At 55.2% G+C, this 54,700-nt stretch carries 67 protein-coding genes (2 of these 67 only partly in view); 40 read left to right on the top strand and 27 right to left on the bottom strand.

What is annotated here, in order from left to right; genetic code table 11:
* Positions 1-110: the 5' portion of a DEAD/DEAH box helicase gene (locus tag QOM08_RS28865; RefSeq protein WP_011077949.1), read on the bottom strand. 1,381 nt of this gene lie to the left of the window's left edge; the window shows 110 of its 1,491 coding nt (coding positions 1-110); its start codon is at positions 108-110; its stop codon lies off the left edge, out of view.
* Positions 111-371: 261 nt separating this feature from the next.
* Between QOM08_RS28865 and QOM08_RS28860 the strand changes: the two genes are divergently transcribed.
* Both QOM08_RS28860 and yejK read left to right on the top strand, forming a co-directional pair.
* Positions 372-917, top strand: coding sequence for a hypothetical protein (locus tag QOM08_RS28860; protein WP_083182127.1), 546 nt, complete (start codon positions 372-374; stop codon positions 915-917).
* A 25-nt stretch (positions 918-942) separates the two neighbouring features.
* Positions 943-1,944: a nucleoid-associated protein YejK gene (gene yejK / locus QOM08_RS28855; protein WP_083182126.1), complete on the top strand. Its 1,002-nt coding sequence runs from the start codon at positions 943-945 to the stop codon at positions 1,942-1,944.
* Positions 1,945-2,009: 65 nt separating this feature from the next.
* Here the strand turns inward: yejK and sppA are convergent, their stop codons facing one another.
* The gene (gene sppA, locus QOM08_RS28850; protein ID WP_169859603.1) at positions 2,010-2,945 is read right to left on the bottom strand and encodes a signal peptide peptidase SppA; all 936 of its coding nucleotides are present in this window, start codon (positions 2,943-2,945) and stop codon (positions 2,010-2,012) included.
* 455 nt (positions 2,946-3,400) lie between these two features.
* On the opposite strand from sppA, the gene QOM08_RS28845 reads away from it, so the two are divergent.
* From QOM08_RS28845 to QOM08_RS28765, 17 genes are all read left to right on the top strand, one after another.
* Positions 3,401-3,637: a hypothetical protein gene (locus tag QOM08_RS28845; RefSeq protein WP_020190244.1), complete on the top strand. Its 237-nt coding sequence runs from the start codon at positions 3,401-3,403 to the stop codon at positions 3,635-3,637.
* Between the two features lie 283 nt (positions 3,638-3,920).
* Positions 3,921-4,802: a prohibitin family protein gene (locus QOM08_RS28840; RefSeq protein ID WP_011077945.1), complete on the top strand. Its 882-nt coding sequence runs from the start codon at positions 3,921-3,923 to the stop codon at positions 4,800-4,802.
* Positions 4,803-4,910: 108 nt separating this feature from the next.
* Positions 4,911-5,441, top strand: coding sequence for a dual specificity protein phosphatase family protein (locus QOM08_RS28835; RefSeq protein ID WP_169859601.1), 531 nt, complete (start codon positions 4,911-4,913; stop codon positions 5,439-5,441).
* Between the two features lie 86 nt (positions 5,442-5,527).
* Positions 5,528-6,160, top strand: coding sequence for a hypothetical protein (locus tag QOM08_RS28830; RefSeq protein WP_316913300.1), 633 nt, complete (start codon positions 5,528-5,530; stop codon positions 6,158-6,160).
* Between the two features lie 378 nt (positions 6,161-6,538).
* Positions 6,539-6,775 (top strand): hypothetical protein, encoded by a 237-nt coding sequence (locus tag QOM08_RS28825; RefSeq protein ID WP_169859597.1) that lies wholly within the window; start codon positions 6,539-6,541, stop codon positions 6,773-6,775.
* 10 nt (positions 6,776-6,785) lie between these two features.
* Positions 6,786-7,019: a hypothetical protein gene (locus tag QOM08_RS28820; RefSeq protein WP_083182118.1), complete on the top strand. Its 234-nt coding sequence runs from the start codon at positions 6,786-6,788 to the stop codon at positions 7,017-7,019.
* Positions 7,020-7,450: 431 nt separating this feature from the next.
* Entirely contained in the window at positions 7,451-7,804 is a 354-nt protein-coding gene (locus tag QOM08_RS28815; RefSeq protein ID WP_316913299.1) for a hypothetical protein, read from the top strand.
* 115 nt (positions 7,805-7,919) lie between these two features.
* Positions 7,920-8,171, top strand: coding sequence for a hypothetical protein (locus QOM08_RS28810; RefSeq protein WP_316913298.1), 252 nt, complete (start codon positions 7,920-7,922; stop codon positions 8,169-8,171).
* Between the two features lie 105 nt (positions 8,172-8,276).
* Positions 8,277-8,726 (top strand): type II toxin-antitoxin system PemK/MazF family toxin, encoded by a 450-nt coding sequence (locus QOM08_RS28805; protein ID WP_083182116.1) that lies wholly within the window; start codon positions 8,277-8,279, stop codon positions 8,724-8,726.
* A gap of 359 nt (positions 8,727-9,085) precedes the next feature.
* Entirely contained in the window at positions 9,086-9,361 is a 276-nt protein-coding gene (locus tag QOM08_RS28800; protein ID WP_083182115.1) for an RNA-binding protein, read from the top strand.
* A gap of 12 nt (positions 9,362-9,373) precedes the next feature.
* Complete coding sequence (locus QOM08_RS28795; protein WP_316913297.1) at positions 9,374-9,724, top strand: hypothetical protein; 351 nt, start codon at positions 9,374-9,376, stop codon at positions 9,722-9,724.
* Positions 9,725-9,782: 58 nt separating this feature from the next.
* Positions 9,783-10,631: an N-6 DNA methylase gene (locus QOM08_RS28790; protein ID WP_316913296.1), complete on the top strand. Its 849-nt coding sequence runs from the start codon at positions 9,783-9,785 to the stop codon at positions 10,629-10,631.
* A 147-nt stretch (positions 10,632-10,778) separates the two neighbouring features.
* Positions 10,779-11,168, top strand: a complete 390-nt coding sequence (locus QOM08_RS28785) for a hypothetical protein (protein ID WP_316913295.1) — start codon at positions 10,779-10,781, stop codon at positions 11,166-11,168.
* 25 nt (positions 11,169-11,193) lie between these two features.
* Complete coding sequence (locus tag QOM08_RS28780) at positions 11,194-11,871, top strand: GNAT family N-acetyltransferase (RefSeq protein ID WP_316913294.1); 678 nt, start codon at positions 11,194-11,196, stop codon at positions 11,869-11,871.
* 60 nt (positions 11,872-11,931) lie between these two features.
* Positions 11,932-12,687, top strand: a complete 756-nt coding sequence (locus QOM08_RS28775; RefSeq protein ID WP_316913293.1) for a metallophosphoesterase — start codon at positions 11,932-11,934, stop codon at positions 12,685-12,687.
* A gap of 334 nt (positions 12,688-13,021) precedes the next feature.
* Positions 13,022-13,429: a hypothetical protein gene (locus tag QOM08_RS28770; RefSeq protein WP_316913292.1), complete on the top strand. Its 408-nt coding sequence runs from the start codon at positions 13,022-13,024 to the stop codon at positions 13,427-13,429.
* Complete coding sequence (locus QOM08_RS28765) at positions 13,426-14,685, top strand: tyrosine-type recombinase/integrase (RefSeq protein ID WP_316913291.1); 1,260 nt, start codon at positions 13,426-13,428, stop codon at positions 14,683-14,685. Before QOM08_RS28770 ends, QOM08_RS28765 begins: the two co-directional genes overlap by 4 nt.
* Before the next feature lie 100 nt (positions 14,686-14,785).
* Here the strand turns inward: QOM08_RS28765 and QOM08_RS28760 are convergent, their stop codons facing one another.
* The 9 genes from QOM08_RS28760 to QOM08_RS28720 all read right to left on the bottom strand — a co-directional run bounded on the left by QOM08_RS28760 (position 14,786) and on the right by QOM08_RS28720 (position 23,721).
* Positions 14,786-16,084 (bottom strand): hypothetical protein, encoded by a 1,299-nt coding sequence (locus QOM08_RS28760; protein WP_316913290.1) that lies wholly within the window; start codon positions 16,082-16,084, stop codon positions 14,786-14,788.
* 65 nt (positions 16,085-16,149) lie between these two features.
* Positions 16,150-16,635 carry a hypothetical protein gene (locus QOM08_RS28755; protein WP_316913289.1) on the bottom strand — a complete coding sequence of 162 codons (486 nt, stop codon included), beginning with the start codon at positions 16,633-16,635 and terminating at the stop codon, positions 16,150-16,152.
* A gap of 144 nt (positions 16,636-16,779) precedes the next feature.
* Positions 16,780-17,139 carry a histone-like nucleoid-structuring protein, MvaT/MvaU family gene (locus tag QOM08_RS28750; RefSeq protein ID WP_316913288.1) on the bottom strand — a complete coding sequence of 120 codons (360 nt, stop codon included), beginning with the start codon at positions 17,137-17,139 and terminating at the stop codon, positions 16,780-16,782.
* A gap of 187 nt (positions 17,140-17,326) precedes the next feature.
* Positions 17,327-17,941, bottom strand: a complete 615-nt coding sequence (locus QOM08_RS28745; RefSeq protein ID WP_316913287.1) for a hypothetical protein — start codon at positions 17,939-17,941, stop codon at positions 17,327-17,329.
* 64 nt (positions 17,942-18,005) lie between these two features.
* On the bottom strand, positions 18,006-18,995 hold the full coding sequence (locus QOM08_RS28740; RefSeq protein ID WP_316913286.1) for a hypothetical protein: 990 nt from the start codon (positions 18,993-18,995) through the stop codon (positions 18,006-18,008).
* A 1,219-nt stretch (positions 18,996-20,214) separates the two neighbouring features.
* Positions 20,215-20,535, bottom strand: a complete 321-nt coding sequence (locus QOM08_RS28735; protein ID WP_083182104.1) for a hypothetical protein — start codon at positions 20,533-20,535, stop codon at positions 20,215-20,217.
* A gap of 111 nt (positions 20,536-20,646) precedes the next feature.
* A complete protein-coding gene (locus tag QOM08_RS28730) occupies positions 20,647-21,675 on the bottom strand; it encodes a ParB/RepB/Spo0J family partition protein (RefSeq protein ID WP_316913285.1) in 1,029 nt (342 codons plus the stop codon).
* A 230-nt stretch (positions 21,676-21,905) separates the two neighbouring features.
* Entirely contained in the window at positions 21,906-23,039 is a 1,134-nt protein-coding gene (locus tag QOM08_RS28725; RefSeq protein WP_316913284.1) for an AAA family ATPase, read from the bottom strand.
* 202 nt (positions 23,040-23,241) lie between these two features.
* Positions 23,242-23,721 carry a hypothetical protein gene (locus tag QOM08_RS28720; protein WP_316913283.1) on the bottom strand — a complete coding sequence of 160 codons (480 nt, stop codon included), beginning with the start codon at positions 23,719-23,721 and terminating at the stop codon, positions 23,242-23,244.
* Between the two features lie 1,049 nt (positions 23,722-24,770).
* Here QOM08_RS28720 and QOM08_RS28715 point away from each other — a divergent pair.
* Entirely contained in the window at positions 24,771-25,637 is an 867-nt protein-coding gene (locus tag QOM08_RS28715; protein ID WP_316913282.1) for a replication initiation protein, read from the top strand.
* 165 nt (positions 25,638-25,802) lie between these two features.
* Here QOM08_RS28715 and QOM08_RS28710 read toward each other — a convergent pair whose 3' ends face one another.
* Positions 25,803-26,144 (bottom strand): hypothetical protein, encoded by a 342-nt coding sequence (locus tag QOM08_RS28710; protein WP_316913281.1) that lies wholly within the window; start codon positions 26,142-26,144, stop codon positions 25,803-25,805.
* Positions 26,145-26,250: 106 nt separating this feature from the next.
* Entirely contained in the window at positions 26,251-26,565 is a 315-nt protein-coding gene (locus QOM08_RS28705) for a hypothetical protein (RefSeq protein ID WP_316913280.1), read from the bottom strand.
* Between the two features lie 146 nt (positions 26,566-26,711).
* Here QOM08_RS28705 and QOM08_RS28700 point away from each other — a divergent pair, with 146 nt between their 5' ends.
* The 3 genes from QOM08_RS28700 to QOM08_RS28690 all read left to right on the top strand — a co-directional run bounded on the left by QOM08_RS28700 (position 26,712) and on the right by QOM08_RS28690 (position 30,493).
* Positions 26,712-28,214 carry a UvrD-helicase domain-containing protein gene (locus tag QOM08_RS28700; protein WP_316913279.1) on the top strand — a complete coding sequence of 501 codons (1,503 nt, stop codon included), beginning with the start codon at positions 26,712-26,714 and terminating at the stop codon, positions 28,212-28,214.
* Positions 28,215-29,058: 844 nt separating this feature from the next.
* A complete protein-coding gene (locus QOM08_RS28695; protein WP_316913278.1) occupies positions 29,059-30,030 on the top strand; it encodes a DNA replication terminus site-binding protein in 972 nt (323 codons plus the stop codon).
* Between the two features lie 187 nt (positions 30,031-30,217).
* On the top strand, positions 30,218-30,493 hold the full coding sequence (locus tag QOM08_RS28690) for a hypothetical protein (RefSeq protein ID WP_316913277.1): 276 nt from the start codon (positions 30,218-30,220) through the stop codon (positions 30,491-30,493).
* 163 nt (positions 30,494-30,656) lie between these two features.
* Here the strand turns inward: QOM08_RS28690 and QOM08_RS28685 are convergent, their stop codons facing one another.
* From QOM08_RS28685 to QOM08_RS28635, 11 genes are all read right to left on the bottom strand, one after another.
* A complete protein-coding gene (locus tag QOM08_RS28685) occupies positions 30,657-31,625 on the bottom strand; it encodes an endonuclease (protein ID WP_316913276.1) in 969 nt (322 codons plus the stop codon).
* Positions 31,626-31,709: 84 nt separating this feature from the next.
* Positions 31,710-32,897 (bottom strand): hypothetical protein, encoded by a 1,188-nt coding sequence (locus QOM08_RS28680; RefSeq protein WP_316913275.1) that lies wholly within the window; start codon positions 32,895-32,897, stop codon positions 31,710-31,712.
* Complete coding sequence (locus QOM08_RS28675) at positions 32,897-34,015, bottom strand: toxic anion resistance protein (protein WP_316913274.1); 1,119 nt, start codon at positions 34,013-34,015, stop codon at positions 32,897-32,899. The genes QOM08_RS28680 and QOM08_RS28675 overlap by 1 nt, the downstream gene beginning before the upstream one ends.
* Before the next feature lie 10 nt (positions 34,016-34,025).
* The gene (locus QOM08_RS28670; RefSeq protein ID WP_316913273.1) at positions 34,026-34,799 is read right to left on the bottom strand and encodes a protein KlaA; all 774 of its coding nucleotides are present in this window, start codon (positions 34,797-34,799) and stop codon (positions 34,026-34,028) included.
* Positions 34,800-35,007: 208 nt separating this feature from the next.
* Positions 35,008-35,367, bottom strand: a complete 360-nt coding sequence (locus tag QOM08_RS28665; RefSeq protein WP_083182235.1) for a hypothetical protein — start codon at positions 35,365-35,367, stop codon at positions 35,008-35,010.
* Positions 35,368-36,006: 639 nt separating this feature from the next.
* The gene (locus tag QOM08_RS28660) at positions 36,007-36,324 is read right to left on the bottom strand and encodes a hypothetical protein (RefSeq protein WP_316913272.1); all 318 of its coding nucleotides are present in this window, start codon (positions 36,322-36,324) and stop codon (positions 36,007-36,009) included.
* A 222-nt stretch (positions 36,325-36,546) separates the two neighbouring features.
* Positions 36,547-37,011: a hypothetical protein gene (locus tag QOM08_RS28655; RefSeq protein WP_316913271.1), complete on the bottom strand. Its 465-nt coding sequence runs from the start codon at positions 37,009-37,011 to the stop codon at positions 36,547-36,549.
* Positions 37,008-37,457, bottom strand: a complete 450-nt coding sequence (locus QOM08_RS28650; RefSeq protein ID WP_316913270.1) for a hypothetical protein — start codon at positions 37,455-37,457, stop codon at positions 37,008-37,010. Before QOM08_RS28650 ends, QOM08_RS28655 begins: the two co-directional genes overlap by 4 nt.
* Positions 37,458-37,550: 93 nt before the next feature.
* Complete coding sequence (locus tag QOM08_RS28645) at positions 37,551-38,795, bottom strand: DUF1173 family protein (RefSeq protein ID WP_316913269.1); 1,245 nt, start codon at positions 38,793-38,795, stop codon at positions 37,551-37,553.
* A gap of 23 nt (positions 38,796-38,818) precedes the next feature.
* A complete protein-coding gene (locus QOM08_RS28640; RefSeq protein WP_316913268.1) occupies positions 38,819-39,589 on the bottom strand; it encodes a hypothetical protein in 771 nt (256 codons plus the stop codon).
* 435 nt (positions 39,590-40,024) lie between these two features.
* Entirely contained in the window at positions 40,025-40,462 is a 438-nt protein-coding gene (locus QOM08_RS28635) for a hypothetical protein (RefSeq protein WP_316913267.1), read from the bottom strand.
* Positions 40,463-40,760: 298 nt separating this feature from the next.
* On the opposite strand from QOM08_RS28635, the gene QOM08_RS28630 reads away from it, so the two are divergent.
* The 3 genes from QOM08_RS28630 to QOM08_RS28620 all read left to right on the top strand — a co-directional run bounded on the left by QOM08_RS28630 (position 40,761) and on the right by QOM08_RS28620 (position 41,963).
* The gene (locus tag QOM08_RS28630; RefSeq protein WP_083182224.1) at positions 40,761-40,994 is read left to right on the top strand and encodes a hypothetical protein; all 234 of its coding nucleotides are present in this window, start codon (positions 40,761-40,763) and stop codon (positions 40,992-40,994) included.
* 285 nt (positions 40,995-41,279) lie between these two features.
* On the top strand, positions 41,280-41,549 hold the full coding sequence (locus QOM08_RS28625) for a nicotinamide mononucleotide transporter (RefSeq protein ID WP_316913266.1): 270 nt from the start codon (positions 41,280-41,282) through the stop codon (positions 41,547-41,549).
* Positions 41,550-41,624: 75 nt separating this feature from the next.
* On the top strand, positions 41,625-41,963 hold the full coding sequence (locus QOM08_RS28620) for a hypothetical protein (protein ID WP_316913264.1): 339 nt from the start codon (positions 41,625-41,627) through the stop codon (positions 41,961-41,963).
* Positions 41,964-42,054: 91 nt separating this feature from the next.
* On the opposite strand, the gene QOM08_RS28615 is transcribed toward QOM08_RS28620, so the two are convergent.
* Both QOM08_RS28615 and QOM08_RS28610 read right to left on the bottom strand, forming a co-directional pair.
* Positions 42,055-42,657 carry a hypothetical protein gene (locus tag QOM08_RS28615; protein ID WP_316913263.1) on the bottom strand — a complete coding sequence of 201 codons (603 nt, stop codon included), beginning with the start codon at positions 42,655-42,657 and terminating at the stop codon, positions 42,055-42,057.
* A gap of 38 nt (positions 42,658-42,695) precedes the next feature.
* A complete protein-coding gene (locus tag QOM08_RS28610; protein ID WP_316913262.1) occupies positions 42,696-42,977 on the bottom strand; it encodes a hypothetical protein in 282 nt (93 codons plus the stop codon).
* Between the two features lie 180 nt (positions 42,978-43,157).
* Here QOM08_RS28610 and QOM08_RS28605 point away from each other — a divergent pair, with 180 nt between their 5' ends.
* From QOM08_RS28605 to QOM08_RS28580, 6 genes are all read left to right on the top strand, one after another.
* The gene (locus QOM08_RS28605; RefSeq protein WP_316913261.1) at positions 43,158-44,918 is read left to right on the top strand and encodes a PRTRC system ParB family protein; all 1,761 of its coding nucleotides are present in this window, start codon (positions 43,158-43,160) and stop codon (positions 44,916-44,918) included.
* A 14-nt stretch (positions 44,919-44,932) separates the two neighbouring features.
* Positions 44,933-45,406 (top strand): hypothetical protein, encoded by a 474-nt coding sequence (locus tag QOM08_RS28600; RefSeq protein WP_316913260.1) that lies wholly within the window; start codon positions 44,933-44,935, stop codon positions 45,404-45,406.
* 11 nt (positions 45,407-45,417) lie between these two features.
* Positions 45,418-45,630 (top strand): PRTRC system protein C, encoded by a 213-nt coding sequence (locus QOM08_RS28595; protein WP_083182219.1) that lies wholly within the window; start codon positions 45,418-45,420, stop codon positions 45,628-45,630.
* A 195-nt stretch (positions 45,631-45,825) separates the two neighbouring features.
* A complete protein-coding gene (locus QOM08_RS28590; RefSeq protein WP_316913355.1) occupies positions 45,826-47,100 on the top strand; it encodes a hypothetical protein in 1,275 nt (424 codons plus the stop codon).
* Positions 47,090-47,791, top strand: coding sequence for a PRTRC system protein B (locus tag QOM08_RS28585; RefSeq protein WP_316913354.1), 702 nt, complete (start codon positions 47,090-47,092; stop codon positions 47,789-47,791). The genes QOM08_RS28590 and QOM08_RS28585 overlap by 11 nt, the downstream gene beginning before the upstream one ends.
* On the top strand, positions 47,791-48,564 hold the full coding sequence (locus tag QOM08_RS28580; RefSeq protein ID WP_316913353.1) for a PRTRC system ThiF family protein: 774 nt from the start codon (positions 47,791-47,793) through the stop codon (positions 48,562-48,564). Before QOM08_RS28585 ends, QOM08_RS28580 begins: the two co-directional genes overlap by 1 nt.
* A 1-nt stretch (position 48,565) precedes the next feature.
* Here the strand turns inward: QOM08_RS28580 and QOM08_RS28575 are convergent, their stop codons facing one another.
* Positions 48,566-48,865 carry a helix-turn-helix transcriptional regulator gene (locus QOM08_RS28575; RefSeq protein WP_316913356.1) on the bottom strand — a complete coding sequence of 100 codons (300 nt, stop codon included), beginning with the start codon at positions 48,863-48,865 and terminating at the stop codon, positions 48,566-48,568.
* A 128-nt stretch (positions 48,866-48,993) separates the two neighbouring features.
* Here QOM08_RS28575 and QOM08_RS28570 point away from each other — a divergent pair, with 128 nt between their 5' ends.
* From QOM08_RS28570 to QOM08_RS28535, 8 genes are all read left to right on the top strand, one after another.
* Positions 48,994-49,551, top strand: a complete 558-nt coding sequence (locus tag QOM08_RS28570) for a hypothetical protein (RefSeq protein ID WP_316913352.1) — start codon at positions 48,994-48,996, stop codon at positions 49,549-49,551.
* A gap of 203 nt (positions 49,552-49,754) precedes the next feature.
* Positions 49,755-50,084 carry a hypothetical protein gene (locus QOM08_RS28565; RefSeq protein ID WP_316913351.1) on the top strand — a complete coding sequence of 110 codons (330 nt, stop codon included), beginning with the start codon at positions 49,755-49,757 and terminating at the stop codon, positions 50,082-50,084.
* An 81-nt stretch (positions 50,085-50,165) separates the two neighbouring features.
* Positions 50,166-50,855, top strand: coding sequence for a hypothetical protein (locus QOM08_RS28560; protein WP_316913350.1), 690 nt, complete (start codon positions 50,166-50,168; stop codon positions 50,853-50,855).
* Between the two features lie 468 nt (positions 50,856-51,323).
* Positions 51,324-51,857 (top strand): hypothetical protein, encoded by a 534-nt coding sequence (locus QOM08_RS28555; RefSeq protein ID WP_316913357.1) that lies wholly within the window; start codon positions 51,324-51,326, stop codon positions 51,855-51,857.
* Between the two features lie 122 nt (positions 51,858-51,979).
* Positions 51,980-52,390, top strand: a complete 411-nt coding sequence (locus tag QOM08_RS28550) for a hypothetical protein (protein ID WP_316913349.1) — start codon at positions 51,980-51,982, stop codon at positions 52,388-52,390.
* Between the two features lie 18 nt (positions 52,391-52,408).
* A complete protein-coding gene (locus tag QOM08_RS28545) occupies positions 52,409-52,597 on the top strand; it encodes a hypothetical protein (protein ID WP_316913348.1) in 189 nt (62 codons plus the stop codon).
* Between the two features lie 201 nt (positions 52,598-52,798).
* Complete coding sequence (locus tag QOM08_RS28540; RefSeq protein ID WP_316913347.1) at positions 52,799-53,917, top strand: phosphoadenosine phosphosulfate reductase family protein; 1,119 nt, start codon at positions 52,799-52,801, stop codon at positions 53,915-53,917.
* A gap of 124 nt (positions 53,918-54,041) precedes the next feature.
* Positions 54,042-54,700, top strand: the 5' portion of a protein-coding gene (locus tag QOM08_RS28535; protein ID WP_316913346.1) for a phosphoadenosine phosphosulfate reductase family protein. 1,117 nt of this gene lie beyond the right edge of the window; the window shows 659 of its 1,776 coding nt (coding positions 1-659); it begins with the start codon at positions 54,042-54,044; the stop codon falls past the right edge of the window.

Raw genomic sequence — 54,700 nt, 5'->3', positions numbered from 1 at the left:
TCTGTCTTACCGGAGCCCGTGGGACTCATCAGCATCTGAATGATCGCGCCAAGGCTTATGCCTTTGCGGAGTTCAAAATCCTGCTGTTGTTGGTAGGGTCGAAGCTGCATCGAGGTTTCTCGCTGTACGAACTACAGGTAGGAAACCATCGCTTCGAAATAACCCAAGCCAGGTGCTCGATCCGTGTGAGGGAGACGGCAACAGAGCGCAGCCTGATTGAGGGGGATATTTTTCTTGCCAATGCACGTCGATACAGGCTCTTCCTGACGCTCACATCTCGACTTGGGTTTTCCGGCCGGCGTGTGAACGTTCACATCACTGCCTGAGCTTTTGCACAGGTACCGATGAAGACGAAGAGATAGGAGCCGTTGATGGATGAAATCGGAAATGCACGCCATCGAAGATTTGCTGAGTCGCTGCGCGAAGCCAGTTGGAAAATCGACGACAGCGAAGCAGGAGGAAGTGAAGCGGTCGGGTTCTGGTTGTACTCATACAACATGGTTACTGGCCCCCGACTCGTAGGGCAGCTGACCTTGGAAGGTTACAGAGCGATTCAGAGCGGAGATGATCTGAAAGAGCTCGGCGTGCATACGCCGGCTGACGCTCTCGGAGCGACGCTTGCTGCTTATGACGACCTACCAAAAAACGCTCGTAACGCAGAGCAATCAGAAAGGGTGTTATCCGCTCTCTCAACTTATGCAAGTTCAACGTTGACTTGGCAGAGCCTACCGCCGCTCAAAACCGGAGCAATGCAGCACTTCATGGTGTTCGACTGGCTTACGAGCTCCGGCACTAGAGTTTTCCGTCCAGCAGCGGCGATGAATGCCCCGGTACTAGACCCTGACACCTTGGCTGTAATCAGTCAGCAAGTGCTAGCCGCCCATTTGTCGAAACACCCCAACGAAACGCCATACTAACCCCAGAACTACAGGGACTTTGCTCATGCCAATCCGTCACATCATCGTTCATCAGATCGACAAAAAACCCGATGGCACCCCCGCGGTGCTGCATGCCCGCGATACAGAGCTGAGAGCTTCGCAGGCCATCGAGAACATGCTCGCAGACCTCAACGACAGCTACAACGCCAAGCAGGGCAAGGCCTGGGGGCTCTTCCACGCGGAGTCAGGCGCTTATCCCTTCAGCCGCTGGTTGAAGGATTACCTCGACGACAGCCAGGATTTCACTAGCTTCAGCCGCGCGGCCGTGGAGTATTTGCAGACACTGATGGAAGAATCGAACCTCTCAACCGGCGGCCACGTCCTGTTCGCCCACTATCAGCAAGGCATGACCGACTACCTCATCGTCGCTCTTTTGCACCACAGCGAAGGCGTGGCGGTGAACGACACCCTGGACGTGACCCCAGCCAAGCATCTGGATCTCGGCCAGCTTCACCTGGCAGCACGCATCAACATCAGCGAATGGCAGAACAACAAGCAGTCCAAGCAGTACATTTCGTTCATCAAGGGCAAGAACGGTCGAAAGGTCTCGGACTACTTCCGTGATTTCATCGGTTGCCAGGAGGGTGTAGACGCCCCCGGCGAAACCCGCACCCTGCTCAAGGCATTCAGCGATTTCGTCGAGAGCGAGGATCTGCCCGAGGAGCAGGCGCGGGAGAAGACCAATACTCTGGTTGGCTATGCCACCAGCCAGGCGAAGCTGGGCGAGCCGATGACGCTGGAGGAGCTGTCCGGGCTGATCGATGAAGATCGACCAAAGGCGTTCTACGACCACATCCGCAATCGCGACTACGGACTGTCGCCTGAGATCCCAGCGGATAAACGCACCCTCAACCAATTCCGCCGCTTCACAGGCCGTGCGGAAGGTCTGTCGATCAGCTTCGAGGCCCACCTGCTGGGCTCCAAGATCGACTACGACGAGAATGCCGGCACGCTTACTATTCGCAATCTGCCCACTCAGTTGCGTGATCAACTCAAACGCGGCTAAAAAAAGCCCCGTCCATTTCTGGACGGGGCATATCCTGCTTAGCCTGGCTGGGTTCCTACCGGGCTTTAGCGCAAGCTCAAGCCGTCGAATCCAAGCCGCAATGAGAGCTGTTCGGCAACCGAAGCACCGATCTTGCTGGCAAAGCGATCCAGGGGATTCTGTTTGCGGGTGAAATCAACGATCTTGCTCACACCTACGACTTCACGAGCCACGTAGTCAGAATCACCAAGGCGATCAACCAGCCCCAGTCCCACCGCTTGCTCGCCCGTCCATATCAGCCCCGAGTACAGGTCGGGATTCTCCTTGGCTTTCAGACGATCTCCCCGACCGGCCTCTACCGAGCGAATGAATTGGTTGTGGGTTGTTTTGAGGACCCCTTCCCAGAACTTCCTCTCCTCTGGATTCTGAGGCTGGAATTGATCCAGGAAAGCCTTGTGTTCGCCGGACGTATAGGCGCGGCGTTCAACCCCAAGCTTCTGCATGAGCTCGACGTAACCGAAGCTCGCCGCGGTGACACCGATCGATCCGACCAAACTTGCCTTGTCCGCAAATATCTCATCGGCTGCGCTGGCGATGTAATAGCCACCGGAGGCACCCAGATCTGTGATGACAGCATAAACCTTCGTGTCTGGATGCAGTGCACGCAAGCGACGAACTTCATCGTAAACATGGCCCGCCTGCACGGGACTTCCGCCTGGGCTGTTGATTTCCAAAATCACAGCTTTCGTATTCTCATTTTCAAAGGCCTTGCCGAGGCTGCGCTTCAGGTTCTCAGCGCTCGCTTCCTCCCCATCCGCAATCACTCCCCTCACCTTGATTTTTGCTGTTACCGGCACATCGGCCCCAACGCCATCAAGGTCTGCCCTTCCGCCGACCACAAAAGCAGTCACGACGATCCCAAGAGTCGCGAGACGGAAAAAATTCTTCCAGCGACGTGCTGCACGCTGCTCTTTGATGCTTGCTTGCAGCGTTCGCTCCAAGACTTCGAGGCTTTGATCCATGGGACTTCCGTCAGAAAATTTATACACGGCTATTAAACACTGCGGAGTAGCAATCCTGAACAGGCAACGGGAACTTGGGTTTCTAGGCGGTCGTGAGAGAAGGAGGCGAATCACTTATACGGAGAACCATTTATGCAGGTCGTCACGCCCCAAGCCCGGAATCGGGCTGGACTTACCCTCAACCTGGCCATTGGAGTTATCGGCTCACCGCAAGCGCTTTCTCGGCTGAAAGCCAAGCTCGAGTTAGCCGTTGAGGACGCTTTGCAAGGGCTCTCACAAGAGGCCAGCCATGAGCTTGGAATTGAGATTGGTCGCTGGAACATCGAAACGTCCACCTCCCAACCAGAGGGCGAGGTATCGGCATCGAGCGGGCCACTCCCTGGTCATTCGGTAGAACAGCTGGAGGCCACCCCGAAACCAGCGTCCCAGGCCTCCCTGAAGGCAGGATTATGCCTATGAGCGCCACATCCGCCGTGACACAAAACCTCGAGCACGAGCGCTTTGTGGTGCGGGATATCTCTGACCAGTACGAGGCTCCGACTTTTGACCTGATTTTTCGAGATCAGGAGCACGGAGTTGAGCGTTGCTCCGACAGCGTGTGGAGTTCGCACGAGCAAGCCTCGGTAGCAGCGGAGGCACTGGAAAAGGCGGATCGCCGTCCAGTTCACTGGGGTGTGTTGAAGAGCCTCTAAACGGAGACCCATAGAACTCAGGCGACCATTTGTGTCGCCTTTTATTCGCGTTCTCAGCACCCGTGACTCAATCAGCCAGGTAGCCGGCAGTATCGAGGCGACTTGGGTCTTTCAGGCATGCCTGTAGCGTGGCCAATGCAACGCGGCCGAAACCGAGGAGAAAAACACCGCAAACCACAAACAGCTTAGCCCGCTTTCAGGCGATAAAACCGCCTGAAATCGGGACATTCCTCAGTCAATACCCAACAAACTATCCGGCGACCAACCACCAAGGATCATCAGTATGCAATTCAACAATTTCTCATCCTCCTCCAAATCTCCCCTGGCTCTCGGCTTGATTGCCGTTTCGGCCGTTATTGGCGTGGGTCTGCTGCTGGGTTCGTTTTACACCGTCGACGAGAAAGAGCGCGCAGTAGTCCTGCGCAACGGTGCCTTTATGGAGGTCGCAGATCCAGGCCTGCATTGGAAAATCCCTTTCATCGACAGCGCCAAAGCGATCTCGATACAGAACAACGCCACCAAGTGGGATGGCTTGCAGGCGTACAGCCGTGACCAGCAGGCTGCAACGCTGTCGGTCTCGGTCAGCTGGCACGTGCCGGCAGGTGAAGTCGCGGATGTCTACAAGAGCTACGCCGATCTGGACGGCCTGCTGACAAGGGCGATCAGCCGCCATGTCCCGACACAGGTGGAAAACGTCTTCGGTCAGTACACCGCCGTCAACGCCGTACAGCAACGCGGCAAGCTGGTTGCCGATATCGCCACCGCAATCAAGGGCGCAATCAGTGGACCGGTGGTGATCGACAGTGTGCAAGTCGAGAACATCGACTTCAGTGACGCCTACGAGAAGTCGATCGAAGAACGCATGCGCGCTGAAGTTGCCGTGAAGACTCGTGAGCAGCAACTGGCCACTGAGCAGATCCAGGCGCGGATTGTCGTCACCCAGGCCCAGGCTACTGCGGATTCGGCACTGGCCGCCGCACGTGCCGAAGCGGAAAGCATCCAGCTGCGCGGCGAAGCGGAAGCAAAAGCCATCGACGCCCGCGCCCGCGCCCTGGGCAGCAACCCCGGCCTGGTCGAGCTTACCAAAGCCGAGCGCTGGAACGGCGTGCTGCCTACCACCGTACTTCCCGGCGGAACCCTGCCGTTCATCGACGCCAAGAAGTAATCCATCTTTCCACACTAGAAGCCCGCAGCCCTGACCAGCTCGCGGGCTTTTTCATTGAAAAAGGGATCTATCAATCCAGTAGTCATGCCGATGGCAACGGAGAGACAAATGCAACGAACCATACCCAGCTGCATCTTTTTATCGCGCAGCGACGCTGAAGCACACGCGCCAGGCCCCGACTGGCACCTGATATCGATATCTGATGGCCTTGAAGATCAGGCCTGCATCGACGAAGCACGGTGGAAGAGCGTGAGCTACCACCACTTCATTGATGCTGGCTTTGACGAAGAAGTCATCGAGATATATGGGTCAGATTTTGAGCGGAATTACGTCGATTACCTGCTAAGCAGCAAGGCTGACGTGCTGCGGGAGCGCATCCGGGAAATTGCAGATCGAGGGGAAAATATCGCTGTCAATTGCCAGGCCGGCCGATCCCGCAGTGCCGCGGTTGCTCTGTATATCAGCAAACACCATGGGTACCAGCTGCATAAGCCGACCCCAGACGCAAACCAGTGCGTCTACCGGATGTTGGCCAACGATGTTCACCTGATGGCAGCCTACCGTGCGGCAAGAACCCCAGTGGAACCAGAAGCGCCAAAGCGAAGCCTTCTTTCGGCGATCAAATCGCTGTTCTCCTGAGAGAGCAGAAGACCGCAGCGAGGACAGAAACTGAGCGCAAGGCTCGTGCTGCCGAAAAACTCAAGGATCACCAGTACACTTGCCTGGTGAAGCAATCCGATGTTGAAGTCTGGCGTTGCAAGGCTGAGGGCACCACTGCCTATGCCTTCGATATCATGATGACCCGGTTCGGAATCGCCGTTGTCGGCGATATCGGCGACCTGACGTTCAGTGTCGGCCTGGGCTATGGCATATCGTTCCTTGCGGGTGATGACGTCACCTACTACCTGCACACCAAGCTCAACGAGTCCCACAAAAAGCAGGTATTCAGCACAACCCTGTTCCGCCAGGTACTGGTGTCGAGCATCTGCCGGGAACTGCACGACAACTGCTCCGAGGAAATTTGGGACGCCCTGCCAGCCTGGGCGCAGGATGCGGACCTGGTTCGTGGTGAGCATTGGGGGGAGTTCCGCGCCCTGACCGTGACCAACCGCCGCGATCTGGAGAATGGCGATGATCGCTGGATGCACTGGGACGACCTCTTTGACCTCGCTGAGAACATCGGTTTCACCGAAGAGGCGCACCAGTTCATGCGCGACAATGCCGAGGTCCTGTGCCTCGGCGAAGAGTGGTACGAGCACCGGATAACGAAGACCTGCGACAGCCTCTATGCTCAGCTCTACGTGATCAACCACGCGGCCAAGGCGATCATGGCTCAGGCCGATCAAGCCGCTGCTTGAGGGAAAACAAGATGATAAGGCACTCACCTTCAGATGTACCTCGCTTGATTGACGGGGAGTCACCGAAACTCATCGCGTTGACTGCCACCTACGGCCTGCACGTCCTCAAGGTCACTGACTATAACTGTATTGATGAGGGTGACGAGCCAAACTGGAGCACGGCATGTAGTGACGGCTGGAGCGTTGAACGGACTGACATCATCTGGTGGGCGTATGCGGATGAAGTCCGCGAGCTTCTGGAATCAACCCCCAACTACTGATCACGGAAATCGCGGCGGATCTGCCGACCAGGTACACCCCAAGCCCAGCCCTAAAAAGCTGGGCCGAGGACGTAGACGAGGACGCCACATTGCGTACTCCCCAAACAGGACGGTCAGTATGTTCTCAGGTAACAAGGCAATCGCATTTTGGTTCGCGGCTATGGTGATGCAACTGGTTGTTTCAATCGGAGTGAACGACTGGGTTGGCCGGGCAGCTGTATTAATCGGGGCCACATTCTCTGCCTGGCTTTTCATGGATGGTTTTATGGCTGCTATGCGACCTGTAAAGCAATACGAATTCAAGGAGGCCAACCAGCCTTTGAAAACGGGCACCGACAAACCCACGGTGGGTTGAGGGAAAACGCATGAGCCTGCCGACGCTAGCTGAATTGACCATGTGCCCACACTGCGGCGCAGACGAGTATTACGTGCGTTACACCTATAGCGGTCGAGGGATTTATTCCCGTAGTTATTCCGGCGATAACTCCTGCGTGGACAATTCGGGCATGTACGACAAGTTGGTGATGAAGCCGGGTAAGCGCGCCTTTTGCGTTGATTGTCACAAGCCGGTGGCTCAATACCACGGCGAATTTGAATGAGGCAAACGCGACGGCGCCGATGGGTACCTCGCCGGCGAGTGGATCGGCAGCAGCGAAATCTGACACAGGAAAAAGCCCAGCCCTGAACGTGCTAAACCGAGGCAGCACGACTCGGCCATCCGGTCTTTTGTGGCCAGGCCGTGTCTCCCTGCCAGGGGATCGAGGTTGGACTTCACCTGATCGGCGAACGCGCCCGGATGTGGCTCGGCCCCGAGCCTGAAATTCCCCGAGGAGTTTTTCCTCTGGATGGGAGGCTTTCAGTCCAATACACCGGCATCAGAGTGCAAATTTTATCCACTGCCCCTTCTGTCTATGAAATTCTGATCATGCCGCCATTTGGCATCGGCTCTCCCAAGGCTCGTTGAGTCCGGTTGGGATTCACACCTCATGCCGTAACCTTATTGCATCTCCTGGAAAGCTCGGATCGCCTTATGTCTTACACCACCTCCACCATCAACGAACTGTTTCGTCTACGCGACAAGGTAGGCCTCTCAACAGCTTCGGGCTTTAAGGCCCGTGTGCGCTTCGTGCAGCTAGCCTATCGCCACAACCTCGTGCGTGAGATCACCAGCTATCACTTGTGGGATCGAGGGTTTGAAGGACTGGGCGAGCGTACTTTCGATACCTGTTTCGAGATGGGAGACAGTCCCGAAGTTATCGCAGAACTGATCAGTGACGCCCGCGCCCATGGCTACGCCGGGAACATAGAGATGGAAGTGGGTAATCCCGACTGCTTTGCCCGCTGGTGCGGATACGCAGACCGACAGCAAGAGCTTGCATTTTGAGGACTAGCACCAACAGAAATCCCAGCCCGGCTCGCCGGGCTTTTTGTTGGCTTGGGATATCGCGTAGTGGAAATAGCCTGAAAGCTTCTCCCCTCTGACAACAAGGAGTTGCCTCATGCAGTCCCCTACACTCAAGTCGAGCTATTTGCCGGAATACCTTGCATGGCTCATGTTCCTAGCCGGGGTGGCCAATGCCACGCTGATCTGGTCTGGGGTGTTCGAAGCCGCGCCTCAGGCCTTCCTGCTGATTTTTGGCGGGCTTTTTGGCGACGCTGGCATCGCCCTCCTAGGCTTCCTCATGTTGACCACCTGGTGCACTCTGGGATGGCTGCTGGCGGCACTCACCCGCTGCCTGCCCCGGCCTTGATACTCAAATACAAATTGCATCGGTTGTCCCAGCACTCGTTCGCACGGGATGCGTGGCGCTGTGGCATCATGCAGTCTGGCAGCGATCCAGCTTTAAGGACGATTGATGGCTATTAATTTTGAACCCAAGATAGGGCAGATCTTGGAATGCAATTACGGCGATTATCAGTACGATGAAAACGGCGTCATAGTTTTCAAGAACTATGACTATCGCTTGAAGCCCGAAATGATAAAAAACCGGTTGGTTGTTGTGCTCAACGCGCGCATCGACCCAAATGCCTGCATTGTCGTGCCGCTATCGACAACAAAGGACATGGGCAAACTCAGCCGCGGGCTACACGTCGAGCTGGGGAGCGACCTGATTGACGAGCTACCGTACTTCAAGCAACAGACCAGGTGGGCCAAAGCGGACCTCGTTGAGCAGGTCAGCAAACAGCGCCTATTCAAGCCCAGGGCGATGCGTGGTCATCTTGAGCAGTTGCTATCGCGAGAGGTCGTTACCCTGATTCAGACAGCAGTGATTAAGGCCGTCAACGCTGGTGGATTGCTGAAATAGCCTAGGTCAAATGCTTACTGAATAGTTGACATAAGTGTCAGCTGTGCCTATTATTTGCCACGTAGCCCTTGAGGCACTTGAGTTTTATCCCCCTAGAGGGACCTGCAAAGCCCGGTTAATCACCGGGCTTTTGCCTTTCTGAGATACCCTCTCCCCTTCTCTACTCCCCTTCCTTCAGAGGTTGCCGCTGGGCGTCACATCCCAACCAGGCAGCATCGGCTTTCTCCAACCGCACATCCTACGCTTATCAGGTAGCCACCAGCATTCCATCCCACCTGCTATGCGCTTGGGTTGTGCCTGGCAAATGGGATAATCGGAGCCTAGATTGCACTCGACCGCTCTGAAAAGGAACCCTATCCATGCGTACCCTGGTACTGCCGCTCAAAGGCGAGTATTTCGACGCGATCAAGGCCGGGCTCAAGCCGGAAGAATTCCGGGCTGCCACGCCCTATTGGCGACGGCGTTTGGAAGGACAGAGCTTCGACCAGATAGAGCTGACACGGGGCTATCCGAAGCGCGGAGACGATGCACGAAGACATGTGCTGCCCTGGAAGGGCTATCGCTTGGCGACAATCATTCATCCACACTTCGGTGCAGATCCAGTCGAGGTTTTCGCCATTGATGTGTCGCGCTAAGGAAGCGGTTCAGTGAATCCGATCAAGCAGCATTTCCGACTGAAAAAACCCTGTGCGAATTGCCCTTTCCTGAAGGAGGGAGCCATTCCGTTAAGCCGCGGGCGCTTGGAGGGGATTATTTCTACCCTGATCGAGGATGATCACTCGAGTTTCCAGTGCCACAAGACCGTGCATTCAAAACGGGGTGGCAACTGGGACGATGAGGGGAACTATGAACCTTCGGGGCACGAGTCGATGTGCGCTGGAGCTGCGGCATATCTCATGAAGAAAGGCAGGCCGACCGTGGGCATGCGATTTGCCTTCGCCACTGGCGATGCGGCCCCCAGCGACTGGGATTCAGTGAGAGAAGACGTGATCGACTGACTTCTTGGGTTCTCATCGCTACGGGTTAGGTTCGTTGCAACCTTCCCGATAGCATCTGATGAGCACCATGGCCAGATCAAGAATCGCACACGCAAAGACCGAATCCGCGAGCCCGGCAGAACACCGCAAAAAACTTATTCGCCTGCTCAACGCAAACAGCCATCGCCATCACTTGTGGGATGTGTTTGCGGACTTCTGCGAAATGGGCGCGCTAGCGATGAGCAACAGCGTGGACCTGGCCCAGCGTAATGAGCGTGAAAAACGCTACATGAGCGTCATTAAGAAGTATGAGCCGAGCGAGGTGCATCGGTTTCCCCAGATGCTCGCCGAACTCACCATGGCAATGGAGTATGGGCCTGACGATGTGCTTGGCCAGGTATTCGGCGAGCTGGAGCTGGGGAATAGCTCAAGAGGGCAGTTTTTCACCCCTTACCCAGTCTGCAAGCTCATGGCCTCACAACTCTTTGGGGATGGTGCAGATCTGAGCAAGCGAATAGATGAGCGAGGCTTTATAACAATCAACGAACCAGCATGCGGTGCGGGAGCTATGGTGATCGCGATCGCCGAAGCGTTGGGAGACAAAGGCTTCAACTACCAGCGCTGCCTCCATGTGACTGCGCAGGATGTCGACACCCGCGCAGTTCATATGACCTACCTCCAGCTCAGCCTTCTGCACATTCCCGCAATTCTGATCCTCGGTAACACGCTGGCGCTGGAAGAGCGGGAACTGTGGTACACGCCGGCACACGTTATGGGTCTATGGAGCGCCAGGCTAACCCGCCACCAAGCCATGGCCAGTGAGATCACCAATCCTCCAGATGAAAATACTACGCCCGTACTGCTCCGGGACTTGGCCGCTCTCACTGCGCCCCCCTCAACCAGTGGCCAACAAATCGCACTGTTCTGATGAGGATTGCTGGCGGAAATGTCTCCGACACACCGGCGGAAGATACAGCGCCCTGCTCCCGCCCAAGGCAGTAAATGCACCGACTTGAGTTGGCATTTTCTACCGCGCTGGCATGCTTATTCGACAAACATCACAGGAACTTCATTTATGCACAGATTGTTCATCTACGCCCTTGTTGGCCTCTCGCTGGCCGGCTGCGATTCGTCGCGAGATTCGGGGGCCGCAGCCGGTACCGGTGCTGTCGAGTACGAGCGCACTCTGCGCTACAGCAAAGCAGATGACGGATCGAAGGTGATTCAAGCTATTCGCATCACGAACGGCCAGCGAGCTACCGACACGGCAGCGGGGAAGGACGCGGTGCAAAGCAGGGGAGGATTCATGAATCAGGTCGCCTTCAAAGACTGTGGCCGGGTGAACTTTGCCAGCACAGGGCCTGGCGTGGGCGTTCTGCAAGGCATCCATACCGGGCGCGGAATGACTGATAAATGCAAAATCCGTAACTGGGATGGTCAGTGGCATATTGTTGAAAACAAGTAATCGAAGCGAACACAAAGGAGCAGTAATGGACGTTGTTACAATCAAAAATCTTAAAACACTTGGTGATTCGCAGAAAAAAGAAATTCTGCGCATAGCTGAGAGCTATAGCCAAGATTTGGTCAACCGACCAATAAACGCTGCCCACCCAATGTTCGGCGTAATCCGTGCGTGGATGTTGACTGACATTCAACTTCAACTAGATCCGGCAATTAGCCTGATGATCAATTCAGAAGTTGTAATCGCCATGAACACCGCATCCAATGTTTTAGGATTCATGATCCTGACCCGCGCAATCGACTCCCCAACTGCTTGCGGGATCAATTACATCTGCGTCGATTCTGATTACCGCAATCAAGGAGTTATGACAATGATGATTGCAAGCCTTAAACCGCGCTTCTCCGATATAGCGCTTAGTTGCTTCCCAAAACTCGTTGAGGTGTACGAGAAGATCGGATTCGTAATGTGCGAGGCCCAAGGGGCTCAAGTCGCTATGCGAATTGGCGGTTCCTACAATATGAACGTCATAGATCCACACTACCTGAACAAGCAAAGTGCCGTTTCGCTGGAAGCTCAACGCTTGATTAGCGAACTTGGCCCGGAACAAGCTGTTGCTATCAACGATGAGTATGACGCTGAAACAAAGCGCATATCTCAAGAGGTTGCATCCTTCGTTGAGCAGCGCAAAAAACAAGCATCCATCTAGGCGCTATCCGTTCCGAAAATGGTCTGTACTCCAGGTATTCCAGCGTTTCGCGAGCCTATTATGATGCCCAAAGCTTCTCATCATTCTGCAATTCATGACCCGACCAGCGTGAGTGCCAATGGTTACTACGCCAAGTATGGAGCTAATATTTTTGGGCGTGATTTCGTCGTTGGTGATATTCATGGTGAATTCAGCAAGCTATCGAAACTTTTATCTTCGGTAGAATTTAACGAAAATTCGGACAGACTATTTTCGGTAGGTGACTTGGTTGATAGAGGGGCAGAGTCACGCCAGGTTGATCACTGGTTAAAAAAGCCTTGGTTCAAGCCCGTTATGGGGAATCATGACTACTGGTGTGTCGAAGGCGGACTGGACACCGAACCAGCTGGACACCGGAAGTACGGTGGAGAATGGTTCTATTCCCTTACCTCCGAAGAGCAGAAGTACATAGGCCTTGCTTTACATGGTCTACCCGTCGCTATTCAGGTTGAAGGTCGCAACGGCGAAAAGTTTGGAATTGTTCATGCTGAATGCACATGCCTAAGTTGGTCGCGCTTCGAGGAGGCTCTGACTGGTGAGCTAGGCGACTCTTATAGGAACTACCACGCAACGGAGGCTATGTGGCGTAGATCCCGCCATGTAAATCAAACAACAATACCTGTTGCAGGTATTGACAGGATCTATGTAGGTCACACGAAAGTTCCTGCCGTCATTGATTTAGGGAATGTTCGATACATTGATACTGGTGGCGTTTTTGAAGATGGGCTATTGACCATGGTTGAAATTGGCGGCTCGGAAGCCATCCACTCAATCTGATCGGGCAACGACCAGCCCGAGAATTCAGTCCTCCTGCCGGGTGGTCGATCCCCCTTCTCCCCCTCCCCAAACCTCTCCTGGTCCAGTTGCTCACGCACTCGACGCCGGCGACTGTCGGCGGTCGGTCTCCTCTCCTTCCTGGAAGGGGCTTTCTGCTCGGCAGTAACTGTGGGCTATGATGTGGTACGTATTATTTGGGTTTCCTAGAATCCCTTATAGCCTCAGGCCTGTAGCCGTTTTGTATGGGGATACCTTATCCTCCTACATTCCGGCGAGATCTGGCGCGATTGCAGCATCAGCGCCTGCGAACAAACGAGCCGCGAGGAACACCGTAGTGCAAAACCATGCTTCGAATGAGCACGCTCAAAACGAGCCTATTTCAGGTGAGATTTACCACGTCACGCCAACCCATAATCTTGACTCCATCTTCCGTGACGGTTTACGGCCGCAGACTGGACCTCGCTCCGCGCTACTCGGTGAGGCCAAGGAAATGGTCTATTTCTTTGGGTCGATGCTGGCAGTTGAAGACGCACTCAGTAACTGGCTGGGTGAAGCGCTCGATGACGAGCCTGGAGCGATTTCCGTTCTCGCCGTCGATCGCTCCGGTTTACACCTCGTTTCAGATGGTGGGTACGAGCTTGCGTGCCCTCACCTCATTCGGCCGGAGAACATTTCTCTCGCTTTTCAGGATGACGTGCCGGCAGATGAAAAGAGCGGCCCGGAGACCGGGGGTACCTCATGAGCAAACTAACCCCTAAGTTCGTCAAGGATGTCGACCAGCCCGGCTCCTACCAGGACGGCCGAGGGTTGATTCTCCGTGTATCAGCTACCCTGCGGAAAAGCTGGGTCTTTCGCTATATGCTGGCAAAACAACGGCACGATCTTGCCCTGGGGACATTCCCTGCCTTGAGCCTCAGAGACGCAAGACTGGAGGCTGACAAGTACCGACTCGATATCGCCCGTGGCGTCGATCCGGTCGCTGAGCGCGTGAAGGCCAAAGCTGCCAAAGCCTCGCGAGCAACAACGAGCCACACATTTCGGGCGTCGGCAGAAAGGTACATACGCACGCATTCGTCGAGCTGGTCCAAGAAACACCACCAGCAATGGCAGAATTCCCTCACGAAGCATGTCTACCCTGTCATAGGCGGATTTCGGATAGCCGAGGTCGACACGGACGATATCCTGGATGTGCTAACGCCGATCTGGAGCAAGATCCCCGTCACGGCGAACCGCGTCCGGAATCGCATAGAGCTCGTGCTCGATGCAGCCAAGGCACTGAAGCTTCGGCAAGGTGAAAACCCCGCACGGTGGCGTGGTCATCTCGACAAGCTCTTGCCCAAGCAATCGCATACGGTAGTCCCCTTCCCGTCTCCGACACCTTCACGCACTGCCGAGCTGTTGGCCAGGCTCGATTCCCTGGATGGAGCAGCAGCTCGTGCTGTTGAATTCGCAATTCTGACTGCGACCCGTAACCAAGAGGTGAGCGGGGCCCAGTGGCCGGAAATAGATTGGGAGGAGAAAGTCTGGTACATCCCAGCAGAACGCATGAAAGCGGGCAAGGCTCACCGGGTACCCCTTACGGAGCAAATGCTCGAGGTGCTACGGCAGCAGATCGGAAAGCATGACAAATGGATATTTCTCAACTCCTGGCGAACAGGCCCTATTCCCGGCAATGCCATGGCAAGAGTGCTCGATCAGCTCCAGGTCGATGGCGTCGTACCGCATGGGTTCAGATCTACTTTTCGGACGTGGGCCGCGGAAGAAACCGATCACCAGCGAGAGGTTTGCGAAATGGCTCTCGCGCATACCCTCAACAGTAAGGTTGAAGCAGCTTATAACCGCGGCGACTTGCTGGATAAGCGTCGCGCCCTGATGAAGGATTGGGGGGACTTTCTTGTCGTTAACGCTCCCCAGGTGAACGGTGAGGTATCGGATCTGGTTTCGGAGCTTGCCCCTGATGCTGGGTCAGATCTGGCCAAGGTTCAGCCGGCCGCTTGACCACCGAGGTGAGGGCGCTCTGCCAGAAGCGCCCTAACAACAACCAATTTTGCCTGAACTTTTCCCCCTCCCTCGCAGTTCCTATATTTCGCAGGTGCGATCAGAATGGAAGTTTCTGCTCCACCACCATAGCTGTGGCGTTGTACTTCCTGCCGATCCGGAATGTGTCCCCCATGGTCGTAATGGGACGACCACGGAGATCCGTTGCCTTCTTGTCATCAGCCAGGAAGCGCATGGCATCGGCAATCCGGTGCGCGAGCTTGCCGATCGCCTGGTTGTACCCGTCGGCACTTCGGCCGGTCTCCAGGGCAGCATCCAAGGTTGCGCCATGCAACAGGGCGTCGGCCACCCACTCACCGACCTCTTTGGCCGTTTCGTGGTCGTTCTTGCTGTCTGCTAACTTGCCGAGCAGGTAGAACAGGAAGTCCTCGTCTCGGTTTGCCGACCAACCGTTGATGAAGCGGCACTCCATCTGGAACACGTCGAACAGCGAGTAGAGGGTGCCATCCGACAGCATGGACAGTTCTGGGTAGAAAGCTCGCAGCTGCGGGAATTCTTCTTCCCCGTACTCCGGCACCTCATCTGTCGGGTCGTTCAGCGTTTCCAGGCGCAGGCCGGCAGCCTGGGCCCAGACTTCTGCAGCTCGTTCTTGAGCATGCTTGGCGGCATGAGCGATATCGCCACGCCACTTCGCTTCAGTTTCCTTCACGGCGTTGAACATCACCTCCGAGACTGGCTCAAAGCCCGCCTCGAACTCGACGTTACCCAGCGCCGTGTAGACCCAGCCGGCAGGCTCCGTCGCTTCCCGGATTGCTGGCCGGGCCGGCAGCAGCGCCAGATCCAGGGGATCGCGTAGCGTCATCGGCTGCCCGCGATAGGCGAAGTCACCACTACCAGGGAGAACACCACCCACCAGGAGGTTGGCGAACGCGGCTTTCACGTCGCCCTCGTCCTGGTAATCCCCCGGCAGTCGAGCATTGAAGGGGCGGTGCAGGATTAAGCGGCCAATCGCTCGAGATTCAAGGGTGGCTGTGTCCATGGACGCAAGAGTTTCCGTTTGGTAGGGAACCGGCACTACTCCCCAGGCCTCGACGGCTTCCTTGGCAGAAACAGTTGCTTCGGCAATCAAGCTGAGAGCCAGTTCTTCGACCGTTAAGCTGCGGGCCATCTCTTGCAGCGGTGCATGCGGCTGTTCCTTCTGGCGCTCTTTCACCAGCTGCACCAGCTTGTCGAAGACGAAGACCGACCCATCCTTGACCAGGTAGGTTGCGTTCGGGACGCCAGACACCTTTCGCAATTCTTCCTTCAGCGTTTCATTCAGTCCTCCGAAAAAGTTGCTGTACTCGTCCACAACCAGCATCCGCGGCCGCTCAGGTTTAACGTTGTTGTCGTCAGACATGACTCAATTCCTTTCCAATGCCTCAATGAGCATAAACGGTGACCAGTCACTCGCCGAGCAACAATTCACTCGCTGGCTTGGCCGAAAGAGGTGCCTCGAATATTGTTGGCCTCGTCGCAGATCCGGGCAACCTCCAGCATGGCTTTCAGAGCTCGCTCCTCCGTCTCCCTTGTGGCGAATGCAATCATGAACCCATGCAGCAGGCCTGCGATCATTGCCCCACTGTCCGGAACGTTACGGTTCCCGGCCACGGTGGTAAATTGCTCCAGGAGGGGAGCTGGTGCCTTCAGTAGAAATTCCCGGCCGAGGGCTTTCCCGATGCTTGCAGCATGGACACATTGATGAGCCAACGCCTCTTCAGGCGACATAGGTGTACCGTCATGATGCTCGAATGACGGCTTTACATGGTTTCGACCATGCACGCCGGCGGCAATGCTTTCAGCTCCCTGACGGATCTTCTCAACTGCAAGACTTGCTGTGCTGAAGTCTGTTTGCACTTCATCCATAACCGTGGCCAACAGGCGTTCATCGGCGTTTTCAGTGTTATCCATTTAGTCCTCCGTTGATAGTTATTTACCTCCATTTCAAGTTCCCACTCAATTGAAAAATCCCAAGCTCCTGGCGGGCAAACAACACTGACAAAAAAGGCCGGGATCACCGGCCTTGTTTTTTTGGAGATCAGCGGAAGCGCCAACTCACTGGGTTCGCCAAGTCTCCACTACATCAGCGCCATGCTCTTGCTTCCACTCCTTGAGCGTCTTGTGGTTGCCGCCCTTGGTCTCAACCAGCTCACCGGTGTTGGGGTTGCGGTAGATCTTCACTGCTCGTGGTGCACGAGATTTGCCAGGGTGATGGGGAATCTGCTTGCGATAGTCCGGGTCAAGAATCGCGATCATGTCACGCAGGTTCTTGCCATACTCAGACATCAAGGCCCGCAGCTTTTTCTCGAACTCCATCTCCTTCAAAAGCGCTTCATTCCCGCTCAGTTTCTCCAGTCGTTCCTGAAGCTCCTTGATGGCTTCCTCTGTGGCTCGGTACTCGGTGATGAGGGACATCTTGTCTCCTTGGTTTGGGTTTCATTGCTCTTAGCCGTGGCGGCCCGCGCCAGGCTTGATAGGACTGCTGGTTAAATCATGCCTGCCGATGCAACGAATGCATAGCCTGCAAGGAATCCGGCGGAAGGCCAGAAGGCATAAAACTGAAGGTTGGTGAACAGTTTCTTGGTCATAGCATCCAGGAGGGCTAAGCCTCCTCCTCCAAACGGTTGATTTCGGCAATTACGCCCTGCATGTTTTCGATCGCAATTTCGGCGGCTTTCCGAGCCTTGCCGAATAGTGACTCCTTTCCTTCAAGCAGGGTGTCGAGGCGGTTGTTCTCGCGCCGGAGCTGCTTAGCAATGGCGTCAAAGTCTTCACCCTCGAGAGGTTTCTTGCCCTGGAGCTTGAGTTCCATAGCTTCGGACTGCTTCAACATCAATTCACGAACAACAGTACGTTGTGTCGCGCTTTGCTCGTCGAAGCCATTTATGCTTTCAAAGACCTTCACGGCTGCTTTCACACTAGACAAGGCTTTGGTGCCTACTTCAGACTTCCCAGCCGTGGGCTGAGTGGCTGCCTGTTCAGTATTCACTCCAGATGCCACATTGCTGTGTGCGGAAGCGCTGCTACCGACCTGGCCGCCGGCTTCAGCTGTCTTCTCTTCGACAGAACCTTCAGCGAGCTGATGAGACACAATCCCGGCACGCTCCTGGGCCTCGTTCCGAGCATCTGCATCATCAGTCGCAGCTGCAACCGCACCCTCGCCGGTGAAGAGGTTCGGGCCAAAATCCATTACTGTGTCGTCCTGAGGTGTTTGCATGCGGGGTACTCCTTTCTGTTCGGGCTTTTACCTATGAAATCACCCTTCCAGAAAATCCCAACCCTCACGCCTCATCAGCATATTTTGCCTGCATTTTCGCCCTCACCCGACCTTCTATCCTCTTGGCTACGTCCACAACAAATGCAAGGAACTGAAGATCCAGCCCCTCCTCAACCTCATTCATGATGTCGTCGGCAACGCCCTCGGCTTCTCGGCCAAATTGCATTCCAGCATCAGCCATTTCGAACAGGAGCTGAGCCGCGGGCTTTCTTTCAGAGGTATAGAAAACGTCCGATTCTTGATCAATCGCAGCTATTTGATTTACTGGCGCATCAGGTGCTGATACGCCATCTTCACCTTCATCATCGTCAAGCGGTACCGGCGGAGGCAGGAGATCTTTTTTATCTGAGGGTGGAAGTGGCTTATCGGTCTTCGCAGGTTTCGATCTGCCCTCCTCCCTCATGTCCTTCGCGACCTTTCGAATCGCCTTAGGTCCGCGGCTGCACAATTCTTGCTGTGCTTTTTTATCCAGCTTAGCAACCTGTTCCGCCGCGGATACGCTTACTTCGCCGGCCTTGACAGCATCCAGCAGCTCCGGGGTGCCGTCTCGGACAACTTTGCATGCAGAAGACACAGAGCGAGGACTTATACCCAGGACTTTGGCTGCCTCCTCAATTGCCATCTTCGCCGCTTCAAGCTCCTGCCCGCCTGCCTTCTCCAGGTCGACCGTGATAGCGCTGCTCCCACGCAATGAGGACAGCTCGGCAGCGATCAATGCCCGTTGAGCCACTGTGAGCTGCCGTCGATAGAGGTTCAGAGAGAGGACATACCCCAGAGCATCATCCCCTGTGTATTCCTCTATTCGGGGCTCGATCAGCAGATCCTTGCAAACGCGATATCGGTTACGACCGTCAAGGATCTTTCCTTCATAGAGAACGATCGAGGCACGCTGTCCGTTGACATCAATATCCTCAAGCAGGGCTTCGTAGTCATCTCCGATGATTAGCGGAAATAGCTGAGCGTAATCGTGAAACTCAAGATCATAGCTTTGCATAAGCAGCTTCTCGTTCCTGTTTATCCAAGAACGATACGTCGAAGACGTGCACAAATGACGCTTTTTCAGGTCGTTTTTACGTCTGAATTCGCGATCAATTGTCGCTACCCTAGGCTCAATATTCACTCAAAAAAAACCCTGCCGTATAAGCAGGGGTTAGTGTTCTAGAGAAGCTAATACAACAAATTAAATCAAAATTAAATCTTCTCTTGAAGTTGGCTTATTAGCTCTTCGAGAGCTGCTTGATCCGGTTTTGTGTCAACAAATCTAAGCGATTTGTCTGAAAGGACTTCCATGACACCCCATTTCAATTCATGCAAATCCTGGCCCGGCTCTGGTGGCGTTTCCCAGTAGGGAAAGCTTCTGACTACATGGGGCGGCATCTTTGTGATCATGGCTGAATCTCGGTATTTTCTGTCAAGGCAAAGGCTGCATGCTAATCAGTGTATAGATATACAGTTCCGCATCACTACACAGAAACGGCGTCAAAAGGTCGTCATTTTTAAGCTCGTAAACTGGTCGCAGAACGGCAAAACCTATAAAAAATTGTCTCATAGCACAGCATAAGCTAGGGCCATGTCTACAGCAAACATTAGGCCATCACAGACCATTTAAGGCGTAATTAGTTTCGTTGAATTGATGCTTTGAGTTTTCTGCCCGGCGTAAGCTCGATCCTTTACACAAGAAAGGCGATCAGGCTGGTGGAAGCATAGATTACTGCGGGGATCTATGTAGATCATTTCCCGACCGGAGCCTGGGATGCTCCGGGACAGCCTTCTTTGAGCTTCCCTGCTAGGCCTGCGGCCTCCTGGCCTACTCTCTGCGCGCACTAGGGCAACAGAGTAACGAATGAGCTGGAGGGTCAATTGCGATTCGTGCAAAAGGATGCGCTTGTGCGATTCCTTGAGGTCAACTTCACTCGCCCAGATTTCGGAGCAAAGCACCGACGCTGGTTCATCCGCACTCACTCACTGACACCTTTGGCCCGAGCCAACCTTGCCTGCGCACCTCGTCCATCGCCGCTTCCAACTCAGGGATAGAGGATATGTCGCAAGATATCGTTGGCTTTTTTCCAACGCGGTCAGTTGGCAACTGCAATATCACCTGTTCCGGATCGCTCAGTGACACTTGGAACTTTACGCTCGGAAGCCCGCTGAAGGTGATGCTCGCCTTCGTTTGGTTCACCTCAGCTGTGGCCTGTCTCACCTCACCTTCGTGCTCATACGCCAGTGAGATACGGTGTCTGGTTGAATTGCTCATAGATAATCCCTGGAGCTTGGTCCACGCAAATTTGCGTAACGCTTAATGCTTTGTTTTGAGCCCGCGCCTCGCCGCGGATGAATCGATCTTCGCTGCTCAACATGTGAATCCGAGCGGGAGCTGAACACTTCAGCCAGTGCTCTGAAATCACCGAAAACAGCTCAATACGGCTCAGGCCGAGCAGGTGCTCAGGCTCAATCTTCGACAGCTGTGCGAGAGCGGTGAATCGTGTCTGCGGTTGCACCACTCTGTGTTCTGGTTGCGCGACTGCGGTTGCCATATGTCCTTATCTCGTAGTCTAAAAACCATATTCTGTCATGGCACATCGCCTTCGTGTGCACGTTTTCTAACCAATTTAGCGCCTGAAATATTTGGTTACAGTTATTGATTCTCATTCACTGACGATAAGAGAGCGATCGATGGTCTTCAAAAAGGCCTCAAACTGCTCAGCCAACCTCTTCGCGTCGACAGTTTTCTCACATCGGAGCTCTACCTTTTTACCGTCTACCCGGACCTTGCCGATTCCACTTATCTCTTTATCAGTGAACTTGCTCGGCGATTTTTGCTGATCACGCGAGGCGATTTCCTTCGCTACCCACCTCAGAGCATGCTCCTGAGTCCATTGCTCATCTCGCATAGCCGTCACGGCTTTCAGAAGTAGTTGGGGCTCTTTACTGCTGAACTCAATAAAATCCTTCGCCCGCTTTCCACCGATGAGTCCTGGATTTGTGTCCAAAATGGCTTTCACTTCATTAGGAAGATCCATCAGCAATAGGCATCTGCTCACTATAGAGTGATTGACTCCTAACCGGCGGCCCAGGGCTCTGACCGATGGCTCACCTCCAGAGGCCAAGATCTTTGCGTATGATTTACCTCGTTCGTACTCCGTGAGGGCTTCTTGGCCTTCGTTGTCCGTCAGGGCAAGGATCTGCGCCAAAGCGTCGTCCATTTCTCGGACGTATGACGTAATGGTTTCCCGCCCCAGCAATTTGTGAGCACGCCATCTGCGCTCACCGCCAACCAGCTCATAAATGCCACCACCTATCGGCCTGACAGTGACCGGCTTGGCCAGGCCAACAGAAGCGATCGAATTTGCAAGGTCTTCGATAGCTGTCTCGCTGAATGCCAGACGTGGCTGGAATGGCGATACCCGTATTTTGGTCGTGCGGATTTCGGCTATGACACCGTTCGGGGCTCCCGTTTCAAGAACATTTCCGGACACTTTGGCCTGGCCATTCTCGACCTCGGTGGCTGCTACCGCTTGTTCAGCAACGGGCTCATTGACCTGTTGCTGAGCAAGCATTTCCTTAACCGAAACTCTTAAATTGGGTTCTGGCAATTCTGCCGGCTTCCTTTTGACGCCTGACATCCAGGTAGGCGCATCTTTTGGCTTCCCTGGAAAATCCTCTGACTTAGCCATGATTTCTCCTTCAATTAACCGCTGTAACGTGGAGCGCATCTAACTCTGGGCCTGCTGATGATCTCAAGTGGTGCTCCGAGCACCGGGTCAGGCTCAACCACCGAGTGGTGCTCTGAGCACCAGTCAGGCTCAACCACCGAGTGGTGCTCCGAGCACCAGTCAGGCTCAACAGCCGAGTGGTGCTCCGAGCACCAGTGGGCTCAACAGCCAAGTGGTGCTCCGAGCACCAGTCACTGAGATGCAAACTCCCGGACCTTTTGGAGTGCTTCGCTAAAAACTGAGCGCATAGAGTCGATCGTTTTGTTGGTAGCGCCTTTCCATACGATCAGAGGAATTCCCTGATCGAGCGCCTTACCATAATCTTCTGAGTAATAGAGCTTTTCCTCAGCAACCCGACCAGGGAAGAGATCGTTCAGAACAACAAGGTTATTCAGAATTCGTTTACGGTTCCTGATGAACATGGTCGGGATTGCGAGAACGACAGGGGAGCGACGGTATGCCTTGGCAAATCGAACCATCCATTCATTCAACCGCATAAGGGCGCGGAAAGAGAATTTATCCATACGAACAGGGCAGATAACAAAGTCGCTAGCGACGATTGAGTTTTTTGTGAGCCGAGAAGCGGTAGGGGCATTGTCAAAAAGGATCACGTCATAGGCTGACGTATCAATACCGGGAATCTCTCCAGTCCTGGCTCGCTCCAGCCAGTCTGCATACCAGAAATCCATATTGTTCTCGGCGTCTAAAGCAACAACAAGATCCTCGAGGTACGCGTCAGCTGGGATGAGATGGGGGCCGTTCTCCCCGAATGGTTTTTTGATGACTTGATCAAAAGACAATGGCTCGAATTGTCGACCTCTCAGCTCTGGGCTAAGAAGATTCCCTAGATTGCCCTCAACATAGCGCTCTGGAGGAATTCCCATCGATTCAAGGTCAGACCTTGCCAAGTCTGGGTCATACCCCAGCTCGCTCGACGAGTCGCCCTGGGGATCGTTATCAATGATAAGAATCCGGAGTCCTTGCATCTGAAGGTAGATTGCCAGGTTGACTGTTACGGTCGTTTTCCCTGTGCCTCCCTTGGGAACGAAGGTTGAAATCACAACCTGCCGTGGTAGCCCCTTTGCTTGACCTTTCGCTCTGCGGATCGCTGCGATATCGAAAATATCACTCAGGGTGTAAGCCCGAGTTGGGACAGTGCCGCGAGCAATGCGGCGAATTTCCAGCCCGTTTTCATCCTCAATGTCTTGAAGACGACGGGTTGTCAATCCAAAACAATCGGCTGCAAATTTTGGGGGGTAGAGGAGGGTGGAGAAATCCGTGAAATAGACGGATTCCTCTTCAAACTGCTCGCTTGGCTGCTGCATGACGATCCCTGCATTGTTGAATACAGGTGGATCATAATACGTTAAGGCGCTTTTTCAAGGAAAATCATGGTACACGTGGGATTTTAGCCTATGAAACCGAACTGGAAACGGCATTTCTGATCTCGCAGTTCGGCTTAGATTGGGTATTTTGTAGATTAAACCCGAACTCATTTTTAGTTTAATCGAGAGTCCAGGTCAGCGTTCAGGCGTACTGTTTTTGGGCGTCATTGCGTGCGCGTTTGAAATCCGCGCTGATGTAGTTGACTGTGAATTGGGCATCCATAGGGTGTGATTCGATAACTACTTCTGTTGATCCGGACAAGAAAGTTACGTTTTCAAAGCCATGGGAGGATTCATCACTGCTGATCTTAAGCTGGCTTCTCATGCCTTCCAGTACTTCGCCCAGATGGAGTTTGTCAGCTCTCACCGTAGCTACATCCAAGACCCCATCAGCGTTGAAAGCCAGCTGAATGTCAGTGACACCATCGAGGTTGACCTCCCACTCGGAAAGATTCAGTACCGGCCCACCGGTATAGGAGGTACCTATGTTGTCGATGATTGTGTACTGCTGCTGGACGTCCAAGATCGTTGTGACGCCTACAGTCAGGCTTACCGGCTCCGGCGCTATGACAGCCATGCTGAGCAGATAAGCTGCGACGCCCGCGAAAGCGGCAGTATTCATTGGGTTCCTCCAGGTCATATTCGGATGGGATCATTTTCTCCTCGCCGACCTGGTGGGTGTGCTGCTTTCGAACCGAATTGTCGTCGGAAAAACAGCCATCGGATTTTGAGTGTGCTTTTGGCTTTTCAACCCTCAGAAAAATTGGCTTTTCCGTTTTAAAAGCCTTTTAACTGTTTTTCTCTTGTTGTTCTCTTGTTTTTAGAGAGCTGGAGCCCTTGTATTACGTGGCCTCCAGAGGATCATCGACTACAAATTCCGGCATTGCGACTACAGATTCCGGCTTTGCGACTATGGATTACGGCTGAAACGACTACAGATTCCGGCTATGACGACTACAGATTCCGGCCGTTATCCACAGGCCTGACGGAGGCCCTGGGCTGTGTCTAACGACTACAGATTCCGGCTGCCGAATGCTGCACCTAACACGAGTTTGAGTTTTTATGGCTCGATTTCAAGCAATTTTATGTTCTGAATTTGCTTGAATGGCCTTTTTTTTATTGAAAATCCGAATAACTCATTGTTTTTTAAAGATATTTTTAATTTTACGTCGCTTTTTTGGCGGTTTTCACTGGTTTGCCCTGTCTGTGTTGGGATTCGCCAATAAATAGTCTTTCAGCTCCACAGCTGGACCTATCGACTACAGATTACGGCTATTTTCACAGGCATCAGCTCGATGCGACTACAGATTACGGCTGTGCGTGAACGAGTATGACCAGGCAGTTTTGCTGCCATATCTACGGTATCGACTACAAATTACGGCTGTGGATCAAAGGTTTTCCACGCTATCGACTACAGATTACGGCTGAGGATCGAAGGTGTATCACGCTATCGACTACAGATTCCGGCTGTTCTACGGCCGAACGGACATCAATCGACTACAAATTACGGCTACTGCCTATCGACTACAGATTCATCAAGTGTCTTGAGATCGGATGAGGTGGTGGGCTGCAAGGCCCATTTTTACAGGGGTCTAGAGCCTAACCAACTCCTGGGTATCGACTACAGCGTAATCTATCTGTAGGGTTCCGTTACTACTCGTGGGGCCAAACATGTCCAATTTACCCAAACCAGCCAAGCCGGAACCTAAGCCGCTCCGGGTTACGAAATCAAATACGCTGATTACCGCGTCGTATCGGCTGACGCTCAACGAGCAGCGATTGATCCTCGCGGCTATCAGTAAACTCGACCCAAGAAGGCCTATGCCGAAAAAGGTGTCTGTCTCGGCCGCGGACTATTCGGATATCTACGGCGTCCAGCTCAGGCATGCCTATGAGCAGATGAAAGTGGCTGCTGATGAGCTGTACGAGCGCGATATTAAGACCTTTGACGGGTCTGGCATGGAGCGGAAGCGTTGGGTCGATCGGGCCAAGTATTTGGATGGTGAAGGTCGCGTTGAGTTGTCGTTCACCATCCATGTCATGCCCTATCTCACGATGCTGTATAGCAAAGTGACTAGCTATGATCTTCGGCGGGTTGCCTGCCTGGACTCAAGCCATTCGTTCCGGCTGTTTGAGATGCTGATGCAGTTTCGGAAGACAGGATGGGCCTACATTGAGGTCGAATCCTTGCGGGTTGCCCTCGGATTGTCGGATGCCTATCAACGTTTCAACAACCTCCGCCAGAGAGTCATAGATCCGGCAGTTGCAGAGCTGAAGAGTAAGAGCAACCTGGATGTCAGCTATGAGCTGAAGAGGGAAGGGCGGAAGGTGATCGCAATCAAATTCACCTTTTGTGACGTCGCACAGCTCCCGCTTAATCTGGAACTCGACCCTGAAGATCTTCCCCCTCTTCCTGAGTTTGACCCCGCGGAAGATAGCGAATGGCTGGCCACTCAGCCGTTGGGTGAGTTGGCGGAAGCTCAGGAAGCTGGGCTGCTGTTCACTGTTTCGGCAGAGGAAGAAGAGCAACCAGAATAGCATGCGTCGTCATCTGACGACCGTTTGTGCCTTTTCTAGCAGGGTTCCCCGCGACTTTAAGTACCAGCCAGGCGCACCAGTCGTCATTTGCTGTCCTTTTGGTGCCGATTCCATAACAAAAACCCGCCTTGTTGGCGGGTTGGATTGGTCTGGGCAGGTAAATGCTCAGTAACTAGGTACAAGCGTAAAGAGGCTTCGCCTCCATTGGCATACATCCTCGCTTGATGCTCGCCCTGCGATTTTGAGCGCGTCGAAGACGCTTAAAGCAAACGACATTGCGGCCTGATCATCTTCGTGAAGGTCGACAATTACGACAGGAAACTGGTCGCCGTCATCAGCATCTGGTGTTGCTATTGCGACTGTCTGAATTCCCCAGGTGATGCCGTCATCGTATGGCTCTACAACAAACCGCTTAAGCCGTCGAATCATGCCGTCGCGAATCATCTGAATCAAATCGGTGCAGACCGGCTCCGATTGGCGCTGCTGGAAAAGTTGGATGGCTGTCATAAGCTACGGCTCCCTTTATCTGTATTCATCCTGCCAGCAGTGTCGAAAATCCCAAATGGCCTACCCAGGGCCCTGTTTGGCTTCGATTTGCCGGGTAACCCTAGCATTATTTTTTCCCCTGGTTGGGCGTGCTACTTCCCGCACCAGGAACTGGAATCTCAACGAGGGAGGGCGTGGCTATGCAAAATGCTGTTTGCACCCCAGACACATCACCTTCCCAGCACTCGCACTCGGCATCCCAGCCTTCACGATCAAACTCAAAGATTGTCCCGAGATCAACAGTCCCTTCCAGGTTGATGTACGCCCCGCTCAAGGTTCCGCCGATCAAAACCGCGTAGCAATCGTCGCTGATTTTCAATGCTTTCCCTGGATTGGCTTCAAGAAGATGCCGATAGGAGGAAAGGGTCTCGTCGTAAGTCATGGTTGCTGCTCTGATTCCGGGTTTGAGAAGACATTGCCAGCTATCCAGGAATACCCAAATGTTCTGGAGAGTAGAGCTATCAGTCCCGCTTGGGTTTGTACGTGACTATGCAACCATGGAGGCATATCAGAACGGAGATCCAAGGCATGAAATTCACCCACGAACAGGAACCGGCGATTAACTCGTTGGCCCGTATCGTCAAGCTGGTGGCTTTTGCTGGAACAGGGAAGACAACCACGCTTGTTGGCTATGCCAAGGCTCGGCCTCAATGCCGTTTGCTCTACCTCTGCTACAACAAGAGCGTCGAGATTGCTGCCAAGCAAAAGTTTCCGCCGAACGTGACGTGCAAAACAGCCCACGGCTTGGCTTATGCGTCGATCGGATCGAAGTACAAACACAAGCTCACAAGCAATCTGCGCCTGACCGACATCGCGAGAGTTATCGGCTCACAGAACTGGGAGATGGTGCGCAGCGTGCAAGAAACACTGAACAATTATCTGGCCAGCGCTGATGACGACATCGAGCTGTGTCATTGCCCCGCCAGTAAGCTCAAAACGGACCGAATGAAGCGCGCCGCCGGCAGCATCGTAGAAGGAGCCAGGCAACTTTGGTTGCAAATGTGCGACATCCATAACCAGGCTGCCAATCTGACGCACGATGGGTACCTCAAGCTCTGGGCTCTCTCGAAGCCAAACTTGCGGGACCGTTATGATATTGCGCTTGGAGATGAGGCACAGGATATCAATCCAGTGATTGCAGGTGTGCTTGCGCAGCAGGCGGCATACGGTATGGGTGTAGTCGTTTGTGGTGATGGCCACCAAATGCTTTATCGCTTCAGGGGGGCCGTCGACGCTCTCAATGCGACCTGGCTCGAGAAAGCGGAAGTCCATTACCTCACTCAGTCGTTTCGGTTTGGGTCTGCCGTTGCGCACGTCGCCAACATGGTTCTCGCGTTCAAGGGTGAATCCCGCCAACTGGCTGGGCTGGGTGGCGAGACTCGTGTTTCAAAAGCGCTACCGGCTGACCTTGAACATCGCACCGTACTCTGCCGGACGGTGGTTGGAGTGATCGAGACGGCTCTGGCCAATGTTGAGACGGGTGCAAAGATCTACTGGGTTGGGGGGATCGAGGGCTACAACCTTCAGGATCTTGAAGACCTACATGCGCTATCGAAGGGGTGGCGTGACCGAGTGAAGGGGAAAAAACTCCTCCAGGAATATCCTGATTATGATCTCTACAAGCAGATCGCCGATGAAAGCCAAGACCCTGAGATGAACCGCTCGATCAAGATCATCGAGCAGTACAGCGCGGATCTCCCGGAGTTGTTTGCCAAGCTGCGGCGCAATGCTGTCGCCGATGAGCTTGAAGCCACCATCACTCTCAGCACTGCGCATCGTTCGAAGGGCTTGGAATGGGATGCTGTGCAACTTGCTGAGGACTTCACTTTCGACCCCTTCAATCCGGACAACGAAAAGGAATCATGGATCGATGAAATGAACCTCCTTTACGTCGCGTGTACCCGTGCTATGCGGATTCTGGCTGTCAACTCGACAATGTTGGCGATCATGAAAGAGTTCGTCGACCGGCGTGACGGCCGCAAGCCAAATACCCCGATGGTTTTCAGAAAGAAACAGGCGGATGCCGCATAGCGCTCCTCGATCATCTGCTTGGGTTCTCCAGGGCTCGCATTAGGATCGGATCTGATCACTAGGGTGCAGATGGAGCAAAGATGAGTCGGAGAAAGCCAACCCAGCGCGATCTGGACCTGCTCGCGATGCCGAGCATTGCTAGCCAGCTACCTGTTCGTTTTGACAACAAAACAGTCTGGGATGAGTTAGTAGGTGAGTGCCGCGGCTGCAACCAAGCCATCCCTGACGAGCATCTTAGGGGAACTGTCACCCGGCCGTCCCAGCGGTGTTTCACGATAGAAGCAAGTGGCTACTGCGCAGAATGCAAGAGCATCACCAGGTTCCTACTTCGCTTTCATGATGATTTGACAGCTTCAGGCCCTATGAACGGGGTTTGGCAGACATGGAAACCGATGCGCAAAGGCGTCCTCAGTCGGCTGTTCCAACTCTTGAACCCAACCCGCTAATCACAGGAGATATTCTCATGTCCATTTCAACCGACCAGGCAGCCTCGCTTCAGCAATTGCGGGACAAAGGTTATGTAGTTTTGCTCGTAGAGCCGAGCGAAACTGAACACATAAGTCGAGAAAGGTTGGAGAGCCGTTTGCGGGCCGACGTTGCGGATCACATTGAGGATCTGCTGTCTCTTGAGGCAGTCCGAAGTCGTTGAGCTGACAGGTAGAAAAAAAGCCCGTTCCGAACGGGTTTTTTTATGGGCGGAATTTGGGATACTCGATAATACCACCCCTTCAATCGCGAGATCGCTTTCGCACCCTCGGCGTCGTTCCATGTTAAACAGGAGCGGAGGGGGAGGAGGGCATGCGGCATAGCCGTAGTGAAGGGGTGGTATTATGAGGAATGCTAGATGACTGACGCAATCGTCTCCGCTTACAAACGGTTGGTCGAAACGGTTGGGGCTTTCAATGAGAAGTGGCCCGCCTTGGTTGTAGGCGGAATGATTTGGCGCATCCCGCTGCTCGCTGAACAGAGGACGCCTTCTCGAATCAACGTCCAGGTACTGACAGGCACTGACGCGATCGATGCCGCGGTAGAAGCGTTACGCGAATTCGAGCGCGATCTTGGCCAGGCTCCGGGTACCGTGCTTCGGTTGCCGGGGTACTTTATCCTCTCCGGATCGATACTTGACGAGGGTAGGGCGGTGAATCGCTGCAAGAGCGAGCTTGTGGATGCGATCGAGGCCGAGCGAGTGTTTCGCAACGTTGCCGTAAGCCGCCGCTCTAACATCATGCGCCAGGCCCTGGGGAAAAACTTCTCTCTAAATCAACTGAAACGCGCAGTTCAGGTTTTTGACGCGGCCCCAAGACAGATCACATTCACCTGGGCCGGCCACACCTCAGGTAAAGAGCGTGTCACTGTTGGCCACGTCCGGGAGGTGCTACTTGCCGAGGCACATGAAAGATCCGTGGCCACCGGCGAGCCGGTGGAGAATAGCCCCCAGTGGATCGATCTACGCAGCATCGCAAACATGGCTGAAACCGACCTTCTAGATGTCCCAAAGCCTATCGCTCCGCATCCACGGGCCATGCTTTGGTTTTCCGAGCGAAGCCGGTATGACGCAATGCTGCATGCCAACCTCCCATTCTTCGTACTCGATGGGAAGCCAGCTGCAAAAGTCGTTGGCCTCAAGGACTTCGATAGCGACTCAAGATCAGCAAAACGGCCTGACATAAAGCACCGGTTGCCGGCACTCCCTGGTGGGCGCTTTTTCGTAGCCTCATCCACTTCGGACCCAGATGCTGAGGAGCCCGGCGAGCCAGAGAAACCCGAGGTGCTATCGACGTACCGAGAGTCGATAAAAGGCATTTCTGGTCGCTAGTATATCCTTAAATATCAGCCTCTTAGACTTCTTATAATCTTTGTTATGTTAAATTCGTTAGCTACCTAATAATTAGGGTGCGATTATTGCCGCATCATGCGCTGAGCTGTTCAAGTCACTCGTGAACGGCGTACGCTCCTCTGAGGTCGCTTGCATTCCGTAAGCCACCAAAATGGAGAAAGAGAAGATGATGATTGATGGCGTAGAGAAACGAATCGAAGCCGGCGTGAATACGGCTCTGGACATGGTTGAGGTATTGGTTGCGGCTGGCCAGCCCCTCAAATCTGCGATTGCCACCTCACGGATACTCACGATGGAAGTTGTCCGGGAGTCTCTGGCAAAGAACCTGGCAAACAAAAGCGGCTCAGTGATTACTCATACCTTGGCCACGACGCCGGCCCAACCTGATCCGGTACCGCCAAAGCAGGCCGCAAAACCGAAACAGCACCAGACAGTTGATTGATCATTGAGGTCGGCCGGGAGATCTTTGTGATACACCCGGCCGTGCCTGCGATACCAGCTTCCTCACCTCACGCTTGCTGTAGCCACCGCAGAGCCTCCAGGGGCAGGAAAAGGTTCAGGTAAGCCCCAGTACTACAAAACTGCATATCAGCCCCGCACGCCCCCTATCGGCAGTTTCCGGCCCGTTTAAAACCCGCAGCTTCAGCGTCCGCAGCGCTGGAAAACTCTACCCGGTTGCGCGTTCCGACCTTTCCATAGCTCGGACAGCCCACTGGTAGGTGGTAAACATTACTATTGCGGTTGCCAATCACCGGCGAGATCGAGCTGGAGGTGTATCCACCAGCTACCTGGTGCTGGACAGACTCGCTCCGAATGGTCTGTGCCATCGTTCCGGCTCCCGTCACTCGCATCCCGAGACTCCAAGAACGCTCACCTGTTACGAATGGATTGCTGTGCCCCATTATTCGGGCAATCCGCCGGTCACGCTCCTGTTCCCACTCGGTCACCGGGTATTGACGATCCCAGGCCATCAGCAACTGCTGCTGTGCCTTGGACATCGACAGCCCGTAACGGTCGTGCATGTAGAAATAGATGCGAGCAACAGCACCCTTTACCTGGTCGCGAGGCTCTGTGACCCGCTGCTGGAAATCTGTTCTGGTCGGGCAAGCGCCGTACTGCTTTGGCGTTGAGGGTAAAACGCCATAGCGAAAGTTGCTGCGATCAGCGTTCACCTCGCCGACGCTCACATCAAGGTTGTGCATGTCGGCTTCCATTTCCCGAAAAACCGCATCGGTATCAACGCAATTTTTGCGCCCGCCGTTCTGCCAACATTGCCGTTGGCTACCAAAGGCGTATGCCGGCAACACGTGCTCCCATTCGATGCGCTGGGCGCGGTTTTCCTGAGCGCGCACTTCGTACCCGCATGAGGCGAAGTCGACACGTCCCCCTGATCGCCCTACCCACTTCCAGCTGCACCCGCAGTAGAGGTCGCCGGTTTCGCTGGTATTGCGGTCGTAATAGACCTTCTGGCGCAGCTCAACCTTCGCTTGCTCGAAGGTCAAAGGTGCTGAGGCAGAAGCGAAGTGGGACGTGGCCATCAGCACGGCCGTACACATCATGAGGATGGATTTCACGGTTGCTCCTTAAAAGGTGGTTTTCAGCTATTCGAGGTAAAAAAAACCCAAGCAAAGCCTGGGTTTGTGTGCTTCACGCATTAACTACCGCGCTGGGGTAAGCAACTGACCAATGCGACGAACTCTGCGAAAGATGACTTGCGCGATCGATTCATGACCCGTGGCGATTGCGCAAAGCAACCCTGCCAGGAGAAGTGTCCAGAAGCTGTTGCGCTTCCATTCGCTTGCATCGGCCAGGGCGCTCAGGCGATGCTGTTTTGCTCGATCAGAGAGCGATGGGCTTTCTGGGCCTAGTGCAGTTGCCTCGATGGCGTAGGCAACGCTGGCCGGTACGGCAAAGCTGCCGTTGATTTTGCCCTCTCGTAGGTTCTTCGCTGTAAGCACGACCCATTGCGACGAACTGCCGTCGACGATAGATGCTTGGGCTAGCACATACGCCCTGGCCATCTCGTCCAGATCCTCTCTGGAGCTGAGCAGGCGCTGAAGGGTCGACATTTTCTTCGATTCAACCGCGGCGAAGAACTCGTTAGGCTTGCTTGTCCTCGCGGAATCACCTACCTCTATGAACATGCCCATGGCATAAGGCATTGTGCCGATCATCATGGCAGGAATGATGTGAGAAACGCGCTGGGTAAAGATCGCAGCCCCTACACCCGCAATCATTGCAACCGCGCTGAGCATTTTGAGCGCTGTGCTATTGAGGATCGAGCCGACAACCGATTCGACCCCCATAAGCCCGCCGATACCGCCGCCGGCATGGTCAGCTGTTTGGAAAGCCTTCGCGATCGCACCAGGAACCAGGATCTGATCAATAGCCGTGGATGGCTCGGCGGCGAGACCCAGCGCATAAAATACCCCTCCGAGTATCGCCAAACCCAACGCGGTACCGCCGTAGATTAGGGTGCCTTTGCGCAGCTTCTTCGCCCGCGAGGTCAGTTCTTGCAGGGCCGCATCAAATGGCGTCGGCGGCGCCGGCTTGGATTGGGATTGAACACGTTTTGGAGGCTTCGGTTGAGCCTCGGCCTTCGTCGATGTGGCCCGCTCCGGCTCCACAGGCAGAGGCTCAGCTTGCTCCCCCGACCTTAGGCCTTCTAGAAGCTCCAGATTTTGGCCAAGGACGCGCTGCGTCTGTCCGGCGAGCAGCCGATCTAAGGTGTCCTTTCGCTGGACGCCGTATTTACTCAGTCGATCCGCGATCTCATTTGCAGGAACGTTTATCTCTGCAACTTTGCCGTCGACCCGCAGCCGGAACAATTGGACTTGATCTGTCATCAGTGAAGCTCCTTCACTGTCTCAGTCCTGCCCAGGCGCTTATGAAGGTCGAGGCGCATGCCCTGGATCTCTTTCTCTGCGGCCTTGCGTTGAGCCACGCCTTCGCGCTGGATTTTGATCACGTCTTCTACGGTCTGGATCAGCGTGGCCTGGACCTTCTGCAAGGTGTCCACGTCGATTACCAACCGCTGGTTAGCCTTGGCCGTCTCTACGGAGTTGCGGTGAAGCAGCTCGGCGTTGCGTTTGAGGAGATCGTTGGTGGTGTCGTCGATTTTGGTGGCCAGCTGGACGGCGTTCCGCTGCTCGTTCAGTGTCAAAGCCAGCATGAATTGGCGCTTCCAGGCCGGCACAGTGATTTCCCGGATTGTGTGGAACTTGTCCACCAGCATCTGGTTATTCGCTTGAATCATCCGAATCGTCGGCAGGCTCTGCATAGCAGATTGCTGGAGCGCCGTGAGGTCACCAATACGCTTGTCGAGGTTGGAGATCAGTGCGTCCAGATCCGCAACTTGCTGCAAGCGGGCCGGGTCGTTCCCGATGTTCGCCCGAAGCTGAGAAACTTGCGCCTGTAGCTCCGCCAGGCGCTGCTTACCGGCGGCAATGTGGATGCCAAGCAGTCGATGCTCCTCGCGTACCGCAACGAACATGGACTCGAGGCCGGTATTCCGAGCGGAAATACCCGCTTGAGTTTGGTCGACTTCAGCAACGAGCTTTTCGATTTGCTCCCGCGTGGTGTCGAACTGCCCCATGACGGACTTCCCGCGAAGGGTTACCTTGTCGATCAGCTTGCCGATGACAGGGATGCGCGAACGGCGATCGGAAAGCGCGCTGACATTGAGCGACTGCGCGACGGCAACCACCTCGCTCAGCTTTGCGCCGGCATCGTCCAGGTCGCTGTTACGAACCTGGTCGAGCAAGCTGTCGGCGTAGGAGGACGTGTGTTCCGCCACTTCCCTGCCGAACTGAGAAACCGAGAGCGGGTTTTCTGCCTGGATCAGTGCCGCTACAGCCTTGATCTGGGGGATGTCCTGTTCCTGGAGACCAAGGGCCTGGAGCCCTGCGGGAGTAAGCTCGGTGTTGGCAGTGGCGAGATCTGTCACGGTAGTTTGCTGCTGCATGTCTTGCTCCTCAGTGCTTCACGCCATTCAGGCTTTCAGACAGGCTGGCCATCAGCGCCTGATGCGCCTTACTGGCAGCCTCGACCATCGCCGGGCTCATGTGTTTGGTGGTGATCAGGGTAAGGGTGTGTTGCCGCCATACTGGAACAAGTACGGTAACTGTCTCTCGGAAGCGATCGAGCATGTCGAGGGCTTGGGCGCGGCTGAGCTTCATCTGACTAACGCTCAGCTCGTGTGAGGCCAGAAGTGTTGCCAAGTTGGCAAGCTTTCGCGCCAGCCGCTCTCGCGGCCGATCAAACTCGATCTCCCCCTCCGCTACTGTCCCGATGAGAGGGTTTTCTTCGAGAAATTCGCGCCCGGCCTGGATGAATACTTTCAGTGCTTCCGCCTCTTCGGCGTGGGCAACGATCATTCTGCTGATGGCGCTGACCGTATCGCGTACACCTTGGGCATGCCCTTCAGCCTCGGCCAGTAATTGCTCCAGGGTTGACCGGGCGACTTGATAGCGAACCTGTTTTTCAACGGCTCCGCCCAGAACCTTTTCGAGCCAGGTTGGCTTCCGGGTAATCTGCTCAGGCGATGCGTCGGCCATTTTCGAGAGGACTTCTGCGATTTTGGCCGCAAGCGCCGCCGCCGACCCACTCTCCATGAGATCGGAGAGTTGATCGATTTTGGCAGAGCTATCCGCTACGCCCCCGTACTCGCCGAGTCGAGCCGGGATAGCAAACAACTCAGGGATTACCTGCTGCTTGAGGTGGTCGATGCTGACCACTGAATGTGTCATGGCGGAAAATTTCTCCTTGGATTTGTTGGAGATCGTACCTGCCGTATTCTTTGGCGGGGTGTTATTTCAGACGCTTTTACCGACTGAAAGCGCAGCTCAAAACCGTTGTACCGCGAACTCCAAATAACCCAAACCTCTCCAATTCGTTTCAAAAGTGGCGTGAAAAATCACCCCCATTTCCCGAGCTATGCGAGTTCTTACCCCTTAGTCATTCCGAGGGAAGGTAGAGCGCAACCAGCGGCACGCAGAGGCGAACGGCTCCCCGCATGTGCAGAGTGGTCGGTGAATGGACAATCCGGTCAAGCAGCCACGCCCACGATTTGACGAGCCGTTCTTCGGGAGGTGTTGACTCCTCCAGATGCTGTTTGAATTCGGCAAACTTTGCCTGGCTATGCTCGAAAACACAGGTCTGCCGACAGATTTCGGCCAAGGTCCGGATGTCGTCACTGTTCTTGATCAACGTGGATCGCAGATCTGAATTGTCTCGATCCATAGCGGACAGCAGGTCACTCATTATCCGGTCGATCAATCTCGGCTCGTCTTCTTGATGCTCGTTTGCGATTGGCATTGCTTGCTCCTTTTACGGGTTCGGCATCGGTTTTACCCGACACGTTGAAAATCCCAAGGATGCAAGAAGCATTAGCCCGTACAGCTCGGTTTCAGACAGCTTTTCCGCCTAGGGCACTGGCACTGACGGTAGAGGCGTAGCACTCGATGCCGCCCAGGCAGCGCAATCGCCTGGATGCATGAGCAGATGATTTTCGGTGTTGAAGGGGGGCGAACTTTGCAGGGGGGGAGGAATAGCCCAGCCCTCTCTGGGAGGGTTAAGCCGGCATATCAGCGCTCGGAAGAAGGATGACCTTCCCAGCAGCAGGACGCCACCAGGTTAAACCAGCGCATTGGCATCGAGGGAACCGCAGCCACGTGGTCTACTCTTTATGGAGCGCAAACATGTCAGTTTGTTGATTCTCTGGATCGGCCTTCGGCGCATTCAGCGGGTGCCCCAACTGTCGGCGCACCTCGGCGAGCCATGCCTTGTAAGGCGAATTCTTTCGTGCCCCCCAAGGGTATGCCTCGGCCAGCGCCTTTCGCAGGGCCTGCTGGTTGCTTCGCCCCACGCGGCGAATTACCTCCCCGACTATAGGTGCTGCGCGATCTGCCCATGCCACGGCATCATCCTCGATTATGCGCTTTGTGCTTGATGTTCCTAGCCCGCGGGATTAGAGATTAGTCCCGCAAATACGCCTTCAGTCTGCATTTTATGAAGGGTCTTTAAGATATTTGTCAGATCCGGGTACTCCAAAATCGCATTTTCCAGATCATTAACGGTAGCGGTATCAGGGAGACCAGCTAAGACGGTAATCAAAACATTTTTCTGTTCATCATCCAGTGTTTCACGCGCTGCGTGCTCAAGGAGTTGCGCAATAAACTCCGGCGACGTGCGAGCTACCTTCAACGGACTGAATCCTGAAGACGCTTTTTTACCACCGACGAGTATCGTGTGGCCACGTTCTTTCCCACTCATATCAGGGCCTCATCAATTGTTGAGCTTTTGGCTCGGGCTTGAATTCTTTGCTGTATCCGCCAGATTGTGTAGGGTGTGGCAATTTCCGCAGGCGAGGTAAACGGCAGGGAATAGTTTACCCTCAATGTCTTCCCCCTGGGGGTCTATGCGGTACGACCACATATCGTTGCAACCGCAGTTGCCGCAGATGAGGTGGAGACGAGCACGGGCCATGGAGCATCCTTATCGTTGCGGGGTGAGTGCCAGCGTCACAGGCTCGCCATTGCAGACCGCCAACCAATCAACGAAACTCGCAGGCTCATTGGCGTATATGCTGACATTGTTTTCGGCAAGCCAGGTGGCTAGATCCTCCAGGGTTGCAAAGCCTGGACTCAGAGGGGTTCCCTCGGTGGTGAGTTCGTACATCATGAAGTTTGTACATCCTGCCTCTGGCCAAAGCGGCATGTAGTCCTCCGCGTTTGGACGGGGACCATCCCACTCTTCAAAGCTCAATGTGCGATGAGCAGCGCCAGCATCCTCGGGGAATTCACCCTGCGCCCACTTGGCAGCGTTTTCATCCCATTGAGCCGCTTTACTCGAAAACTCACTACTGTTGAACAGAGGAACGTAGCGAACCTTTCCATCGGGGTAGTACCCGTCAGAGGGGTGTTGCCAGTTGGCCGGTACCTTTCTAACTTCGCGGATCATTGAGTGGCTTCCTCAACGTTTTCTTTTGTGGCGTCCAGTTGAGCTTTTGCAGCAGCCGCGATGCGGTCCATGCTTTCTTGCCCAAGGATCTCCAAAGTAGTCGGCATCAGTGCAAAGGGATCATTGCTCACGCCTGTGGCCATCAAATGCTCACTGAGTTTATTGGCCTGAGCAATGTGTTCGACGAAGTAGTCCGCACAGCCCTGGGCCCCACTTTTTTCAGCTACATTGCAAAGCGCTTTGGCATGATCGCCGTTGAGCACAAAGAATACGCGCTCACTCAGGACGATAGCTGTTGTATCACTTCCATAGCCGTCGCTACGCGGGTTGTAACTAACGTGAACGCTAGAGCCAAAGCTCCGCGTTACGTTGGGAGAGGGCGAATTCGTAACTGGGCAGAAGCTGCCCTTCATCCCAGTAGACTTATTCGAGAGTACGGATTGCATGTCGTTGTTCCTTGAGAGGCAGTCCCGATTTGAGGCTTTTAGCATCGCACGAGATTTAGATAACCCAAGAACGCCGGCTTTCGACGAAGGAACTCAGGACTTGGCCGGGAAAGGAGGGATATTTATTCCTTTCGGGTCAGCCGCGGCATTCCACGACCACCACCCTTCCCCGCCGTACTCCCGGTTATACCAAGCCGTTTTGACGGCCTTCCGTTCCAGGTAGGCAGGTGTGCTCATGCCGAACACCTCCAGGGGGTAGTCTTTACCCGTGTCCAAAAGCCAAAAGTCGGGAAATACCTCACTTTCATCCGCGTCGTAGCGGAGAGGTTTATCGAAGCTACGGCCGGCGGCGTGGAGTTTGGCCTCAATCACCCCTTCGTAATCTGAGTCGACGGGAATCCAGCGCTCACTGACTTGCATTAAGGCCAGCTCAACGACATCTGCCTGGGAAAAAGACTCGCCCTTCCGCGGCGTGACCTGAGCGATGGCGATAACTCGACTTCCGCGCTTCCAGGCGGAAAGCTCTCTCTCAAATCGGCGGGCGGCTGTGGCCCAGACCGCCGGGGGCAGATTTAGCATGGGCATCCCGAACGGCCCGGCCAGCGGCAATCTGCTGATGTCTCCAGAATGACGTTCAGGGTTATAGCGGGCCAGCGGCGAAATCGCGACGAGCCGGAGATCACGAGTCATCGCGGACTTGGCTATCGCCTGGTTGCGAGTCGCCCCCTTGCTGTCCTTCAGTGCCGCCAACAGCAACACTTCGCTCAGTTTCATTCGGCTTGCGGCGACGCGTTCAGCAGCCTGTAGAAGCGCATAGTTCACAATGCCACTGTTGCGCTTGCCCTCCATTGCTGGATACCAGGTGGAAAGTCGCGACTCAGACCAAAGCAGATGCAGTAGCCCGAGCAACGTCATAGCCGGCTTGCTCTTTCCTGGCGATCTTTTCACTGCAGTGCTTTCGCTTTCCTCGGATCGAGCAGCCTGGACTCGAATGCCTCGAGCCAGGCGCACCCGAATGCTGCCATCTTCGCCCTCCTCGACTACGCCCACGGCATAACCTTGCATACCGGAACGCTCCGGGGCCGGGGCGTAGTACCGACAATCGTTTGAGTGCTCATGACCTGTACCGGCGAACCGCGCCAGGTGAAAACCATCGCTATCTTCACGTCGCTTGATCGAGAGTTTTCGGGAGCCGCTGCTTGGGCACTGGCAAATTGCGTGAGTGCCGTAGGCCTTCTCCAAAACGATTTTCCAATTTTTTGCGTACTGCTGATCGGTCTGGAACTCCGAGGAGTAACGTTTCCCTGAGATCAGTACGGGATATCGACGGTTGAGCATGATCTTTTCTCTCCTGATTCGGGTCAGGCAATTGCGCGCTGCCGGCGGGCATAGGCTGCTTCAGCACGGTTTGCTTCGATCTGTATATGCAGCTTGACCAGCAACTCATATCCGGACTTGGGGCTCATTAGCGCAATACCGAACAATTCGTCTGCTGGAATGCTCCCGCACTCCCCATGAAACCGTTCCTTTCGCTCAATCATGGAAAATATCCCTTCCAGGTATCCAGTCTCAACCGCCTCAGCAGGAAGGCTGGGGTTTTTCAGGTTGAAGATCTCTCCGGTTGGCCACTCCAGGCCATCAAGTGGGGGAAGGTTTTCCAGCGCCCAGTGACCAGTACGCATGACTGCTCGAGCGATCTCGTACTGTTCCTGGTCATTCTGATACCAGCTATCGATGGTAAGGAGCTGGTCTCGAGCCCGGTCAAGGCGTTCGAGGTACTTGGAGCGAATTGCCCGCTCATCATCAGAAAGGCTGTCGAAGCCATCGACCCATATGGGGAGGATACGCAGCGCCTCCCAGCGCAGCAGGCATCGCAGCAAGGTCGAGCGTGTACCGCTCATGATGACTTCGCCCGGTTCCAGCAGCTGATTGTGGCTGTTGTGCAGACCGACGATGCAGTTTGCATGGAGCCAGCGATTTCTCTGGATAAAGTCATGGATCGCTTCAGGCTCGTGCGCAAGCGGATCTTCGCCAGCAGGGATACTGAATATCTTGGGCGAGAGCGTGACCACCAGCCGGTCAGCGGAGTACGCCCTCATTTTGCCGAGGGCGCAGAGACTGCGAATTTTCATGAGAGCGAATCCTCCTGGTGTATTCGATCAGGAGGCTATCGCGGGAGGTGGGATTTGAAATCCGTTTTCAGGACCTAAGAGCGTCGGAATTACTCACCCTGTCATGCGGGCGGTACTCTGGCAAACCGCAATCACCGAGCAACCGGGGGCGCTGGCGAATCGACTCACCGTACAAGCGCTGACGGTGAACCTCATCGGGATGGCATGGCCAGGCACCATGCACCATCCTATAAATCCTCATGAGATAGTCGTCTTGCGTGGCCATGTGGCTGATGTGCCACGGGCATTGAGTGAAAAGATTTGTTTGAGTTTGGATCTGTTCAACCACCTCTCGATGTTCATCCAGTCGCTTGGAAATGTTTCGAGCAAACTGAAGTTGATCCCTCATAACTGCAACTCGAATGAAGCCCAAACGTCGAGCTATCGCGTCTATCATCACCACTCACCGCCCTTAGAAGACTGGTCAGCACTGTACTTGGCGAGAGCATCAGATGCGATCTGGGCAAGTACGCTGTCACAGTCCATGTGGCCTGTCGCGCCCGTTGATATCTTGTTCAGCGCCTCTACCAGTCCCGTTATCACAGCGTTAGAGCGCCGGTTAGCCACCTCCTTCAGCGCCATTGTGACGTTCATGAATCCCATCTCCTTTGCTTTGCTCCATACCTCGTCGTAAAGCTCAGCCTTGTAGCTCAGGCCAGAAATTACACGCTCAGCGTCTGACTTAAACACCAGGCCATCATCGTTAACTGCGTTGTCGAAGTTGATCCGATCGCTGCGGGTTTCGATGTACGTCGTTTCGTCGTCGTAGCTCATCACCTCAATGGTGGCTACGACTTCCAGCTCCGGACGGGCTTCGGTGTTTTGATTGCTCATTACGCTTCCCTTGATCAGTTGATGAAGCCAGCATCCCATGGAGTGAAAAACTCCCAACCAGGGACGACTGGTGGATGAACCGGAATGCCACGCCCGTCCCATTGGTAGGCTGAGCCACTGTGGCTTGGCCTGATCCTATCGGGCCGGGACGCAGGCCGGGCGCGTTTTCACGCTGGATTAGTGCCTGAAATGGAGGTCGTCCAACGGACTGTTGGACAAATTCGACAGGTCATCGGAGTTGGGTTTTCTGTGGCCGCGTTCACCCTAAAGGCCCATCCAGTTCAAACGAGTCATTTGCATGAGCCAGAAAAACACCAAAGAGCCGCTGACCTTCACCGCACGCTTGGTCAACTCCCACCATGGCTTTCAGGATTTCGATATCGACGGGCATCCTGTGGTGCGGCGTGCCTGTGTTCCCAACTCGATCAAAAAGGGCGAGCACTTCAACGTCTACCACGGGGAAAGCTCGAAGTCGGGCGCTGTATGGACGGGGACGCTCGGTGACTCCCTCCGCAAATTTGCGCTGATCTGAGGGGAGCCTATGTGTTTCCCTCGCAAACCCAGTTTGGGACGGTACAGCGCGACCAGGGCTGAGTGGTGTCAATCCTACCGGCAAGCCCGCATTGCTGCTGGCAACGGTTTAGATCCCAACCCCAAGTCCTCTGGTATCACCTGGAAGGCGCAGTTGATCGTCGCTTTTGAACGCCGTGGCCACGACCCTCTGGCCTATCCCGTCCAGTGTCGGCTCAATGCACACAGGATCATCAATGAAATTCGAGCCGAAGAAATCTCCCAGGAATATGCGAAGGACTGACCTATGACCCTGTATTTCGAGTGGATCGGAAGCATCTGCGGCGTCCTCGGGGCGCTGATGATCTCCACCAATACCCGTGTGTCTCCGTGGGGATGGTGGTTATTCCTCGTTTCGAGCTTGAGCCTCTGCTGCTACGCAGTTCTGGCGCAGGCCTGGGGATTGTTGCTGCTGAACGGGTGCTTCGTTGCTACGAACGTCACCGGCTTGATCCGCTGGTGGTACCCCGCTGTGTCAGCCATGCGCTCTACCAGCTTATCCCGCGTCGAGGGGTAAGCGGGGCGTGCTTGATGACTTGGGTTTTGGGGAGCGGTCGGCATGCTGGGGGCATTCTTCATTTGGAGTTACCACATGCAACTATTCAACCCGATCCACAAGGCAGAGCTGATCTCTATCGTAGAAGAAGCGTCAGCTAAAGCAGCGAAGAATGCGGGTGTTGTTCAGGAGTTGGTTTTCCCGCACATCTACTTCGTTCTCAGCAAGCGCCTCAGCGTAGTTGAAGGGGCGGCGGCTATTGCGGAGGCAAAAGATTCCGCTCTGTTGACTGCACTCACTGAAGCAAAAAAAGCGCTTCAGGATTGCGTGTCAGTGATGAGCAACGATCTGGGAGGCTTGAAGCTGATACAGCCAGAGCTTGAGGGTGCGCGCCAAGCCTTGGCAGCGGTTGAGGCGGTGTTTGTTGGTCAGTGATTCTCTGTTTCTATGAAAGCAAAAAGCCCGGCGTCGATTCGGGCTTTTTGCTACTTGAAACATGCACCACCAGTATCACGAAACGGAAGCTTCACACCAACGGAGGTGGCGAGCCTTGAATAGCGGTTCTCAGCAAGTGATTTGCGTGCCAGTTATCGCTTCCAAAGTTTCCATTCCGCCAGTCTGGTGAGTCTTCATCCATTGCTTCGCAGATATATTCCCAGCGCTCGACGAGCCTTTCCCATACCAGAGATACATCTCTCATTTGGGGTAGCAGAATGGCGAACTCAGGCACTTGTTCCAGGAGTAGTCGGCAGCGCCTGAGATCAGAAAGATCGTGAGGATAGTTGCCCTCCTCCAAACCAGGCATTCCTGTAAAACGCTGGAACATGCTTTCGCTACTGGCTCCCCGCTCACCTTCTTCTAGCCAAATAATTGCTTTGTCCGACAAAGGAAAATCCCCACGCAGCTCCTTGGTCAGCAGCTTGCTGGTTGCTCGTGTGTCTGGATCTGCGACCAGTTGTTCCAGGGCAGCAGGCGTGCCAAACACCGTGTTCGCCCCAAGACGTTTGGCCAGCAAAGGAGACATGACAGCGCCTTCTGCAGCCTTGGCCATAACAGCGCATAGTTCGGTGACGGGGATCATCCCGTAGATGATGGTGCATCCATACTTCTCGGCGATCTCATACTTCATTGGGTGTAACTCCAGGTTCAGTGTTTTGCGATTTTTACTCACCACGGGATTTTCCCAAGAAAGCCGAGCATACCCATTGAGCCACCGCCTAATAAGCAGAGCAAAAACAGGGCCTTACGAAGCCCCCTCCGTTGCCCGTCGATGTTTCTGGCCAAGACTGCTCCCAAGGTCGCGCCAGCTAGCATCCAAGCGCCGAAGGAGAGCAACTTCATTTGGAAGTCAGAAATAGCTGCTGAGGCGAATGCGGGAAGCATGGTTTCGGCTGAAGCCAGAGCCACCGGCGTGAGCATGAGGATAAAAACGTGGGCGGTCTTTTTCATTTCGATCAGGGCCGTGGGTTGCCCTACCAGGGAGGGATGCGATTAAGGTACCCCGAAAAAAGACCCCTATTTTCCGCTTTCAGGCGTGATTAGCGTCCGAAATAACTGGCGCGACTTGAAGCTTGGGTTTTCCCGGACATGGGTGAAGCTGAACTCATTGCAAACACGGAGTTTAGCCAAGTGAATCAGCAAGTAGCAGAAGTACTCCCCCTCAGCCGTATCCGCCGCAACCCACAGATCGACCCGCGTAAAGGCCGGAAGAAGTCCGCTTATGAGCAACTGGTACGTTCGATCAGCGCGAAGGGCATCATCCAACCGATTCTGGTCAGGCCTGTAAGCGATGACCCGAACTACGACCATGAGGTGGTGGCTGGGAACCGGCGCTGGACGGCGGCCCATGATGCGGGCCTGATCGAGGTTCCCGCCCTGATCCGCGCTATGAGCGATCAGGAAGCGCGGTTGATCGCTGCTCTGGAGAATCAGGTGCGGGCCGACCTGACGCCAATCGAAGAAGCCCAGTCTGCGGTAGTTTTGCTGGAGGACATGGCCAACGACCATTTGGCGGTGATGAAGGCCTTGGATTGGTCTAGAACCAAGCTCGACAGCCGCCTGCTGCTCGCCCACGCCTGTGATGCGGTGGCCGAGGCCCTGCTGGAGGAGCAGATCAAGATTGGTCATGCTGAATTGCTATGCCGTCTCCCCGCTCCCGATCAAGCGGGCATTCTGTCGAAGATCATCGAGAAGAACTATTCCGTCGAGCAGACCAGGGCGCGCCTGCTGGAGTTGACTCGGGACGTTTCGACTGCACGCTTCGACACCACGGAATGCCGGAGCTGCATCCACAACTCGGGCGCGAATGCCGATTTGTTTGAGGCAAGCCTTGGGGCGTCTCGCTGCCAAAACTCGGTCTGCTGGAACCGGAAAACCGAGCAGCTAATTTCTGTTCGGTTGATCGAGGCGCAGGAGGAGCACGCGGTGGTTCATAGCGAGCTGAATCTCGCCAAGGACTCATACGTGAAGCTCGTCGCACGGGGCGAGGATGGTGTGGGAGAACAACAGGCAGCGGCGTGCGCTACCTGTGCAAGCTTCGGCGCAGTGGTCATGGTGTCGAGGGGGCGCGAAGGCGACGTGATCGGCGGCATGTGCTTCAACAAGCCTTGCCACAAGGAGAAAACCGCCGCGTACAAAACCGCTCTGGCCACCGTAACGAACACAGCGCCAGCCACCGTTGCCGGGGGCGCTGTTGGAGCAGCCCCGGCCAAGCCGAAGGCCGCAAGCGCCAAGCCCACCCAGGTGAAGAAGTCGCTACGCCGTGAAGCCTTCGACCTTTACGCCCGTATGAGCAAGCAAGTCGTGCTCAATGACCGCTCGCTAGCGCTGGCAGTGGCCATCGTCAGCATGTATTTCGAGATGCGCAGCGACCTCAAAAGCGAGCTGCGAGCACAGATGGAAAAGGCCATGGGCGTCACAAGCTCCCTGATGACTACGGCTCGCGCCGATGCCGAGATTCGGCTTGCGCAACTCGGGGAGGAAAAACTCCTCACGTTCATGGGCAGCATGGCTGCCGCCTCGCTATTCCGCACGGATAGCGCTGACGCATTCGAGAAATCCGTGTCCGGTGCTCAGTCGCTCAAATTCATGGAGTACGCCAACGTCGATCCGGCCAAAGGATTCGTGATGAACGAGAGCTACCTCAAAGCTCAGGTTAAGGCGGGCATCATCGAAGACTGCAAGCGTTCAGGCTTTGTCGCCGCCTACAACGAGGCGAAGGGCGAAAAGGCCTTTGAAGGGCTGGCCACCGGCAAAGCAAGCGCTCTGATCGACGCCATCCTGGCTTTCAAAGAGTTCAGTTGGTTGGGTTATTTGCCGCCTGCGTTACAACTATCGGCACAGGGCGGGAAGAACCCCGCTCCCCAGCAATCCGAATCGACCCAAGCCTGACAGGGAACATCATCATGCAATCTACGTTTTTTTCCGTAATGGCTGCTGCATTGGCGGGCACTCAACACCGCGTCAATGTGGCAATCGAAACCGCCTCCGCCGATGCGCTGAAAGTGATGATTACCGCTGACCTCGGCCCTACCCCTGAGAAGGCATCCGAACACGAAGTGCAGCTTCGTGCCGCCATGTGCCGCCCGCTGATCCTGGTAGGGAGTGCTGTTGAAATCGAGGAGGCGCTGATGAAGCGCCTGACACAGCACGTCCAGGCGCTGAACGAGGGTGTAAGCCTGCTGGATGAAATCCGCTCGATTGGTGCCACCGTGCAGGCGAAAGCCGCCGCACCAGCCACTGAGCAGCCTGCAAGGCCTGCCCTTGATGCCGATGCCGATGCCGATGCCGAGGATAGTAACGCTTCTCAGGCAGTTGCTGGTTCGGGCGCGGATAGCAGCTCGGATGAACCCAATCTGGACCTCGCGGCCTCCTTCTAGGAATTGCACTCATGGCACTTGTTGAAATCTCTCTGGCCCGTGTCTTTCGTTACGCCGGACGCGACCTCCCCGACCCGCAGCCAGAAATGCCTGTGACTGACGTGCTCAAACACTATGCCCGTCAGTTCCCGAAGCTCAACGGAGCGAAAATTATCGACCCCATTGTGGAGAATGACAGCTATGTCTACGAGTTCCGAGACGGCGGATTCGGTGCAAAAGGTTGACCCGCTTGAAGTCCTGAAAGCGTGGGAGCGTGGCGAACTGGATCGCCACCTCCCATCCGGTACCGAACCTGATTGTTTAGACCACCAGCAGAGACAAAGGCTATGGAAGTTGCTCTCCTCCCCCGCCAACCCCGGCACTATCGACTTCCAACTGCCGCGTTGACACCTCTTAGCTTGCCGAATGTTGGGCCTGTGATGCGTGAAGCACAGGCCCAACTGTTCAGCCGGGACTATGCAGGGGTGGTCGACCACCAAGCTCATAGCATGCTGTGCCGGGAGGCCTTGGAAGCTGGCCTGGTAGCTGAAAGCTCAATCGAATGGCTTCGGCAGTACCCAAATAGCTACGGGCTGCATCGCCTCACGGTCGAAGTAGTACAGTGCCTTGGTGCGTCCTTTGCCATCAGTGATGAAGGCCTTTTTCCACAGCGCACGAGCCTGCTGAATCGGCTAAATACCCCATACGTCGATCCAGTTGAGACGGCATCCTATGCAATCGCCGCTGTAGAGGCTGGGCTGGTCGGACTTGATGCGCTCGCCCCCCACATCGAGGCAGGCCCTGATGGGGCAGGCAGGATAATGGCGGAGCTGGAGCGCTCGCTGATTGGCCGGGTCAAGCTGCCCACATCCGTTGAGGACGCCTACTCCTTCGGAATCCAGGACGGTCATTTCTTTCTGGAGTCGAGCTGCTTCGCTACTTTCACAGTTCAAGCGCCAGCGAGCCTGGAACTGCGGGTGCTTCTTTTCAAGACACTCGACGCGATGACACGCCATCTGCTGCCGTTCCATACGCCAATGACCTTCCTGGGGCCGCATAGCTACCTCAACCACGGGCTTTCGGAGGCTTTCGAGGAGCTGTCTCCGCGCTTGGCCACACAATCCAGAGACGAACTTTGTGCCTTCCTATTGGACGATTCGGTCGAGCATGAGGATTACATCGCTGAATATCTCTACTGCCATGGCCAAGACGAGGACTCTGTAAACAGCTTGCTTGACGCCATCTATGAGATGGATGAATTGAAACAGATAGCTGGAGCCACCCTTGGCCAGGGAGATCGATTGGAGATCGAGGAGCTGTCCGATCAGGCGCGGCAAATCTGTGAGCGTGATGATGCACACGCCCCGCTGATTCAAGTGCTGCGGGAGGCCTTGCAGCACTGTCTGGAGCAGGACGCCAGTGGGTTGCTCAAGGAGTTCAACCCCCATAATTTGCCAGGCACAGCCGGTGATGGGGTTTCTCTTTTCGAGAGCATTCTGGTTTGCCTGACTAGGGATTTTCCAAATCTAGAGCAGAGTAGTTATGACGGTTTTGACGGCATCGTCGGCGGCTCTGGCTTCCCAGCCATCGGGTTACCGCTGAGTCCTGATCAGTTGCGAACCGTCACCCTGCCAGTTCTAGACACGCTATCGCTGACCCTAGGTCTGTTGCAGCGAATCGCCGACGCTTTAGAGGAATGCGGTAATGCTGAGTGAAAAAGTTTCGAGCAAGGCCATGCTGATACACCACCACAGCCAGACCGGCGTGGTCACTGTCACCAGTCACAGCGTCATTGCGCTGGAGGACGGTAAGGCCGGGTTCACGTTGGGAGCCGGGAGGGCATTTAGTTCCTACGATAAATCCGAACTGGCGGCACTGCTGTTGAATGAAGATGCGGGAGCAGAATTTCTTCCCGAGCATTATCTGTTCAGCTCACGCACTGTCTTGGCGTGGTACCGCCGCCCTGGCCTGCACGATATTCCTATCCTGGGCGAGCGCATACGCGCCCCGCTGCCGGGCTTGATCTTCATCGCTGCGGCAAACCAATCCTTCCGTTGCTTTGCGTTCAAGGGCAATCAGCGCCCGACGCCGGAGACAGAACTCTTCTATGCCCCGCTGGGGAATGTGTACAAAGGCGGAACCTTCTGCACTGGTAGCGGCAATGTTCCTCGCGATGTGCAACGTGAGAACATCCCAGCCTGGGAGAATTTCGTTCTGGAGAGCGACAACACCCACAGCGGCACGGTTGAGCCGGTGGCGGGTTGCCGCTCGTTTGAGGCCCTGAAAGAATTTTACCGAGCGCTGAGCGAGAAGGGATCGAACCGGTTCCCAGCCTCGAAACTGGTTTCAGCAGGGTCATACAGTGGCCCGCTAACGCTAGCGCAAGCTATCAAAGGGGGTGCGTGATGAGCGTTCATCCGATCACCGCTCACCAATCCCCTATCTATAAGACGCCTGCATCGTGGGTTGAACGCGCCCCGCGCATTGTGGTTATCGGGGCTGGGGGCAATGGCAGCGAGGTGGTTGATGCGTTGGCCAGCTTCCACCATGCGCTTCGCTCCCTCGGCCATCCAGAGGGCCTTGAGGTGGCGGTGATTGACGATGCCATCGTGCGCGAGCCGAACCTTGTACGTCAGCGTTTCTGGCCGTGCGACCTGGGCCAATTCAAAGCAATCAGCTTGGTGAATCGCTATAACCTCATGCTGGGTACGTCTTGGGAGGCGCTGCCCTTCCGATTTCCAAGCCGCGAGACGGTAGAGACGATGCGCGCCGCCGACCTGATCATTTCCGCTGTTGACCTTTCTTCGGCACGCCGTGCAATTGCCAGCAGTTCAGTGCTTTCCAAGCACTGCATGTGGCTCGACCTCGGCAACGAGGCTCGACATGGGCAGGTTGTGTTCGGGGCTGCGCATAAGGACAGGCGGGGCCTCTACCCCAACGTCATGGACGCTTACCCTGAAATCGAAACACTCGAAGATGACACCAAAAAGTCCTGCTCGGTTGCGGAAGCCATAAGGTCGCAGGACTGTTTGGTCAACCGTGCGGTCACGACTGCGGGAATGAGCATTGTGTGGGAGTTGCTACGGACGGGCGAAACCGATAAGCACTGGATCACAGTAGATCTGGCGTCCGGCTGCCAGAACGCCTTTCCGTTCCCTACTGTTCCCAAGTGCGCCTGACTCAGCCACTTCCACCTTCGCATTGATCCAGCCGCTGCTCCATCTGCGATATCAGGTCAGCGGCTTTAACTTCGAGGGCTTTGGACAATCTCATTATCAGCGGAAGGGTGGGTAGGCTTTCGCCCCGCTCGATTTTTCCCAGATGTGCGCGCTCAACCCCAGCCAGGAGAGCAAGTTTCTCCTGGGCCAGGCCCGATTTTAGGCGTTCTTCGCGCACGACATTACCAAAAGCTCCTGCCACCTGAGGGTCAAAGCTTGATGTTCCTGCCGGTCGCCCGCGTGTAGGTGGTCGCTTCTCCATAGACAGAAGCGTTATCGGCAGGAACAATTAAAACCACGTTTAAGAATACTCGCTTCGCTACTGACGCTATGCCCAGAGGGCCAGCGTAGCGGTTTATTTGCACTCTCCCCTGGTTAGGACTACCAAATATGACTCACATTGACCCCTCCGTACCCCAGCATTTGGCCGAGCTTTACCAGGAACTCAACGCATCGAGAGCTTCCTTACTGGCACTGATCGAGGCCGAGGGTTCAGGCATCCATCGGCGAACTGTGGATCAGCTCGACCGCATGATCGCAGAGATATTTTTTCCACTGGAGTCCGTTGTTTACAGCGAGGAGGCTATTTCTTCCCCGGATAATGCTGAGGCTGTAACCCCGGCGGGGTATGCGTGGCAGGTAACCGGCCGCAATGGCGATGTGAGGACGCTCCGCTGTGCCGAAACGGAGCAGGAAATTTCCATCTCAATTGAGCAAGCGATTACAGACTTCGCCTTGGTGCCATATCAGCTGCCGGAAGCCTATCTCTCTGACCTGGATCGCACTCCGTTGCAACTAGAGAAAAAGTATGCGCTCAGTGGAAACGACCACCCTTTCCTGACCAACTACCAGTGGCTTCAAGCAGTGCGAAGCAACCAGACACAGCTTGGATACTGGCAGTGGGTATTGGCAGAGCTTTCGACACTGCACCACAACTCACGCCTCTGACGCTCTGTCTGTGAATACCGCGTCGGTCTGCCCACCTTAGGCATGGCGCAGGCTTTAAGGCTCTGCCAGACGCTGTGCCCTCGCCGCTACGCCTCTCCAAGCAGTGTGGAATAATGCGCCCCATGAGTTGGGATATCTGCGCTGCGCGCTATCTTGGCTGAAAGCAAATTAAGGGAGCGCGGTATATGTTGGGAGCTGCATTTATGGCCGATGTTTACGGCCTTTTTTATTGGCTGTTGATTCTACTGGCCATCTTCGCAGGCCTCGCCTGGCTGTGGATGTTCGTGGATCACCTGGACATCCGCAAAGGTTGGCAAGCTCTGGTTGTGTGTGCTGTGACGATCGGTCTTGTGCATGTAGTTGGAGGGCAAGCTGATCACTATCGAGCAATCGTAGCGGCTGCTGGAACAGGCCTACAGCCAGGCGACGGTCTCGGCATGTTCATCATGCTCTTCATAGGGGCCGGGCTATTGGTGGGCCCGCTCGCGCTGCTTTTTTCAGGTAACAGCGGCAAAAGAGAAGGCAATGGGTGACCGAGCAGGCACCCGCCGCTGAATCTTGATCTCTACCCACAAGATGGTAGATCCACCAAAATCGCTAAGGCATCAATCATCATGCTCTATATCCTCCTATGCTCCGTTGTTCTTCTGATCGTGGTCATTGGTACCGTTGCTCGCGCTACGCTGGCTTTGGTCTCCCCCAGCCCTGGGCAACGCCTACAGCAAATGGTGCTGGTGCTCGTGTCCTACGCGGTGGGCATGGCCTACTGCGCACCATTGCTTTACCTATTCTTTGGCCCAGATGGCGCTCCGGGAAAAACTCTCGGCGTCGATAATGCGCGGCTAACTGTCTACCTGCTTTTCGCCGCCTCTGTGGCCCTCCTCTTCTACATCCCCTTACTGTGGAAAATAGCTGCTAAATCCAGAGGATTTTGGCCGATGGGCCAGCTCACACTGGTTGCTCTCGCATGCTTCGTAGGGGGTAAATCTGCATACGACCATCTGACGTTTTTCAACACCGATCAGGCAGGATGGGCGGATATTGCGCTCATGAAGGAAATCGGAGAAATAACTGATATGCCTGGCTGCACCAGCCCGGTTGCCTTTGTTCGGTTCCAGTCTTCCGGCCCCTTTGAGTACCGCTGCCCAGGGTTGATCGTTTTCAATCGGCTGTCATCACAACCTTTCGGGCCATGGCCGCACAACGATAGCGGTTCCAGTCAGCAGCTCGCAGATGTGATCTTGAAGATCAAAAGCGAAGCGAAAGTGCCGGATGAATTTCCAGAAAAGCCCACTCACCAATGAGTACGAAAACTCGCAAGTCAAAGCCAGTACCGCCGGCGGCAATGCCCATTGAGTGGCCACGGGCCGACCCAGGCGAGCTGGCCAACTTTGACCCGGCGTCGAAGATCTGCAACATGAATTGCGGCCCGCACAAGAACGATCCGCGCACCCGCGCTGAGCGATTATTTCTGTGTGATGACTGCTAATAATCTGTGTGACGAATATACGGAGACGAAAACATTGGCCTGGATCAAGACTAAAGACCTCATGCCCACTCCAGGGATGCAAGTGCAATGCAAACTCAGGCATTGCAGTAGTGGCAATATCCAGCAGCATCTTTTAGTCCACGTGGCAGAGGACGATTGTTCCTGGCGAACTGCCGGCGACCTTTGCGAAGTGAGCTATGACTGGGACGTAATCGAGTGGGAGTCTACCTAGCGATATGCCCAGCGCTAGATTGCAGGCCCCATCACCAAGAGTTGAGACGACATGACCGAATTAGAACAAGCCATCATTGATTGTGCCCAATTGCACCTCTCTCAGTTGAAAGGTGCGCTTATCCTGCCCAATGGCCCCGAACGTAGCGACGGTTTTACCTCGGCCTGGTGGCAGCTGACCGGCCTCGCTCAGCTCGCCGAGTTCCATAGCGGGCTTAGCCAGTCCGCCCGCGATCAGTTGCGCGCTATAGACCGTGAGGCCGCCCAGGCCGTCAGCAGCAACCGCGAATCGTCCGGTACCGCCCAGTTTGCCGACAACATCGCCGCCACGCTGGCCGACCCCACCACCTCGAACTGGCTCAAGCAGAGCCTCAACGATGCCTTGGCACGGGATAGCGTTGACGCCGCCAATGACGCAGAACTCCTCTTCGAGCTGCTGGCCCATCGTAGCGATGAAGAGTTGCGCGCCTCCGCGCACGCTGCCGGCATACCGGAAACGACCATGGCTGTTCGCTTTGCGAACGGTCGAGCTGACACGCTGGACGTGTCCCAGGCCCGGCACACGATCATTACTGGCGATAACTGACAGGAGGTCCAGCATGGTGAAGGTTCGTATTCACCTCACCCCGTCTAACCGGCAGTCGAGCCATCCATTTGCCATCCCGCTTCCAGCGGGCTTTTGCGGTACCGACACGGAGGAGTGCCAATATGGCCAGTGAGTCCCCTTTTCTGAAACACCGAGAAATCCTGCTCCACCAATCCTATAGCGCCGCCGGCGCGCTCCAAGATTTTGCCCTGAGCTGCTACAACGGCCAGCTCGGGCAGTTCCGGGGCGACGCCCTAGCCAACTTCGACCAACAGCACTTCGCAATTTTTGTCGAGATGGCCACCTACTATCACCAGCATCGCGAGAACGACCCCCATCTGCTCGAGGTCGGTGCGGCCATCTGGGCGGATCGCCGTGAGCGCGGCCGCAAGCACTTGGCAGAGCTAGCCGAGCACCGCGCAATCAACCCAAAAGAGTACCCGGACGGCTCGGAGCGAGATTATTTCGACCAGCTGGATTGGTTGAACCGGCAGACTGAACGGATGAAAGCGAAGGGCTGGATCGACGAATAAGACTGAATGGAGACCAAGATGGCAAACGTACCCAGCGAGTTGATGCGGCAACAAGATGACCCTGTGTGGTTCGTGGAGGAGCGCCAGCTGAATGGCGATTGGATCGCCGTCGACCGAGCTGATGACCAGGCGGAAGCTGAAGCGAAGTTGGCCCATGCAGAGAACCATCTCCCAGGCACGTACCGTCTGAATCGGTCTGATTGGTAAGGCCTGGCCCGAAAGAGCTATCCCATCCAGGAGAAGCGTTGCCGAGCGGCAGCCGATCGTTCTGTGTTTCCTGTAGAAAATTTCTCCTCGGTTTCCTCCTGTCGCAGGGGGGAGCCACCTCTACCACCCATCACTTGGGATTCTCCGTTGCCGCCGTAGGCTGAGTCTGTAGGCACCAGGTAGGTGCTCAGAGGACAGCCAATGCACCCGTTAATCTCCCGAGCACACCAGTTCGACGACCAGGTAGTTATCCCAGCACTGGGCCAGCAGCTCTCCCTGCTCGGGTTCGAGCCTGAGCCTGCTGTGCTGGCAGAAGGAACCTATTTTGATGCACCGACAGTGGATCTGGACAGCTACGACCACGTTGTGGTCTGTGTGTCTGGTAAGGACAGCATCGCTTGCCTGCTGGCGCTGATCGAGCAGGGTGTGGATCTGCGTCGCGTCGAACTCTGGCACCACCGCGTTGATGGTGCCGAGGGGAGCACACTCATGGACTGGACATTCAATGACAGTTTCATCGAGAAGTTCGCAGCAGCGTTCAATTTACCTGTCTATTTTTCCTGGTTGCAGGGTGGGATCGAGGGCGAAATGCTCAAGATGGACGCCTACTCCAAACCGCACATGGTCGAAACTCCAGGCGGAATCATTTGCTTGGATCGTGATACCAGCCGGACATCACCAGCGACCCGTCGCCGGTTTCCTCAGCAAAGCGCCAGCCTGGCAACGCGCTGGTGTAGTTCCGCGGCCAAGATCGACGTAGGACGCAGGGCCATCACCAATCAGGAGCGCTTCCTCGGGACCAAGACCTTGTTCGTCACTGGCGAGCGCCGTGCCGAGTCGAGCAACCGCAGCAAGTACAACCAGCTGGAACCTCACGCCGTCGACCGGCGTAAGGGTCGCCTCGGTCGGCACGTAGATGCTTGGCGACCGGTGCTGCACTACAGCGAAGAACAGGTTTGGGAGCTGCTTGCTCGCCACCGGGTGGAGGCACCTGTCCCCTACCGCTTGGGGTGGGGGCGTTTTAGCTGCATGACTTGCATTTACAACTCACCGAAGGTCTGGGCCACCATCCGCAAGTACTTCCCTGAGCGGGTCACCCCGATAGCCGGTTACGAGGACGAGTTCGGCTGCACTATCAGCCGGCAGAAAATCAACGTGGTGGATCTGTCGGCGACTGCGGAAGCGTTTGATATCACTGATATGGACGCACTTGCCCAGGCGCGCCAGCGCGAGTACGTGCTGCCGATCTTCACGCCAGAGGGGAAAACCTGGCAGTTGCCATCAGGAGCCTTCGTGACCGAAGGCTGCGGCTCGGTGTAGATAATTCCTCCCTGGTTTTCTCCTGAAACAAGGGCTCGCCGCAGTTCCTTGGGATTTCAGAAGGCTGCCGTATCTTGAATCCATCAGCTCCAGTGAGGAGCCGGATTCAAGCACGGAGCTTGTCATGCAGCTGTTCGATGTAGATCTGTTCTCTTCCGCTGGTGTCCAAGAGATGCCTGCCAATGTTGTTCGCGGGCCTGAGAAGACCCTGGCCGAGAAGATTGCCGGGGCTGTCGAGGCCGTGAAGCGGGTCGTGCGCGCCGGCAAACAGCCAGTTGTGGCCTGGAGTGGCGGGAAGGACTCGAGTGTCACTCTGAACATCGCGTTCACTGCAATTCGCGAGCTGGCCACCGAAGGTTTCCCGGTGCCGACCTTGAACGTCATGCACTCCGACACCCGCATGGAAAACCCGGTAATCCATTGCTACAACCAGAGCCAGATGCAGCAAATGCAGGCCTACGCGAAGGCTGCCGGCATCGAGATGAAGGTGTGGGTAGCAAAGCCGGGCCTGAGCAATGACTACCTGGTGAGCTTGGTCGGCGGGCGCATTATCGCCAGCGTTGGCTCCAACGCTAAATGCCAGCAAATGACCAAAGCAGATCCGCTGAAACGAGTGAAGAAGGCAATTCTCCGGGATGTCTCGGCTCGCCTCGGCCGCAAGTGTACTGACGACGATATTGTTTCGCTGATCGGTACACGGTTCGATGAATCGGTGCAGCGCGAGCGGAAAATGTCAGCGCGCGGCGAGAGCGCCTTTGAGGCGGTAAATCTCGCCGCCGACGC

The organism is Pseudomonas sp. P105 (genome assembly GCF_032614175.1).
Classification (GTDB): domain Bacteria; phylum Pseudomonadota; class Gammaproteobacteria; order Pseudomonadales; family Pseudomonadaceae; genus Aquipseudomonas; species Aquipseudomonas rhizophila.
The sequence above is the reverse complement of the archived record's forward strand: the minus strand, read 5'-3'. Positions and strand labels throughout refer to the sequence as shown.

Bases quoted from the DNA above. Each gene is read 5' to 3' on its own strand.
- QOM08_RS28860 (WP_083182127.1), top strand. From the start codon at position 372: ATGGATGAAATCGGAAATGCACGCCATCGAAGATTTGCTGAGTCGCTG.
- yejK (WP_083182126.1), top strand. From the start codon at position 943: ATGCCAATCCGTCACATCATCGTTCATCAGATCGACAAAAAACCCGAT.
- sppA (WP_169859603.1), bottom strand. From the start codon at position 2,945: ATGGATCAAAGCCTCGAAGTCTTGGAGCGAACGCTGCAAGCAAGCATC.
- QOM08_RS28845 (WP_020190244.1), top strand. From the start codon at position 3,401: ATGAGCGCCACATCCGCCGTGACACAAAACCTCGAGCACGAGCGCTTT.
- QOM08_RS28840 (WP_011077945.1), top strand. From the start codon at position 3,921: ATGCAATTCAACAATTTCTCATCCTCCTCCAAATCTCCCCTGGCTCTC.
- QOM08_RS28835 (WP_169859601.1), top strand. From the start codon at position 4,911: ATGCAACGAACCATACCCAGCTGCATCTTTTTATCGCGCAGCGACGCT.
- QOM08_RS28825 (WP_169859597.1), top strand. From the start codon at position 6,539: ATGTTCTCAGGTAACAAGGCAATCGCATTTTGGTTCGCGGCTATGGTG.
- QOM08_RS28820 (WP_083182118.1), top strand. From the start codon at position 6,786: ATGAGCCTGCCGACGCTAGCTGAATTGACCATGTGCCCACACTGCGGC.
- QOM08_RS28815 (WP_316913299.1), top strand. From the start codon at position 7,451: ATGTCTTACACCACCTCCACCATCAACGAACTGTTTCGTCTACGCGAC.
- QOM08_RS28810 (WP_316913298.1), top strand. From the start codon at position 7,920: ATGCAGTCCCCTACACTCAAGTCGAGCTATTTGCCGGAATACCTTGCA.
- QOM08_RS28805 (WP_083182116.1), top strand. From the start codon at position 8,277: ATGGCTATTAATTTTGAACCCAAGATAGGGCAGATCTTGGAATGCAAT.
- QOM08_RS28800 (WP_083182115.1), top strand. From the start codon at position 9,086: ATGCGTACCCTGGTACTGCCGCTCAAAGGCGAGTATTTCGACGCGATC.
- QOM08_RS28790 (WP_316913296.1), top strand. From the start codon at position 9,783: ATGAGCACCATGGCCAGATCAAGAATCGCACACGCAAAGACCGAATCC.
- QOM08_RS28785 (WP_316913295.1), top strand. From the start codon at position 10,779: ATGCACAGATTGTTCATCTACGCCCTTGTTGGCCTCTCGCTGGCCGGC.
- QOM08_RS28780 (WP_316913294.1), top strand. From the start codon at position 11,194: ATGGACGTTGTTACAATCAAAAATCTTAAAACACTTGGTGATTCGCAG.
- QOM08_RS28775 (WP_316913293.1), top strand. From the start codon at position 11,932: ATGATGCCCAAAGCTTCTCATCATTCTGCAATTCATGACCCGACCAGC.
- QOM08_RS28765 (WP_316913291.1), top strand. From the start codon at position 13,426: ATGAGCAAACTAACCCCTAAGTTCGTCAAGGATGTCGACCAGCCCGGC.
- QOM08_RS28760 (WP_316913290.1), bottom strand. From the start codon at position 16,084: ATGTCTGACGACAACAACGTTAAACCTGAGCGGCCGCGGATGCTGGTT.
- QOM08_RS28755 (WP_316913289.1), bottom strand. From the start codon at position 16,635: ATGGATAACACTGAAAACGCCGATGAACGCCTGTTGGCCACGGTTATG.
- QOM08_RS28750 (WP_316913288.1), bottom strand. From the start codon at position 17,139: ATGTCCCTCATCACCGAGTACCGAGCCACAGAGGAAGCCATCAAGGAG.
- QOM08_RS28745 (WP_316913287.1), bottom strand. From the start codon at position 17,941: ATGCAAACACCTCAGGACGACACAGTAATGGATTTTGGCCCGAACCTC.
- QOM08_RS28740 (WP_316913286.1), bottom strand. From the start codon at position 18,995: ATGCAAAGCTATGATCTTGAGTTTCACGATTACGCTCAGCTATTTCCG.
- QOM08_RS28735 (WP_083182104.1), bottom strand. From the start codon at position 20,535: ATGGCAACCGCAGTCGCGCAACCAGAACACAGAGTGGTGCAACCGCAG.
- QOM08_RS28730 (WP_316913285.1), bottom strand. From the start codon at position 21,675: ATGGCTAAGTCAGAGGATTTTCCAGGGAAGCCAAAAGATGCGCCTACC.
- QOM08_RS28725 (WP_316913284.1), bottom strand. From the start codon at position 23,039: ATGCAGCAGCCAAGCGAGCAGTTTGAAGAGGAATCCGTCTATTTCACG.
- QOM08_RS28720 (WP_316913283.1), bottom strand. From the start codon at position 23,721: ATGAATACTGCCGCTTTCGCGGGCGTCGCAGCTTATCTGCTCAGCATG.
- QOM08_RS28715 (WP_316913282.1), top strand. From the start codon at position 24,771: ATGTCCAATTTACCCAAACCAGCCAAGCCGGAACCTAAGCCGCTCCGG.
- QOM08_RS28710 (WP_316913281.1), bottom strand. From the start codon at position 26,144: ATGACAGCCATCCAACTTTTCCAGCAGCGCCAATCGGAGCCGGTCTGC.
- QOM08_RS28705 (WP_316913280.1), bottom strand. From the start codon at position 26,565: ATGACTTACGACGAGACCCTTTCCTCCTATCGGCATCTTCTTGAAGCC.
- QOM08_RS28700 (WP_316913279.1), top strand. From the start codon at position 26,712: ATGAAATTCACCCACGAACAGGAACCGGCGATTAACTCGTTGGCCCGT.
- QOM08_RS28695 (WP_316913278.1), top strand. From the start codon at position 29,059: ATGACTGACGCAATCGTCTCCGCTTACAAACGGTTGGTCGAAACGGTT.
- QOM08_RS28690 (WP_316913277.1), top strand. From the start codon at position 30,218: ATGATGATTGATGGCGTAGAGAAACGAATCGAAGCCGGCGTGAATACG.
- QOM08_RS28680 (WP_316913275.1), bottom strand. From the start codon at position 32,897: ATGACAGATCAAGTCCAATTGTTCCGGCTGCGGGTCGACGGCAAAGTT.
- QOM08_RS28675 (WP_316913274.1), bottom strand. From the start codon at position 34,015: ATGCAGCAGCAAACTACCGTGACAGATCTCGCCACTGCCAACACCGAG.
- QOM08_RS28670 (WP_316913273.1), bottom strand. From the start codon at position 34,799: ATGACACATTCAGTGGTCAGCATCGACCACCTCAAGCAGCAGGTAATC.
- QOM08_RS28665 (WP_083182235.1), bottom strand. From the start codon at position 35,367: ATGCCAATCGCAAACGAGCATCAAGAAGACGAGCCGAGATTGATCGAC.
- QOM08_RS28660 (WP_316913272.1), bottom strand. From the start codon at position 36,324: ATGAGTGGGAAAGAACGTGGCCACACGATACTCGTCGGTGGTAAAAAA.
- QOM08_RS28655 (WP_316913271.1), bottom strand. From the start codon at position 37,011: ATGATCCGCGAAGTTAGAAAGGTACCGGCCAACTGGCAACACCCCTCT.
- QOM08_RS28650 (WP_316913270.1), bottom strand. From the start codon at position 37,457: ATGCAATCCGTACTCTCGAATAAGTCTACTGGGATGAAGGGCAGCTTC.
- QOM08_RS28645 (WP_316913269.1), bottom strand. From the start codon at position 38,795: ATGCTCAACCGTCGATATCCCGTACTGATCTCAGGGAAACGTTACTCC.
- QOM08_RS28640 (WP_316913268.1), bottom strand. From the start codon at position 39,589: ATGAAAATTCGCAGTCTCTGCGCCCTCGGCAAAATGAGGGCGTACTCC.
- QOM08_RS28635 (WP_316913267.1), bottom strand. From the start codon at position 40,462: ATGAGCAATCAAAACACCGAAGCCCGTCCGGAGCTGGAAGTCGTAGCC.
- QOM08_RS28630 (WP_083182224.1), top strand. From the start codon at position 40,761: ATGAGCCAGAAAAACACCAAAGAGCCGCTGACCTTCACCGCACGCTTG.
- QOM08_RS28625 (WP_316913266.1), top strand. From the start codon at position 41,280: ATGACCCTGTATTTCGAGTGGATCGGAAGCATCTGCGGCGTCCTCGGG.
- QOM08_RS28620 (WP_316913264.1), top strand. From the start codon at position 41,625: ATGCAACTATTCAACCCGATCCACAAGGCAGAGCTGATCTCTATCGTA.
- QOM08_RS28615 (WP_316913263.1), bottom strand. From the start codon at position 42,657: ATGAAGTATGAGATCGCCGAGAAGTATGGATGCACCATCATCTACGGG.
- QOM08_RS28610 (WP_316913262.1), bottom strand. From the start codon at position 42,977: ATGAAAAAGACCGCCCACGTTTTTATCCTCATGCTCACGCCGGTGGCT.
- QOM08_RS28600 (WP_316913260.1), top strand. From the start codon at position 44,933: ATGCAATCTACGTTTTTTTCCGTAATGGCTGCTGCATTGGCGGGCACT.
- QOM08_RS28595 (WP_083182219.1), top strand. From the start codon at position 45,418: ATGGCACTTGTTGAAATCTCTCTGGCCCGTGTCTTTCGTTACGCCGGA.
- QOM08_RS28590 (WP_316913355.1), top strand. From the start codon at position 45,826: ATGCGTGAAGCACAGGCCCAACTGTTCAGCCGGGACTATGCAGGGGTG.
- QOM08_RS28585 (WP_316913354.1), top strand. From the start codon at position 47,090: ATGCTGAGTGAAAAAGTTTCGAGCAAGGCCATGCTGATACACCACCAC.
- QOM08_RS28580 (WP_316913353.1), top strand. From the start codon at position 47,791: ATGAGCGTTCATCCGATCACCGCTCACCAATCCCCTATCTATAAGACG.
- QOM08_RS28575 (WP_316913356.1), bottom strand. From the start codon at position 48,865: ATGGAGAAGCGACCACCTACACGCGGGCGACCGGCAGGAACATCAAGC.
- QOM08_RS28570 (WP_316913352.1), top strand. From the start codon at position 48,994: ATGACTCACATTGACCCCTCCGTACCCCAGCATTTGGCCGAGCTTTAC.
- QOM08_RS28565 (WP_316913351.1), top strand. From the start codon at position 49,755: ATGGCCGATGTTTACGGCCTTTTTTATTGGCTGTTGATTCTACTGGCC.
- QOM08_RS28560 (WP_316913350.1), top strand. From the start codon at position 50,166: ATGCTCTATATCCTCCTATGCTCCGTTGTTCTTCTGATCGTGGTCATT.
- QOM08_RS28555 (WP_316913357.1), top strand. From the start codon at position 51,324: ATGACCGAATTAGAACAAGCCATCATTGATTGTGCCCAATTGCACCTC.
- QOM08_RS28550 (WP_316913349.1), top strand. From the start codon at position 51,980: ATGGCCAGTGAGTCCCCTTTTCTGAAACACCGAGAAATCCTGCTCCAC.
- QOM08_RS28545 (WP_316913348.1), top strand. From the start codon at position 52,409: ATGGCAAACGTACCCAGCGAGTTGATGCGGCAACAAGATGACCCTGTG.
- QOM08_RS28540 (WP_316913347.1), top strand. From the start codon at position 52,799: ATGCACCCGTTAATCTCCCGAGCACACCAGTTCGACGACCAGGTAGTT.